This is a genomic window from uncultured Paraglaciecola sp. (genome assembly GCF_937123705.1).
In the GTDB taxonomy this organism is placed as follows: domain Bacteria; phylum Pseudomonadota; class Gammaproteobacteria; order Enterobacterales; family Alteromonadaceae; genus Paraglaciecola.
The window spans coordinates 1-41,978 of sequence record NZ_CAKZKO010000177.1; the positions used below are offsets into that span (position 1 = coordinate 1).

General features: G+C 42.5%; 32 protein-coding genes and 1 riboswitch. Of the genes, 15 read left to right on the top strand and 17 right to left on the bottom strand.

Going from position 1 to position 41,978, the window contains the following annotated elements:
* The coding region (rpsU, locus tag Q0688_RS22555; protein WP_299082740.1) for a 30S ribosomal protein S21 at window positions 1-110 on the bottom strand (110 nt) is incomplete at its 3' end.
* A gap of 221 nt (window positions 111-331) precedes the next feature.
* On the opposite strand from rpsU, the gene tsaD reads away from it, so the two are divergent.
* From tsaD to Q0688_RS22580, 5 genes are all read left to right on the top strand, one after another.
* Window positions 332-1,345 carry a tRNA (adenosine(37)-N6)-threonylcarbamoyltransferase complex transferase subunit TsaD gene (gene tsaD / locus Q0688_RS22560; protein ID WP_299082684.1) on the top strand — a complete coding sequence of 338 codons (1,014 nt, stop codon included), beginning with the start codon at window positions 332-334 and terminating at the stop codon, window positions 1,343-1,345.
* An 88-nt stretch (window positions 1,346-1,433) separates the two neighbouring features.
* The gene (gene folB / locus Q0688_RS22565; RefSeq protein WP_299082686.1) at window positions 1,434-1,793 is read left to right on the top strand and encodes a dihydroneopterin aldolase; all 360 of its coding nucleotides are present in this window, start codon (window positions 1,434-1,436) and stop codon (window positions 1,791-1,793) included.
* Window positions 1,790-2,311 (top strand): 2-amino-4-hydroxy-6-hydroxymethyldihydropteridine diphosphokinase, encoded by a 522-nt coding sequence (folK, locus tag Q0688_RS22570; RefSeq protein ID WP_299082688.1) that lies wholly within the window; start codon window positions 1,790-1,792, stop codon window positions 2,309-2,311. The genes folB and folK overlap by 4 nt, the downstream gene beginning before the upstream one ends.
* Entirely contained in the window at window positions 2,308-3,108 is an 801-nt protein-coding gene (locus Q0688_RS22575; protein WP_299082690.1) for an undecaprenyl-diphosphate phosphatase, read from the top strand. Before folK ends, Q0688_RS22575 begins: the two co-directional genes overlap by 4 nt.
* 13 nt (window positions 3,109-3,121) lie before the next feature.
* Entirely contained in the window at window positions 3,122-3,487 is a 366-nt protein-coding gene (locus Q0688_RS22580; protein WP_299082692.1) for a histidine triad nucleotide-binding protein, read from the top strand.
* A gap of 62 nt (window positions 3,488-3,549) precedes the next feature.
* On the opposite strand, the gene Q0688_RS22585 is transcribed toward Q0688_RS22580, so the two are convergent.
* Window positions 3,550-5,112 carry a Zn-dependent hydrolase gene (locus Q0688_RS22585; RefSeq protein ID WP_299082742.1) on the bottom strand — a complete coding sequence of 521 codons (1,563 nt, stop codon included), beginning with the start codon at window positions 5,110-5,112 and terminating at the stop codon, window positions 3,550-3,552.
* A 390-nt stretch (window positions 5,113-5,502) separates the two neighbouring features.
* Between Q0688_RS22585 and Q0688_RS22590 the strand changes: the two genes are divergently transcribed.
* Window positions 5,503-6,339, top strand: coding sequence for an HDOD domain-containing protein (locus Q0688_RS22590; protein WP_299082694.1), 837 nt, complete (start codon window positions 5,503-5,505; stop codon window positions 6,337-6,339).
* A 413-nt stretch (window positions 6,340-6,752) separates the two neighbouring features.
* Here the strand turns inward: Q0688_RS22590 and rdgC are convergent, their stop codons facing one another.
* Together rdgC and Q0688_RS22600 are read right to left on the bottom strand one after the other, a co-directional pair.
* On the bottom strand, window positions 6,753-7,661 hold the full coding sequence (rdgC, locus tag Q0688_RS22595; RefSeq protein WP_299082696.1) for a recombination-associated protein RdgC: 909 nt from the start codon (window positions 7,659-7,661) through the stop codon (window positions 6,753-6,755).
* A 200-nt stretch (window positions 7,662-7,861) separates the two neighbouring features.
* Window positions 7,862-9,583 (bottom strand): ATP-binding protein, encoded by a 1,722-nt coding sequence (locus tag Q0688_RS22600; protein WP_299082744.1) that lies wholly within the window; start codon window positions 9,581-9,583, stop codon window positions 7,862-7,864.
* Between the two features lie 187 nt (window positions 9,584-9,770).
* On the opposite strand from Q0688_RS22600, the gene phoB reads away from it, so the two are divergent.
* The 6 genes from phoB (at window position 9,771) to Q0688_RS22630 (ending at window position 19,082) form a co-directional block, all read left to right on the top strand.
* Window positions 9,771-10,460, top strand: coding sequence for a phosphate regulon transcriptional regulator PhoB (phoB, locus tag Q0688_RS22605; RefSeq protein WP_299082698.1), 690 nt, complete (start codon window positions 9,771-9,773; stop codon window positions 10,458-10,460).
* 72 nt (window positions 10,461-10,532) lie between these two features.
* Complete coding sequence (gene phoR, locus Q0688_RS22610) at window positions 10,533-11,861, top strand: phosphate regulon sensor histidine kinase PhoR (protein WP_299082700.1); 1,329 nt, start codon at window positions 10,533-10,535, stop codon at window positions 11,859-11,861.
* A gap of 102 nt (window positions 11,862-11,963) precedes the next feature.
* Window positions 11,964-13,181: a serine hydrolase gene (locus Q0688_RS22615; RefSeq protein WP_299082702.1), complete on the top strand. Its 1,218-nt coding sequence runs from the start codon at window positions 11,964-11,966 to the stop codon at window positions 13,179-13,181.
* 267 nt (window positions 13,182-13,448) lie between these two features.
* A complete protein-coding gene (locus Q0688_RS22620; protein WP_299082704.1) occupies window positions 13,449-15,860 on the top strand; it encodes a zinc-dependent metalloprotease in 2,412 nt (803 codons plus the stop codon).
* Between the two features lie 54 nt (window positions 15,861-15,914).
* Window positions 15,915-17,297 (top strand): deoxyribodipyrimidine photo-lyase, encoded by a 1,383-nt coding sequence (gene phrB / locus Q0688_RS22625; RefSeq protein WP_299082706.1) that lies wholly within the window; start codon window positions 15,915-15,917, stop codon window positions 17,295-17,297.
* Between the two features lie 102 nt (window positions 17,298-17,399).
* Window positions 17,400-19,082: an alkaline phosphatase D family protein gene (locus Q0688_RS22630; protein ID WP_299082708.1), complete on the top strand. Its 1,683-nt coding sequence runs from the start codon at window positions 17,400-17,402 to the stop codon at window positions 19,080-19,082.
* Between the two features lie 422 nt (window positions 19,083-19,504).
* Here Q0688_RS22630 and Q0688_RS22635 read toward each other — a convergent pair whose 3' ends face one another.
* Together Q0688_RS22635 and Q0688_RS22640 are read right to left on the bottom strand one after the other, a co-directional pair.
* Window positions 19,505-21,748: a TonB-dependent receptor gene (locus Q0688_RS22635; RefSeq protein ID WP_299082710.1), complete on the bottom strand. Its 2,244-nt coding sequence runs from the start codon at window positions 21,746-21,748 to the stop codon at window positions 19,505-19,507.
* A 236-nt stretch (window positions 21,749-21,984) separates the two neighbouring features.
* Complete coding sequence (locus tag Q0688_RS22640; RefSeq protein WP_299082712.1) at window positions 21,985-23,415, bottom strand: TonB-dependent receptor; 1,431 nt, start codon at window positions 23,413-23,415, stop codon at window positions 21,985-21,987.
* Window positions 23,416-23,652: 237 nt separating this feature from the next.
* On the opposite strand from Q0688_RS22640, the gene Q0688_RS22645 reads away from it, so the two are divergent.
* A complete protein-coding gene (locus tag Q0688_RS22645; protein ID WP_299082714.1) occupies window positions 23,653-24,423 on the top strand; it encodes a sulfite exporter TauE/SafE family protein in 771 nt (256 codons plus the stop codon).
* Window positions 24,424-24,428: 5 nt separating this feature from the next.
* Here the strand turns inward: Q0688_RS22645 and Q0688_RS22650 are convergent, their stop codons facing one another.
* The 5 genes from Q0688_RS22650 to Q0688_RS22670 form a co-directional block, all read right to left on the bottom strand.
* On the bottom strand, window positions 24,429-25,634 hold the full coding sequence (locus tag Q0688_RS22650; RefSeq protein WP_299082716.1) for a BCCT family transporter: 1,206 nt from the start codon (window positions 25,632-25,634) through the stop codon (window positions 24,429-24,431).
* Between the two features lie 68 nt (window positions 25,635-25,702).
* Window positions 25,703-27,379, bottom strand: a complete 1,677-nt coding sequence (gene betA / locus Q0688_RS22655) for a choline dehydrogenase (protein WP_299082718.1) — start codon at window positions 27,377-27,379, stop codon at window positions 25,703-25,705.
* A 9-nt stretch (window positions 27,380-27,388) separates the two neighbouring features.
* Entirely contained in the window at window positions 27,389-28,867 is a 1,479-nt protein-coding gene (gene betB / locus Q0688_RS22660) for a betaine-aldehyde dehydrogenase (RefSeq protein WP_299082720.1), read from the bottom strand.
* Window positions 28,868-29,036: 169 nt separating this feature from the next.
* Entirely contained in the window at window positions 29,037-30,503 is a 1,467-nt protein-coding gene (locus Q0688_RS22665) for a cadherin repeat domain-containing protein (RefSeq protein ID WP_299082722.1), read from the bottom strand.
* A complete protein-coding gene (locus Q0688_RS22670; protein ID WP_299082724.1) occupies window positions 30,504-32,519 on the bottom strand; it encodes a TonB-dependent siderophore receptor in 2,016 nt (671 codons plus the stop codon).
* A gap of 103 nt (window positions 32,520-32,622) precedes the next feature.
* Window positions 32,623-32,783: riboswitch (cobalamin riboswitch) on the bottom strand.
* A gap of 213 nt (window positions 32,784-32,996) precedes the next feature.
* Here Q0688_RS22670 and Q0688_RS22675 point away from each other — a divergent pair.
* Window positions 32,997-33,725, top strand: a complete 729-nt coding sequence (locus Q0688_RS22675; RefSeq protein WP_299082726.1) for an ABC transporter substrate-binding protein — start codon at window positions 32,997-32,999, stop codon at window positions 33,723-33,725.
* Between the two features lie 67 nt (window positions 33,726-33,792).
* On the opposite strand, the gene Q0688_RS22680 is transcribed toward Q0688_RS22675, so the two are convergent.
* The gene (locus Q0688_RS22680) at window positions 33,793-34,533 is read right to left on the bottom strand and encodes a DUF5020 family protein (protein ID WP_299082728.1); all 741 of its coding nucleotides are present in this window, start codon (window positions 34,531-34,533) and stop codon (window positions 33,793-33,795) included.
* Between the two features lie 495 nt (window positions 34,534-35,028).
* Window positions 35,029-35,772: an ABC transporter substrate-binding protein gene (locus tag Q0688_RS22685; RefSeq protein ID WP_299082730.1), complete on the bottom strand. Its 744-nt coding sequence runs from the start codon at window positions 35,770-35,772 to the stop codon at window positions 35,029-35,031.
* A 497-nt stretch (window positions 35,773-36,269) separates the two neighbouring features.
* Between Q0688_RS22685 and Q0688_RS22690 the strand changes: the two genes are divergently transcribed.
* The gene (locus tag Q0688_RS22690) at window positions 36,270-37,214 is read left to right on the top strand and encodes an alpha/beta hydrolase (protein ID WP_299082732.1); all 945 of its coding nucleotides are present in this window, start codon (window positions 36,270-36,272) and stop codon (window positions 37,212-37,214) included.
* Window positions 37,215-37,241: 27 nt separating this feature from the next.
* Here the strand turns inward: Q0688_RS22690 and Q0688_RS22695 are convergent, their stop codons facing one another.
* From Q0688_RS22695 to Q0688_RS22710, 4 genes are all read right to left on the bottom strand, one after another.
* The gene (locus tag Q0688_RS22695) at window positions 37,242-39,467 is read right to left on the bottom strand and encodes an alpha-ketoacid dehydrogenase subunit alpha/beta (protein WP_299082734.1); all 2,226 of its coding nucleotides are present in this window, start codon (window positions 39,465-39,467) and stop codon (window positions 37,242-37,244) included.
* Between the two features lie 168 nt (window positions 39,468-39,635).
* Window positions 39,636-40,481 (bottom strand): cobalamin-binding protein, encoded by an 846-nt coding sequence (locus Q0688_RS22700; protein ID WP_367179829.1) that lies wholly within the window; start codon window positions 40,479-40,481, stop codon window positions 39,636-39,638.
* A gap of 29 nt (window positions 40,482-40,510) precedes the next feature.
* Window positions 40,511-41,113: a cob(I)yrinic acid a,c-diamide adenosyltransferase gene (cobO, locus tag Q0688_RS22705; protein WP_299082736.1), complete on the bottom strand. Its 603-nt coding sequence runs from the start codon at window positions 41,111-41,113 to the stop codon at window positions 40,511-40,513.
* 20 nt (window positions 41,114-41,133) lie between these two features.
* Window positions 41,134-41,978: iron ABC transporter permease (locus tag Q0688_RS22710; protein WP_299082738.1), on the bottom strand; the 845-nt coding region annotated here is incomplete at its 5' end.

A 41,978-nucleotide genomic window follows, 5' to 3' on the forward strand; every position in this document is an offset into this window, starting at 1 on the left:
AATTCGCGACGACGAACTTCAGAAAGTACACCTGCTTTTTCACATGAACGTTTAAAACGACGCAATGCAACATCAAATGGTTCGTTCTCTCTTACTTTAACGATTGGCATTAAACTCTTACCTCAAAAATATAAAAACTATATCGTGCTAGCGCAATAAACAGCCAGCTCGGTTAAAAATGGTGCGGAATTCTAATCATATCCTCATGGGATGTAAAGTCTTGATAGGCCAAAAAACCGATTAATTCACACAAATATCATATTAAATTGGCGGTTTGGCTGCTTATGAGTAGAATGCCGGCAGTTTAAGACATTTTTGTTAGAATTTGAATATGCGTGTATTAGGTATAGAAACCTCTTGTGATGAAACCGGTGTAGCAATATATGATGAGCAACTAGGGTTGTTGTCTCATCAACTTTATAGCCAAGTGAAGTTACATGCCGATTATGGTGGTGTTGTGCCTGAACTGGCCTCTAGGGATCATGTGCGTAAGTTAGTGCCTTTGATTAAGCAAGCCATGGAGGACGCCAAATGTAGCGTTAACGATATTGATGGTATTGCTTTTACTAAAGGTCCTGGTTTAGTTGGGGCGTTATTAGTGGGTTCATCGGTGGCCCGCAGCTTGGCCTATGCTTGGAACAAACCCGCTGTGGGGGTGCATCATATGGAAGGGCATCTACTCGCGCCTATGTTAGATGAGCCAGCGCCTGAATTTCCCTTCGTGGCGCTGTTGGTATCTGGTGGTCACTCGATGATGGTAAGAGTTGATGGTATTGGACAATATCAGGTATTAGGTGAATCGGTAGATGATGCGGCAGGTGAAGCCTTCGACAAAACCGCCAAATTATTGGGACTCGACTACCCAGGAGGACCATTATTGGCAAAAATGGCGGAAAAAGGTGAAGCCGGACACTATAATTTTCCGCGACCTATGACCACCAAACCTGGCTTGGATTTTAGTTTCAGTGGTTTAAAAACCTTTGCTGCCAATACTATTCGGGCCTCTGATGGTTCAGAGCAAGCGTACGCCAATATTGCTTTTGCGTTTCAAGAAGCTGTGGTTGATACCTTAGCCATTAAATGCAAACGGGCATTGAAGGCCACTAAGCTCAAGCGTTTGGTGATTGCTGGCGGGGTGAGTGCTAACAAACAGTTACGTGCAGATTTAGAAACTATGATGAAAAACATCAAAGGCGAGGTGTTCTATCCGCGCTTAGAGTTTTGTACCGACAACGGAGCCATGATTGCTTACGCGGGTTTACAGCGCTTAAAGGCAGGTGAAATTGAAGGTTTATCCACTAAAGCTAAACCCCGTTGGTCGTTGGAATCTTTATTGAAAATTTAGATCACAAGGCTGTCATGTACTTGTATCAAACGAATGGGTTACAATTTACAGAAATAACCCGTCTAACAACATTTTTCGCGGATCTACAATGGATAAAATTTATATTGAAGGGCTTGAAGTCTATGCCTTGATCGGCGTATTTGACTGGGAAAGAGAGCACCAACAACGGCTCATTGTGGATGTAGAGCTAAGTGCCGATCTATCCACGGCGGCGCAAACTGATGATGTGAATGATACTCTTAATTATGCGTTAATCGCCCAAGCAATTAACGACTTTGCAGCTAATAGCCAATATAAATTACTTGAAGCATTGGTGAGTCACATGATTGATGGCTTGCTGCAATCCTTCCCTATGCTTAAAACCGTGTGTTTAAAGATGAGTAAGCCAGATATTTTGGCCAATGCTAAGAATGTCGCAGTAGCAATGACTAAGGAGCAAACCCTTTGAGTACTGAGGTTGAACAGTTGCATACCATCTTTATCAGTGTTGGTAGCAATGTAGATAAAGAGAAACACACTAAGGCTGGATTACAAGGCATGTATCAGGCATTTGGGGAGTTGCTGCTGTCGTCGGTATTTGAAAGTGAATCTGTGGGCTTTGATGGCAGTAACTTTTACAACTTAGTAGTAAAAGCGAATACAAGGTTATCCATTGCTGAAGTATGTAGTGCTCTAAAACAAATAGAACAACACAATAAACGTCAGCGAGGAGAACAAAAGTTTGCGCCGCGTACGCTGGATTTAGACTTACTGCTATACGATAACCAAATTACCAGCCACCCCATAACATTACCTCGTCCTGAAGTACTTTATAATGCTTTTGTGTTGCAGCCATTGGCTGAAATAGCCGCAGAGGATATTCATCCTGAAGTACAAGAAAGCTATGCAAACCTGTGGCAAGCGTACGATAAAACTCAACAAAAACTATGGGCAATTGAATTTGATTGGAGTCCCACTTCACCATGACCTTATTTGAAATTATCATCTTGGCGATCATTCAAGGTTTGACTGAGTTTTTGCCAATCTCAAGTTCAGCTCACTTAATTTTACCTTCAGAGGTGTTAGGGTGGAATGATCAAGGTTTAGCTTATGATGTGGCTGTGCATGTGGGCAGTTTATTAGCCGTGATGATTTACTTTCGTGAAGATATCTGGCGTTTAGCTAAGGCTTGGTTTAGTAGTGGCCTTAGTGCCAATCAAACTCAAGATAGTCGGTTAGCATGGTGGATTATTCTAGGTACACTTCCCGCCGTGATGTTCGGCTTTGCCTTGAAAGACATTATCGAAATTTACACCCGTTCAGCTTTGGTTATCGCTACTACCACTATTGGTTTTGGCTTGCTGCTTTGGTATGCCGATTCGCGAGCAAAACAGCATAAAACCATTCATCAGATTACGTGGAAAAACACGCTTTTTATCGGTTTAGCCCAAGCCGTAGCAATTATTCCTGGCACCTCACGTTCTGGTATTACCATGACCGCGGGTCTGATGATGGGTTTGGACAGAGAAAGTGCCGCGAGGTTTTCATTTTTATTGTCTATCCCTGTGATCTTAGGTGCTGGGTTACTTAAAACCTTAGACTTATTACAATCACCTAATGTTATTGATTGGTATGCTTTGTTATTTGGCGCTGCCTTTTCCTTTGTCAGTGCTTATGCCTGTATATATCTATTTTTAGCCTGGATCGCTAAAATTGGCATGTTGCCTTTTGTGATCTATAGATTGATCCTTGGTACGGCACTGCTATTGTTTGTATTTGTTTAAAAAGGAACACCTGATGAGCGACACAATCTTTACCAAAATAATCAACAAAGACATTCCTGCTGATATTCTCTATGAAGATGAATTGGCCTTAGCTTTTAGTGATATTAATCCCCAAGCCCCGGTCCACTTCTTGGTGATCCCCAAAAAGCCCATCGCCACCATTAACCATATTCAAGAAGACGACAAAGCCCTAGTGGGGCATTTATATTGGGTAGCGGCGCAATTAGCCGAGAAACATGGTTTTGCCAAAGACGGATACCGCGCCGTAATGAATTGCAATGAAAACGGTGGGCAAACTGTGTATCACATACATTTACACGTATTAGCAGGCAAAGCCATGGGTTGGCCGCCCTATCAAGAAACGCTTAAAGAGGCGTAGTCATAACAAACTTGAAGTATTGAGTCAGCGAGAAACTCAATACTTCAAATGCTTACTTTTGACTAAAGTCCTAGTACTTTCACTCCTTGGTTAAAGTCTACATCCACTGGAATATCTGCAGCGGTTAACTTGTCGAGATCTTCTTGTAATTGTGCCTTGATCACGCCTTTATCTGCTACTAACTCCGCCACACCAGTGTAATCGCCATCTCCTTGTAGGGTGAGGATTTTGTTGGATAACGCATCAATAGCCGCGCCCATTTTCTGCATATCCACTTGGTATAAGCCGTTTTCATTACGGCTAAAAGCGTCTTGCTCTTTAAAGAAATTAAAGCGGATCATATTGGCTTTGCCGTGGGCACTAGACGCCCCAAAACGTACCGAACGAAATATGCCCGCCATAAAGGTGACATAATAGTCTTCTAACATGCCTTGTGTAATGGCCCCTTTAGCGAGTAATTGTTGCACCATATACAAACCTAAAATATCGGCTTTGCCTTCTTCTAAGGCTGAGGCGTGTTCCTTTAAAGCTTGGCGAACGGTTTGCTCACTGTCTAATACTGTTTTTATACCAAGGCCGTGGGCCACTTCATGAAACATAGTGTTGGCAAAAAAAGCTGTAAAAGTGATGTGTTTACGTTGTTCTGGCACAATCAATTGCTGAGCAATGGGCACTAAAATGTTGTCGAACTTAGCTTGCATGGCATTTTTAAGTTGTAGTCTGCGCGTTCCTTTTTGCAACTGTACTTGTTCATCATTTGGCAAGTTAATGGCAATGGTTTTGCTGCCAGCGTTGGAATGTCCTGCGTAATAAATCACATCATAGGCGTTTAAGTCGGCGTCGGTGCCTGGCATTTGGGCTTTGTATTTATCTTCAACAGGTAGACCTTTTTGCAGTTCGGGTAAGAAGGATGCGTATTTGCTGAGACGTTCACTCCAAGATAAGTCTTTTAGTAATACATAAGACTCAAAAGCGGCGCGATAACCAAATAGCTGATCTTCGTATGTTTCAATAGGGCCATAAACTAATTCGATTGGATTGGTTTTCATATCCATCCAAGCGAAGTCAGATGCTTGATAGTCATCGGTTAACAACGCTGCGGCGCGTAATTTAAGGTAGTCTGAAAAACTCTGGTCTTCAGCTAAAGACGCTGCTTTGGTTAATAACTGTGCAGCTTGTTTTAATTCCTTTTCAAAAAAATTGGAGTAAGGAATAGCCGTTAGCTTGCCATCTTTATCTCTACGAACCATTGAATATAAGCCGTCTTTGTCGGCAAAGTCACTGGCTTCAAATTCTGCTTTGGTCATATCTGCGGGATAAAATTGAGCACCTAATGGCTTTTCATCGATACCCGATAAAAACGCTTGATCGCCATTTAGTCTATCCCAAGGTCCATAGTTGATATTGGCAAAATTTTGCACTGGGGACGCTTCTATTTGGGCTAGAAACGCGGTTTTATCTTCGCCAAAAGCTTGTTTCCAGAAGAGATCATCCATAATAACAGAGGCTTCAATTAACACCCCTAGCATTTGTTTTTGGTTAGCAGATAGATGGCTTGTATCTGCTGATAACGTAACGGGATAATAAATATCGAGTCTATTTTTATCGTCGCCGATAAATGACATAGTTGATTTGTTATCAGTGGATACCTCTACGACTTGTGGCTCTGCTGTAGCTTCAGGTGCGGGTTTACCGCAGGATGAAACCAGTGCCGAACACATGACTAATGTTATAGCAGAAAGTCCGAATTTAGAGAGAGTTTTCATTGCGTCACCTTTTTTATTGTTGTTTAGCGCTATTAATCTTTAACTATAGAAATATACCAAATTTTTTGCAGCTATTGGGCTTATCGTCACCAACTAATTTGAAAAAAATATGCTAGGATTTACACACTTTAAATTTGTCCTACTTGTGACTCAATTGTCGTTATCTAGCAGCAAGGCAGCGCGTTTAGACTGGCTTCTATGCTTACATTTTGGATAAAAATATTTCTTTTGATAGGACACAAATAAAACATGGCTGCAGAAAATGCACTTCTTACCATATTGGTTGATAAAATTAATAACGACACCTTGGTTCTACCTACTTTACCGGCAATTGCCTTAAAAGTTAGGCGCACCGCTGACGATCCTGATATTAATCTAAACGCTATGGCCGATGTGATTAGCCAAGATCCATCACTTAGCGCTCGTATGATCAAAATCTCAAATAGTGCCTATTTAGGCAGAGCCGTGAAAGTGACCTCTGCCCAACAAGCGGTTACCCGTATAGGCTTGCGGCAGATTAAAAATATTTCCACAGCTTTGGCTATGGAACAGCTCTTTGTCTCTAAAAATGAAATAGTAAAACGTTATATGGCGGATATTTGGGCCGATACCATTGACATTGTGGCCCATTCTTTAGCAGTGCTGCAAGTTCATAGTAAATATACCAAAAGCCGAGCCTTGAATCTTGAATCTATGATGCTTTGTGCATTGGTACATAATATAGGTGCATTACCAATATTGACGGAAGCAGAACGCAATGCCGATATGTTTGCTAATCCTACTTTTCTGGATGTGGCGATTGATAAAATGGCCGGTAAAGTGGGTGCCAGTATCATGACCGAATGGGGTTTTGATGCAGAATTTGTGGAAGTAGCCCAAAGCTGGAATGATTTATCTGTCACAACTGATGCCATCTCATATTTAGATTTGGTAAGGCTAGGTGCTGCACTTAGCGGGAAGTTTGATAGCCATAAAGAAGCGGTTATTGCTGGCGCAATTGAAAAAGGCATAGTGGAAGACTTGGCTGCGTTGCAAGGGGATGAATTTGATGCCCTTTGCGCCAGTGCAAAGCAAATCTTTTTGTAAATCGAAGCTTATTCATCACAGAGATCACAGAGTGCTTCGCTGCACAGAGAAAAAAATGGTTAAGATTTAAATAGCTTTCCTCTGTACCCTCAGTGGTTCAATATTCTTTTGTTTTTAAAAGCTATGGCGGTGTTGTCAAAGTAAAGCGATTCCCGATAAAAGCACTCGGGAATGACGGGGGGCTGGGTTGTAGTCAGGAATGACGGGGCCGGGTTGCACTTGGGAACGACAGAATGTGCCGTCATACTCGCGAAAGCGGGTATCCAGCGCCTTTGTCTTTTAGTTCGCAACTCGAAACACCCCTAAAAAAATCACTGGGTTCCCGATAACAGCATTCGAGAACGACAGAATGTGCCGTCATACTCGTGAAAGCGGGTATCCAGCGCCTTTATTTTTTAGCTCGCAACTCGTCTCTAATTCACCGTTTCATCGTTTAAGTTAAACATTTCTTTGAGACGTTTTGCGAAACGTACTACTTCTCCCGACATCAGCGCAAAATTTGCATCTAACCTTGCTAACATCTGGTCTTTAGGTATGTCGTCGTTTTGTTCTCTAATCACGTCAGTGAACTTTACGCGTTTGATGCTTAAATCTTCTTGAATAACGGCTGTAAGAGTTTCACTCCATTCTACAGCAATTTTTTGTACTGATTTGCCTGCTTCGATATGGTGAGTGATTTCTTCGCTAAATAAGTCCTGATTTTTACAACGAACAATCGCGCCGTCTTCTTCTAGGGCCTTTAACTCTGCCTCTTCAAGTATGCTGATATCTGTTGGAGCGGAATCATCTTTTAACCAAGAAGTTAAGTCTGCCTGCACAGACTGCCTTGCTAATGGGACAACAGGTAATGATCCTATCGCTTTGCGTACCATAGCCAAAAACGCTTCCGCTTTGCCATCTGCCGAGGCATCCACTACCACTAAATTATCTTGAGTAGAAACAAAGCCGTGGGTATAACTATTTTTGGTAAAGGCTTGAGGTAATAAACGATGAATAATTTCTTGTTTCATGTCTTGTTGGGCTTTCTTGCCCACAGGAGCGCCCGTTTCTGTTTCTATTACCGCCACTTTGTCAGCCAATTCAGCGTTTACTACTGTTGCTGGCAATATGCGTTCTTGTTTTTTAAGAGTTAACCAAACTCTACCAGCGGTAGCATGTATTAAAGCTTCACCTTGATTAAAGGGAGAAGCCCAGCCCATAGTGGCGAGCTCTTGGCTGCCGCAGGGGCGAAATTTGAACTCTGCCAGTTTGTCTTCAAAATCTTGTTCTTTCAAATCCATATCTTGGGTAATGGCATATAGTTTTAGGTTTTTAAACCACATAAAAATTGTCCGCTAATGGTTGAGTCTTGTTCATATTTAATATTAAAAACGGGCACCAATATAGTCAGTGTCGCCATAATATGAGAAAAATATACCAGCTCGGTGCGCTGAGTTGCGCTATTAAAAAATGGTCGTAGAGACTATCAGGAAATCGGCTTGTCTACTATGTTCATAAAGATAAAATTGTGCGGTTCACGAAGTTAAACAGGGATCGTAATTTTGTATTGCAGGCCTTTACCGAGTTGACTCGTCGCTTCTATTTCACCGCCTAAGGTTTGAGTCACTAGGTTATACATAATGTGCGTACCTAGACCACTACCACCTTTACCTCTACGGGTTGTATAAAATGCATCAAAGTGCCGTAAAAGTGAACCTTGATCAAGTCCTCGCCCATTATCAGAATATTCAATGATTAGGCTGTCTTCATGCTTTGAAATGTTAACATTAATGGCTCCTTTGGGCTTTTTCTCGAAGCCATGAACCAAAGAATTCATTACCATGTTGGTTAATATTTGAGCTAAAACGCCTGGGGCACATTTTATTTCCAGGTCGTCTGGACAATGAATATCAATAGTATGCTGTGTTTGTTTGAAATTAGGCGCTAAAGACTGAATAACTTCAGATAAATACTCGCTAACATTGATCTCACGCTCTGCTTCACTGGCTTGGTCAACCGCGACTTGTTTAAAGCTTGATATAAGTTCTGAAGCACGGTTTAAATTGTTCGTAAGCAAAGTGATAGTTTGTTGAGCATCAGACAAAAACGCTGTCATGGTGCTACCAGTTAAATTTTTATCATCATAAGCACTTTGAAGCTTTTGAACTCTGTCGTGTAAAAAACTGGTTGCGGTAACACTGACACCTAAAGGCGTATTAACATCGTGTGCAATCCCCGCAACTAAGCCCCCAAGTGACGCCATTCTTTCGGACTCAACCAGTTGGTCTCGTGCCATTTGAATAGTTTCCATTGAGTTCGCTAATTCAGAGTTTCGTTTACGGAGTTCATCTTCAATAAATTGGCGGTTTTCGTTTTCTTGACGTAGCTCACGCTGATTAACTAGTAGTGCATCTTTTTGCTGTTCTAAATCCAGCATGATCCTACTTAATGTTGCCGTTTTCTTTGCCACTTCTTCTTCTAAAGATATATTTTGATCGTCTAATTTTAAATTGGCTTCTCGGAGCTCGTTTTGGGTGCCAGCGAGCTTAGACTGATATTCGATCATTTCATCAATTAGTTGATTGTAGGACGTTTCTAGAACTTTAAGCTCGTTGTCTTCGGTGATACTCAGATCAAGTTTTGAAGACTCAGGATCGTCTAAGTTGAATTCGGATATTTGTTGCGTGAGTTCATTTAGGGGCGTTGTGAGCATAGTGCGAAATGCACTCATAAAAAGAAAGACTAAGAAAGCTGTCTTGACTATTGCATTGCCCACTAAGAAAAGAATGCCGACTTCAATTCTGCCAAAAATTATGGCAGCACTTGAATACAAAGTGACGTCACCTACTAAAGATGTTCTACCAGAAAATTCGAAAATTAATGGAAAGCTGTAGCCAAAGGTACCGCCAGAGTGATCTCTAACCACTCCTTTTGTGATTGACTCGCCTACCAGCTGTGAGGTGCGACCTAAATCGGCAATATACAGACTGTTTTCATCGCGAATTTGTACCCCTTCTACTATGGGGAGTTCCATTAAACCTACTGCGATAGATTTTGCTTGAGGAGTATTAAGCTCCCAGATGGCCCGTGTTAAACTGGTGCTAAAGGTATTTTTTAGGGTTTTTAGTTCATCTTCTATATGACTTTTGGCATTTAAGTATTCGGTAAAAATTTGCCCCGAAGTTACAATCAACGTCAGTACAAAATAAACCGACAGCACTCTGGCTAAAAGTTTTTTGGATAATCCTTGTTTGACATTGGACAGCAAAATTAAATTTCCTTGATCTTTAACAACTTTGACAGAATATGCTCAATAAAAAAAATAAACAAGATATGAAGCACCTGAGTGACTATTTACTTAGGATAAATACCCACAAAAATAGTCATCGTAATAAAAATGTCACACAATATCGGAATAATCTACCCAGTTGTGGATGTAGCAAGGAACAAAAATGGCAAAACGAATTTTACTGGTGGAAGACGAAGCACCAATCCGTGATATGTTAAAGTTTGTATTGGAACAATCGGGGTACGAAACCCTTGAGGCTGAAGACTTTCAAATTGCGTTAGAAAAAATAGTAGAACCTTTTCCAGATTTAATACTATTAGATTGGATGTTGCCTGGAGGCACAGGTGTTCAGTTAGCAAAAAAACTCAAGCAGCATGAATATGCCCGAGACATTCCAATTATAATGCTAACCGCCAGAGGAGAAGAAGAAGACAAAATTAGAGGGCTAGAAGCAGGAGCTGATGATTATGTCACTAAGCCTTTTTCTCCTAAAGAATTAGTGGCTAGAGTGAAAGCCGTTATCAGGCGTGTTACGCCGACTTCAAGTGAAGATGCAATTGAATATCAAGGCTTAAGATTAGATCCTTTGTCTCATCGAGTAACATCGAATGATACACCTATAGATATGGGACCGACAGAATTTAAATTGCTGCACTTTTTTATGACTCATGCCGAGAGGGTTTATAGCCGCGAGCAGTTATTGGACAACGTGTGGGGAACCAATGTGTATGTCGAAGACCGAACGGTTGATGTGCATATCCGGCGACTACGTAAAGCTTTGTCAGAGTTTTCACACGATAGTATGGTGCAAACCGTACGTGGTGCGGGATATCGTTTTTCCAGTAAAGTCTAAATACCAATTTTTCGAACTAATGTGTTGCTTACATTTTTTCATTACCAGCCCAGAACAGGATTAAAGCTCTAGATGCATCACCCTTACGCGTGGTTAAGAAGTATAGCAATCGCCAGTATATTCTTACTATGCTGCGTTGTGCTTGGCCTTTATATTCAGAGCGTCACGTTAACTCTTTTGGGTGGCGTTACAGTATTGCTTGCTTTGCATTATTGGCGACTCTATCGGCTTAATAATTGGTTATGGCATAGTAAGAAAATGTCACCTCCAAAGTCTCGTGGAATTTGGTCGCAGATATACCAAGGAATATATGGTGTTAATGTAAAAAATCGAGATAAACGCAAAAATTTGGGAGAGGTCATTCGTTTCTACCGGCAGGGATCAGAAGCTCTTCCCGATGCAGCCCTTATTGTTGATAGTGCCGCTGACATAGTTTGGTGTAACCGATTAGCAAGAATTGAATTGGGTATACGTTGGCCAGATGACAAGGGAAAGAAAATATATGATTGTATTGATGATGTGCGATTTGTAGAGTTCTTTCATAGCAATCGTTTTGATCAACCTATAGAAATAATCTCGCCTGTTAATCTTAATAAGGTATTTGAATTTAGAATTGTCCCCTTTGAAGACGATCAATTGATGATTTTGGTTCGTGATGTTACTCGCCTCAGTCAAATTGAGAAAATGCGCAAAGATTTTGTTGCAAACGTCTCACATGAATTACGTACACCTTTGACGGTAATTAATGGTTACCTAGAAATGTTGCCAGAACAAGGTGATTTACCTGCACCTGTTATGAACAAGGCCATTACAGAGATGCGTACTCAATCAAGTCGGATGCAAAGCTTAATTGAAGAGTTGCTGGTACTGTCGCGTATTGAAGCGAGTACCGAACGAGTATTTGAAAAACTAGTCAATGTGCCACAGCTATTGTGGCAAATTCACCGAGAAGCAGAAGCCCTTAATCGAGATCGGCAACACAAGATATTTTTCGATATTTCACCGGTTTTACATCTGTATGGTATTGAATCCGAATTACGAAGTGCTTTCTCCAATATTATTTTTAATGCCATTCATTACACGCCAAATAACGGGGTTATTGAAGTTAATTGGTCGATGCAAGGTGAACAGGCTAAGTTTTGTGTACGAGATAACGGAGATGGCATAGCAGCTGAACATGTTGAGCGTCTTACAGAGCGTTTTTATCGGGTAGATAAGGCGCGTTCTCGTACAACAGGTGGTTCGGGTCTTGGTCTGTCTATTGTTAAGCACGTTTTGTCGCACCATAACTCTCATTTAGAGATTGTTAGTGACGTAGGTAAGGGGGCTGAGTTTTCTTGCCAGTTTTCCTCTGAATTAACTTTATTGGTTGATCAAAATGCTAAGAACCAAACTAGGTAAGTAATTGATAGGATGAATTGGTATTATACATTGGCTATAGAGTGGTTTTTTAAAATCGCTTAATTTAAAGTGGAGGGATAAATTTATAAAAATAGAACTTGTATGAAAAAATTAATGTTGGGCATTCTAGTTGTTGCAGTGGTCCTGCTGGCTTTATATCAAAAAAATATTGTGCGTTTATACACTGCGGTCACTTTATACGATCAAGATAAAATCGCGACTAACTTTCTCACCATGTATCAATCGTTCAATGCGACCACAATTCCTGCCAGCACTGAGCCATTTCACTTTGCTGTGAGCTCAAAATCCTTACCAGAATCATTTGATTATGCCGCCAGCACTCTTAAGACACAAAGCTTCATCGAAGATAGCCAAACAACAGGTATATTGGTGTTGAAAAATGGAGAAATTGTGTATGAAGATTATCGACTAGGTCATCAAGCAAACAAGCAACATATTTCATTTTCGGTGGCGAAGTCTTTTGTATCTGCGTTAATGGGGATTGCTATTGCAGAAGGCCATGTGACCAGCATCGAACAGCCCGTAACAGAGTATGTTCCCGAGCTTAAAGGCAGTGGTTACCAAGGTGTGCGCATAAAAGATGTATTGCAAATGTCTTCGGGTGTGGCTTTCAATGAGGACTATGGCGACTTTAACTCCGACATTAATCGCTTCTCAAGGGCGACGGCATTTGGCACCTCATTAGACGATTTCTCTGCGTCATTGGAACGAGAAAGAGAGCCAGGTACCTACCATCACTACGTGAGTATCGATACCCAAGTGTTAGGTATGGTGCTAACTCGTGCAACAGGTAAAAGTTTAACTCAATACCTTAGTGAAAAACTCTGGCAACCGCTGGGTATGGAGCATCAAGCGTTTTGGTTAGCAGATGATAACGATATGGAATTGGCCTTAGGTGGGCTGAATGTGTCATTACGAGATTACGCCAAACTGGGTTGGTTGTTTCTAAATCAAGGGGCGTGGACTAATCAAGAAGGTGTGACGCAACAAATAGTGCCCAAACAGTGGGTGATTGATTCAACCACTGCCGACTCGCCTCATCTAGTAGCAGGAGAAAACAACCCTGCCTCGTCATCACCTTTTGGTTATGGTTATCAGTGGTGGTTACCACTCGATGCCGAAGACGAATTTGCCGCTCAGGGAATTTATCACCAATATATTTATATCGATCCGGATCAACAATTAGTGATTGTTAAAAACTCCGCCAACTATCGTTACAATGATAAAAGCTTAAACTGGAGTGCCAAGCACTATGCTATGTTTCGCGGAATCAGTGAGCATTTTTCTGAGGACCTGTAATACGCAAAAGAATAAAAGATATTGAACCACAGAGGAAAAAGAGGGCACAGAGCAAAAGAATAATATGGGCTAAAAGAGAGTCAGTATTTTTAGTTATTTAATGTCTTTTCTCTGTGCAGCGAAGCTTCTGCGCAGTTTGGTGGTTAAAAATTTTTTGCTCTTCAAACTTTACACTAGCATCTAGCAATATTTCTCTGTGCCCTTCTTTTTAGGATCCATTCTGGGTAATCTAGCTTCATACTCATTTTTATTAAGGACATAGCGTTTATGCGATTATTTTTATTTTGTATCTTGCTTCTCCCCATATTGTCTTTTGCGACTGACTCAAACAAACACGTCAGTGTTGCGGATTTCACTAAAAACATGTTGCAGCAATCTGGTTTTTATGATTTTTACTATCAAATTCAACAAGATAAAGTGTTTCTTAAAATTGATAAATTTGATCAACCTTTTTTATTTCAAAGCAGCATGCCCCAAGGTATTGGTTCGAATGACATAGGCTTAGATCGTGGGCAATTGGGCGACACGCGATTAGTGCAATTCGAACGTTTTGGAAACAAGGTATTACTTAAACAGCTCAATACGAAATATCGTGCTAGTTCAGCTAATCTTGCCGAGCAAGCCAGCATAGACGAGGCCTTCGCAGATTCGGTGATTGCCGGCTTTAAAGTGGTGGCGGTTGCAGGCGAAACTGTGGTTATTGATTACACTGATTTTTTGTTGTCTGATATTCATCAAATTTCAAGGCGTTTATCGGCTGCAAAACAGGGTAATTATTCGGCCGATCCTAAGCGTAGTGGGGTATTTTTAAAGCAGAGTAAAGCCTTTCCTAACAATACAGAATTAGAAGCTTTAGTGACTTTTGGCGGCACCAAGCCCGGCCAGTATGTGAGTCAAGTGACGCCAGATCCTATTAGCATTTCGGTACACTTACATCATTCGTTGGTGAAGTTGCCAGATGCTGAATATCAACCTAGAAAGTTTGTGCCTTTTTCTGGATTTTGGTCGGTGGGCTATCAAGATTATTCTGTGGCCATAGAAGACAGTATGAATAAGCAGTTTATTCCTCGTCATCGTCTCAACAAAAAACAGCCTAACGCCAAGATAAGTGAAGCGGTTGAACCTATTGTTTATTATCTTGATCCGGGTATTCCAGAGCCAGTGATGAGTGCTCTAAAAGACGGGGCTTTATGGTGGGATCAAGCCTTTAGTGCCATTGGTTACAAAAACGCCTTTCAAGTGAAAGTATTACCTAAAAATGCCGACCCTATGGATGTGCGCTATAACGTGATCCAATGGGTACATAGAGCAACCCGAGGTTGGTCTTATGGATCGTCGGTTATCGACCCTCGTAGCGGCGAGATCATCAAAGGCCATGTCACACTAGGCTCGTTGCGGGTTAAACAAGATTATCTCATAGCGTTGGGGTTAACTAGCCCTTTTAGTGCCGATGGCAGCGCGGATGACAAAGTGGATACGTTAAAACAACAGCAGATGGCGCTGGCGCGAATTCGCCAGTTATCGGCTCACGAAGTAGGGCACACCTTAGGCATTGCCCATAATTTTGCCGCCAGCGAATATGGCCGAGAATCAGTGATGGATTATCCCCATCCTCTAGTCGAAATTAAAAACGGCGAAATTAGCTTAGACAACGCCTACGACTCAGGCATGGGCGAATGGGATAAGTACGTCATTGCTTACGGTTATCAAGATTACGCCAAGGCTCACGAAGAGCAACAAGCGCTGACACACCTAGTGGCACAAGCAAGAGCAAAAGGTTTTAGCTATCAATCCGATCCCGATGCCCGTCAAGCCCATGCTGCTAATGTACAAGGCCATCTGTGGGACAACGGTCAAGATCCCGTCAGCGAATTCAAACGTATTAGCGATGTGCGTAAACTTGCCATGACTCACTTTGGTCTTAAAACTATAAAAACAGGGGCCACTTTATCCTCATTAGAAGAAATGTTTGCGCCCATATATTTGTTACATCGTTATCAACTTGATGCCGTAGCTAAAGTGATTGGCGGGGTCACGTACGAATATGAGTCCAAAGGTGATTATCCTAAGGCTAAGGGTGTTAATGTGGTCAAGGCAAAACGCCAGAAACAAGCCTTGGCGGCCTTGTTAGGTACCTTAGATGGCGATTTTTTGAATATACCTAGCTCGTTAACGCAACTTATTACACCAAAAGCCTACGGTGAAGCTCGGAATCGAGAAAGTTTTAAGGGGCGTACCGGCCATACGTTTGATCCTATCAGCGCCGCTGAAGCCGCCGCTGGATATAGTCTTAAATTATTATTAAAAGCACAGCGACTCAACCGTGTTGCCCAACAAAAAGAGCAGCTTAAAGGCGCACCCGATATCACTTATTTACTGACCCATTTGTTCAAACAAACCATAAAAGATGGTATCGACGCCGCCCATCCACAAATCAGTAGAAGGGTTAATTATCTGGTGCTGGATCAAGTGGTAAAAGCCATGGAGCAAACTGAATTAGCCCCAGAGGTGCGCGGTGCCATCGAGATCCAATTACTTGAATTACACAAATGGCTAAAAAATAAAAAACGCAATCCAGATAACAGCATCATGGCACGCCAGTTAGAGCAATATTGGCGTATGGGTAAGTGGCAGTCACACTTTACCCTAAAAGCAATGCCGCCTGGCTCGCCTATTTAGTGGGATTTATAGAATATGATCCATTTAAACTTTTATATGTAATGGAGTGACACCTTGTTACTTTGGTTTAGAAATGATTTAAGAACGCACGATAACCCAGCACTGCAGTACGTGTTAGAGCGGCTAGTTGGTTCAGACTCCGGCAGGGCCATTTTTTTTATTTCAGAAAAGCAATGGCGGCAACATGATTGGTCTGAGATTAAAATCGATTTCATCATCAAGCATGCTAAAAAATTAGCGACTGAGTTAGCATCGTTAGGGATAACCCTTGAGCTTGTTAAGGTCGATTATTTTTCAGATCAGCTGGCCTATCTAGATGAGTATTGTGAACGCCTGCACATTAAGGAAGTTGTTGCCAACAGTGAGCTTGAGTACAACGAGCAACAAAGGGACAAAGAACTCGCTAAAAAAGGCATTAAATTAACCTTGTTCGAAGCTGATGTCATTGTACCAAAGGGAGAAGTGCTTAATCAGTCGGGCTCGATGTTTCGCGTGTTTACCCCATTTAAACGGGCTTGGCTAAAATATGTCAACCAGTTTGGTTTTAAATATATTAGTAAGGAAAACCTGCCCGAATTCAGTGCTTTAGAGACCAACAAAAAGCATGCTCTAAACCAAGGACTATCCAAAGCATGGCTGTTTGCTGATGACTTTGAGCGCGACCAGTTACCTCTCTTTTTACGGAGTAAATTACCCGATTATAGTAACAACAGAGATTTTCCTGGGATGGCTGGTACATCAGAAATATCACCCTATTTGGCAGCGGGGTTAATTAGCCCAAGATACGTACTTATGCAGCTAATCAATCATTATCCCGATCTGCTGATGGCCACAGATAGCAACAACTTTGCATGGCTAAACGAGATAATATGGCGAGAATTTTATCGCCACTTAATGTTTCATTACCCAAAACTGTGTAAACATCAGTGTTTTAACTCTAAATACCAACAGCTGCATTGGCATAATGATCAACAAAAATTTGCTGCTTGGCAACAGGCTAAAACCGGATACCCGTTAGTTGATGCTGCCATGCGACAACTCTCACAAACAGGATGGATGCATAACCGTTTGCGAATGGTTGTGGCGAGTTTTCTGACCAAACATATACTTATAGATTGGCGATGGGGTGAAAAGTATTTTATGTCACAGCTTATCGATGGAGATTTAGCCGCCAATAATGGCGGTTGGCAATGGGCTGCCAGCACAGGTTGCGACGCTCAGCCCTACTTTAGAATTTTTAACCCTATTCGACAAAGTGAGCGCTTTGATGCAACTGGCGATTTCATACGAACATATCTTCCAGAGCTAGCCGAGGTACCCGACAAACACATACATTTCCCTCACCAGTATATCGCCAATAACAACCTAAATATATATTGGCCAGCAATAGTTGAGCACAAACAAGCAAGGTTACAAGCTATCGCATTTTACAAATAAGGATAACCGCACCTAGTTTTAGGCATTTTATTGTTGTTATTTAATTGTCATCAAAGTCCGTTAGTATAAATAACGAAACTTAACCACTATAGAAGGTATTTTGTGTCTACATTTACGCGTCGTGATTTTTTACGTATAGCGGCTACAACCTCGGGTAGCCTTGTCGTTTCTACTCAGTTAACGGGGTGCGCTAGTTTTTCTAAGCCCGCTTTAAGTTCTGCTACTTTTACTCATGGTGTAGCCAGTGGTGATCCACTGGCTAGCAGTGTGATTTTGTGGTCTAGGGCGCTGCCAGTCAGCCCACAAAGTCAGGTAACAGTGGCGTATGAGGTATCGCTTGATAATGAGTTTAAGCAAGTCATTCGCTCCGGATCACTCACTACTGATGCCAGCAAAGATTTTACCCTTAAGTTAGATGTAACAGGGTTAGCCCCAGCCACGTCTTATTATTACCGTTTTATTAGCGCAGAGAATCAAAGTGTAGTGGGGCACACAAAAACCTTACCTGTTGGTGAAGTGTCACAGCTAAAATTCGCGGTGTTTTCTTGTTCTAATTATCCCGCCGGATATTTTAATGCTTATATGGATGCATCAAAACGCAGTGATATTGATGTGGTGTTACATTTGGGAGATTACATTTACGAATACCCAATGGGCGGTTACGCCACAAGTAAGGCTAAAAAAATCGGGCGTGAATTAGCCCCAGACAATCAAACCGAAATCCTCAATTTAGCCGACTATAGAAAACGCTATGCCACCTATCGCACCGATAAGGGCTTATTGGCATTACATGCCGCCCAACCATTTATTGTGGTGTGGGACGATCATGAAGTGTGCAACGATACTTGGCGAGAAGGGGCGCAAAACCACACGCCAGATGAAGGTGATTTTTTCAAGCGCAGGGCCGCCGCGGTGCAAGCCTACTATGAGTGGTTACCTATTCGACCACCTATGGGCGACGGGCACCCACAAATTTATCGTAGCTTTGATTTTGGGGATTTATTAAGCCTACATATGTTAGATACACGCGTGATTGCCCGTGATAAGCAACTCGAATATAAAGCCTATCAAAGCGCTGATGGTTTTAATGGTGCGCAGTTTAAAAAAGATATTTCAGCCCCAGATAGGGCGTTAATTGGGCAACAACAATTTAATTGGTTGGCCAAGAGCATCGAGCAATCAAACGCTAAATGGCAGTTGTTAGGGCAGCAAGTATTAATGACTAAAATGCATTTTCCTGCTGAAATATTCGCGTCCAGTGACCGCACTAAGTTTGCACCTGTTATTGCTGAGCTTGCACAAATTAAGAGAGCGTTATTACAAGGCAAAGTGTTAACCGAGCAGCAATTGGCTAGAGTCCAAACTGTGATGCCCTACAATTTGGATGCGTGGGACGGTTACCCAATGGAAAGGGAAAAACTCTACGCAGTCGTCAATAAGCTTAATAAAAAACTACTAGTGGTGGCCGGTGATACCCACAATGCCTGGCAAGGCCAACTTAAGGATCATCAAGGTAAATCTGTGGGCGTTGAGTTTGCTACGCCAGGTGTCAGCTCCCCCGGCATGGAAAAATACCTCAAACTCAACACACAACAAGCTGATGAGCTTTCCAAGGCACTATCTTTGCTTATCGACGATCTACAATACTGTAATTTACATCAAAGGGGCTACTTAACCCTAACCGTTAACCCTGACAAGGTACAAGCCAATTGGTATTTTGTGGATACTATTCTTAAGGAAGATTTTGCTATTGCCAATACACATCAAGCTGAATTTAACCGATAAGGGTGATGGGGCTAGGGCGACCTCGCCCCTGCGGGGACCCAGTGACTTTATCTTTTAGCTCGCAGCTCGAAACTCGAAGCTAGCAACTCTCGTAAAAAAGTCACTGGGTTCCCGATAACAGCATTCGGGAACGACATTGGTTGTTTTCTTGGGGGAAGTCGTCCTCGCGTATGCGGGGACCCAGTGACTTTTTTAGCTCGCAGCTCGAAATTCGAAGCTAGCAACTCTCGTAAAAAAGTCACTGGGTTCCCGATAACAGCATTCGGGAACGACATTGGTTGTTTTCTCGGGGGAAGTCGTCCTCGCGTATGCGGGGACCCAGTGACTTTATCTTTTAGCTAGCAGTTCGAAACTCGAAGCTAGCAACTCCCTTAAAAAAGTCACTGGGTTGCCTATAACAGCAGGGCTTTTTTTACGCTTATTTAATACAGCCCAAACCTTTTGGTAAAACTAAGGCTAAGCATACGCGGTGCACCTTGGATATAAGATGCGTACCCGAAAGATGAACCTGTGTTACCCGCATCCATTATGTAATCTTTGTCTAGTAGGTTAGTCGCCGACAACGTCACATCCCAGCTATCGTCTGGAGCGGCGACACCTAGTCGTAGGTTTACCAGTTCAACGGCTTCTTCTTGATAGTTATTGGCAATGTCAAAGAACACAGATGATCGATAAGTAAAACTACCCGAGCTAAAGAAATTAAGGTTGCCATCTAATTCTGTTTTGTAGATATAACTGATTGCTCCTGAAGTTTCAGGCTGTAGGCGGAACTGATTCCCGGCATATTGGCCGTTAGAGTCTTGGTCGTCGATACCCGCATCAATGAGTGCAATATTCGCCATTATGGTCAAATCATCAGTCATATCCCAGGTTAGCTCAGCTTCCATGCCAATATTATTGGCCGCACCGGCATTGGTGGTTTCAGCTAATCCTGTTTCACCATCAAATATGGTGACCTGAAAATTTTGATAGTCTTGATAAAAGACAGAAGCTGAGTAACGTAGCCCAGTATCATTGTCGGCCCCTTTAAGGCCCGCTTCGTAGTTGTTAATTTTTTCGGCCGGTATCACATTTTTTGCGCCGCTGGTCATATCAACGATTTGTGAGCGTTGCCCTTTAGATATGGTTGCATAGGCGTTTAATTTGTCATTAATAGTGTAAAGCGCATTAAAACGAGGTAACACTACAGAGTCATCTTCTTCACCGGAGAAGACAATACCATTTCCAGCTACCGAGCCAGCCAGAATATTTACCGACTGACCAACTGTCATAGAGACTAACGAAGAAATCGGAAGATCCTGCACGGCTGTAGCCTTACGAGATTCATCAACAACTCGTACACCAGCGGTTAATTCTAGATTTTTGGTGGTAGCGTAGGATATATCGGCATAGATACTGGCGCTGCTATTGTTTGCTGTGTTGGTAATATACATGCCTTGATAAGGTAAAGACGTGGCTTGGCCTTGGGTCAATAGCGTTGTGCTTTGTACATTACAGCCATCAATACCTAATGATAATAAATTACCAGTACAGCTTAAAAACAAGCCTTCTTCGGTGGTAAAAGGGACATTTTGCGTGCCATCTTCAGAAAAATAACTGGCACCGACAAATCCATTTAACTTCTCTTGCGAAAAGTTGAGGCGGACTTCATGGGATTGTTGATCGCCGTAGGCTTCTTCGGCAAAGTTTAAAAATTCGTATTCAGTACCGTCTGCATCGAAAGCTTCTAATGAATCATAATCTCGGTATGCACCTATGTAGGTTAAACTAAAGGTGTCATTCATATCCCAGCTTAGTGAGGCGTTTAAATCACTGACTTTACGGTCAACGCCCAAATCAGGCATGCCCAAGTTATTGGTGTCGGGTACGCTAAATTTTCCATCATCGCTAGAAACCACGGCCGAACTTGCAAATGCAGTACCCGGATCTTTAGCTTCATCATGGTTATAAATTAAGTCTAGGCTCAGGTCTTCATTAGGTGTAAACCGTAAACTGGCACGATAGGCAAAACGATCAAAACCGTTAAGATCATGTTCTGCATTGTTTTTAACATAGCCATCTCGCTCTTTTTTGACTAGGGCAAAACGACCTTGCAGCATTTCACTACCACCCGTTATCATAGCTTCGGTGTGAAGTAGGCCATAATTACCCGCTGCCAGCTTCACTTTGCCAGAAAATTCTTGCTCGGGCTTAGCGGTAATAAAACTCATAGCTCCTATTGAAGCGGCAGTGCCAAATAAGGTCGCTTGCGGCCCCTTAACCACCTCGATACGCTCCATATCATAGGTTTCAAAATAGGATCCACGGGAGCGTGAAACGTCTGTGCCATTTAAGTACACTGATACTCTCGCCGCTGCATTGGTTGAACCATCATCAGAGGTGATCCCGCGAATCACATAGCCATTATTATTAATGCTTTGCTGTTGCACTATAAGCCCAGGAATAAAATCAGATAATTGGTCAAATTGCTCAATACCTAAATCTTCAAGGGTATCTGAGTTGATAGCACTCACGGTAATGGGAACGTCCTGAATTGACTGCACTCGTTTTTGTGCGGTGATAGTAATGCTCTCGGTTTCATTCGATGCCTCTTCAGCATGAGAAGAAAAAGCAGCACTAATTAATATTGCCAATGTAGAAAACTTTAAAGGATGTGTATGGATCATATGTTCTCGTCTTTATTGAATGGTAAATTTTTTAGGCGAGTACTTTTACATGACTAAATGACATAAAAACGTACTTAAGGTGACATTTTTGTGACATGTGGTTGGTTATTCGTTCAGAACTTAGATTGACTCAAATAGCTTGTCTAGCTTCACACTTTAAATATATCTGTAGCTGAAAAAAAGGGCACAAAACTCAAGGTTTTATGCCCTTTTAAATTCAACTAAATGAGTGAATATTAGCCGCGATAACCAAAAAATTTATTTTTTATAATTTCATCAGCTATGCCTTCGGGGAGACTTTGTTGCCAGTCACCTTTGCCGCTTGCCAGTTGTTTTAGTAGCTTGCGTGAGTAGATATTAAATAGCAAAGGATCACTACATTCTATGCCATGTAAAAAGCCGTTTTCTAACAAGTGGCGGTACAAGAAGCGTAAGTGTTCGGGCACTTTTACATCGGTAAATTCCGTTAGTTTGCCATCTTCGTCCATTTCTGGATAAATAAATAATCGCGTGTTGTCGGGAAACAATTTACCAAAGCCTTCTAAAATTCCTCCTTCTACGCCGCGGTAAAAGTTTTCATCAAAAATTTGTCTCAGGTTAACCATGCCCAACACAATACCAATTTGTAATTGAGTAAACTGACGGAAGTAGGCTCGAAGTGAAAAGTATCGGGTGTAATCCGACACCATCACATTGTAGCCAAGAGAATTAAGCAGTTGTACCCGAGCAACTATATCGCTTTCTGGCACTTTGGCATCGTTACCGTGAGCATCATTGAGTGATATTTCAGCTATGGCTATGGTGTTTTCAGGATCGACTCCAGGCAAGGCTGAAAAAGAGTTTTGCCCTTGTTCTATCATATCCACATTGAGTTTAGTCACGGGTTTAAATGAGCCGCGAATGGTGAGGATGTTCTTTTTGTACAACATCTCGGCTGGTACACCTACAGAGCCATCAGGTTTAAACATAATGGCGCGAGTTTTCCAGCTACGGATAAGGTGGATATTTTTTACTCTGTTGTCGGCATCTTCAAAGTAGGGGCCTTCAAATTCTATTGAATCAATCTCAATACGATTGGCTTTCATGCCATCGGTAAGTGAATCAATGATTTGCTTAGGGTTTTCAAAATAATGATAAGCCGCATAAATGAGGTTAACACCCAATACACCTAAGGCTTGTTGCTGCGCTTCGGCATTGTCGTCTAACATTCTCACATGAACAGTAATATTCGACGGCTTGGCGCCAGGGTACATTTGCACTCTTATGCCACACCATGCATGGCATTCGTTTTTGCGGTTAAAGCTTTTAGCCGCTACTGTGGCTGCATAGGCAAAATATCGAGACGACTTAGAACGAGTATCTCCTACTCTGTCTACTACTAGATCAAATTCCTGATCCATCATGGCTTTTACCCGTGCTTTACTCACATAGCGACGGTCTTCTTGTACGCCATAAATAGCATCTGAAAACTTCATGTCGTAAGCCGACATCGTTTTGGCTATGGTGCCTGCTGCCGCGCCCGCTAAGAAAAATTGCCTAGCGACTTCTTGGCCAGCGCCAATTTCTACAATAGTGCCGTACTTCTTTTCATCAAGGTTAAGCCGCAGTGCTTTTTGAGTCGTTGAGCGAGAGCTCACACTGTTACGTGATTCGGTGTTTTTATCCATGATTTCTCCAAAAGAAGGTACAAAAAGGTGATCTGTCTATTGTAGCCTTTTTTTGGCAGCGCATTAAGTCTATTTTTTCCATTGCGCGCAGACTAATTGTTTGAAAAGGTTAATGAAAAGTTAAATTTTGAGATAGTACTTCGATGATAATACAGCGCCATAAAATAGGCGTTGGTTTGTAGAATTCCAAAGGGTAGGATTACCTTAAGAAAGGGTAATAATGACAGGTTAAAAACAGTGTTTGAATGGATGTTACTTTTTAGTGCTGGGCTGTTGGGTGGAGTGCTGAACTCGGTAGCCGGTGGCGGCAGTTTTATTACTTTCCCAGCACTGCTGGCGGTGGGTGTTACGCCACTCAGTGCTAATGCGACTAACACTTTTGCCTCTTGTGCGGGTTACCTCAGTGGCACTTACGCCTTTAAAGAAGAGCTGGCGGCACACAAAAAAACGCTACCTTTGATTATTTTGGTTAGCCTTTTAGGGGGAATTTTAGGGGCTTGGCTGTTGATCCACACACCCGAATCGAAGTTTCGAGAGGCCATACCTTGGTTATTGCTGTTTGCTACCCTGTTATTCATAGCAGGCGAAAAAATCAATACTTCGCTCACTAGGCTAACCGCACGCCGCCGCCATGCCAAGCGTTTAGGAGTGGTGTTGTTACTGTTGTTGTTATTGAGTATTTGCATTTATGGCGGTTTTTTTAACGCGGGTCTAGGCATTATCACCCTTAGTTACCTTGCGCTGGCGGGATATACCAATATCAATGCCATGAACGGCTTAAAATTACTTATTTCGACGGCTGTGTCGCTTATTGCCATAGCGATATTTATCCACGACGGCATGATTGCGTGGACACAAGGCCTAGCCGTTATGATGGGGACCTTGCTTGGTGGTTATATTGCCGCCCATGTATCAAAAAACCTATCGCCGCAACACCTAAGAATCTTTGTTATTCTTATTAGTTGCGGCATGACGCTTTACTTTTTTGCTGATACCTATTGGCAGTAAAGAGGTTAACTAGCCTCAAAGCTCTGAATGTTTTCTTTGGGGCTGCTGTTGATTTGCCTTAACGTGCTGAAGTGTTTAACACAAATATATGCCAAACAGCTAAACATCAATCCAATCACTACCGCGCCTACCCATTGGATCTGTAAAAAATCTAGGGTGAACAATAAAATAAGGCCACTTAAGATCACCAGGTTTCCCACAAAGTAGGGCGTGATACCCATACGGTTGACGGTAAGATTTAAGTTGTCGGTGTACAGCCTTATCAATGAGTCCAATGAATTCACCACAAACAATATGCCCACAGTCACCATTAAACCATTTAGCCAAGGGGCAATGCTTATCCCGTTAAGGTGGGTGTAGTATAAGCCTACAAACCAAACCGCAATGGGAATAGATGGGAACACTAGCATCGCCAAAAATACTTGATAGGTGCGTAACCCGCCCACAAATCGTGCGGTAAATTGGCCAATCATAATACTCCATGCAAACCACCAGTATAGGTAGAACTCATGGTAGTCGTTTAAGGGTAAAACAAACTGATGAATATTGGCAAAGTAGCCATTTAACAAAGCGAACGTTTGTAAAAATTCACTAGGATTGCCCTTTTCAGAAAACATGGAAGATATCCACACTAAGCCTATCAAAGCAAAAAATAACCAGGTGCTAGACAAGCTAAGTAGCCGCAAATATCGCAGGTGAGTGCTCGAATAGATAGCAGCAGAAATAACTACTAACACTATCAAATAAAAGCTAGAGGTCAGCGCGCCTTCGTCGGCGAGTTGCGGAATATACCAAGGCAAGTTTTTTAGTAATAAATAGGCGGTAAATGCACAGGTGCCGATGATCACTAAGTTGTTGATAAACTTAATAATAGGAATGGAGAAAAACTGTACTTTGGGCTCGATAATACAAAAATAAAAGCAGGTTAAAAAATAGAATCCCCAGATCAAAAACGCCCAATAACCAAATTCAATTGCCAGTGGGTTAGTAAATGCATACTCCGGGCTGGTGGCAATATCGGCGTAGCCTGCAAACTCGGTTAGCGGGAACATGATCAGCCCCACGTCTAATCCAGAGGTAAACAAGATAGCGATAAAAGTGAATGTGCTCACAGGGGTGACGCCAATACAGCGCACATTTCCCCACTTAACTAAGATGCAAGCGATGCAAAAAAATGTGAATAGAATACCTGCTGATAACCAAAGTGTCATAGCAGTACCTTAAAACCTTCATCAGAGAAATATGTGATGATTGCTCCTTTGTTATTGTTTAATCGTTTCTAGCGTTTAGCTTGACCGGCTCGTTGTTGTGTTTGCCATTGTTGATCCCCAGTGACTGGCACTGTTTCGGGTGGCAAGGCATGGCCTTTTATTAAGTCGGCGGCGCGTTCAGCTAGCATGATAGTTGGGGCATTTAAGTTACCATTTGGGATAGTCGGAAAAATCGACGAGTCCACAACGCGTAAACCTTGAATACCTTGTACTTTTGTTTGTGGGTCAACCACAGACAATTCATCCGTCCCCATCTTACACGAACAACTAGGGTGATAGGCACTTTCTACTGACTCGCGTACAAAAGCATCGATTTCGTCATTGTTTTGAATATGCGTGCCGGGTTGGATTTCTTCACCTCGGTATTCATCTAAAGCCGGTTGGTTGATGATTTCGCGGGTTAACCTTACGCAGTCTCTAAAGCCCTGAATATCATCTTGATGTTGCAAATAGTTAAAGGTGATCTCGGGTGCCACTTCTGGCTTGGAAGATACGAGTTTAACGCTGCCTCGGCTCTTAGGTTTGTTGTGACCAATATGCACCTGAAAACCATGTCCTGCAAAGGCTTCTTTACCATCGTAACGCATGGCGGCGGGTAAAAAGTGATATTGTAAGTCAGGCCATTCAACCCCCGCTTTGGAGCGAATAAACCCGCAAGATTCAAAATGATTGGTTGAACCTAAGCCGTCTTTCTTTAAGATCCAGCGCACCCCTATATTCAGTTTACTCCACCAATCTAACTTGCCATTGATGGTAATAGGTTGGGTACATTTGAACTGAAAATAAAATTCTAAATGGTCTTGTAGATTTTCACCCACACCATTTAATTCATGTTTACATTCAATGCCAGCTGACTCTAGAACCTCTTTATTGCCAATGCCAGAAAGTTGCAGCAAGTGCGGTGAGCCAATGGAGCCGGCGCTTAAAATCACTTCTTTATTTACTTTTACATCGTGCAACTTATTTTTACGCTTAAAGCGCACACCCACAGCGGTTTTGTCTTCAAGCAGCACTTTATGCACTAACGCATGGGTTACCACAGTTAAGTTATTTCGCTGCATGGCAGGGCGTAAGTATGCGTTTGAGGTAGATGCACGGCGGCCATTTTTGACTGTCATATGCATAGCACCAAACCCTTCTTGCTGCTGGCCGTTGTAATCATCGGTGGCAAAGTATCCGGCATCGACACCGGCATCCACAAAAGCTTTGTAAAGTGGGTTTTGCATATTATTGCCGTTGTTGACCCCAAGTGGGCCAGTATCTCCACGATAGTCATCACCGCCAAAGGCCCAAGTTTCGGCCTTTTTAAAATAAGGTAGGCAATGGGCGTAATCCCAATCGGTTGCACCGCTTTGTTGCCATTCATCAAAGTCTTTGGCATGACCACGCACGTACACCATGCCGTTGATGGAAGACGATCCACCTAGCACTTTACCTCTGGGGCAGTGCATTTGGCGGTTATTTAAATAAGGTTCAGGCTGAGTTTCAAACTGCCAAGCGTATTTTTTGGTGTTCATAGGGATAGACAAAGCCGTGGGCATTTGGATAAAAATACTTTTATCACTGCCACCTGTTTCGAGCAGTAAAACCGACACAGATGGGTCTTCTGATAAGCGGTTGGCCAGTACACAACCTGCTGAGCCTGCGCCTATGATGATGTAATCGTATGCTGCTTGAATATTCATAATATGACTCTAAAAAGGGCTATCTAAAGGCGTTAATCCCACGTACACCGACTTTAACTGAGTGTATTGTTTCAGTGTGGCTAAACCGTTTTCGCGACCTATGCCCGATTGTTTATAACCGCCCACTGGCATTTCTACGGGCGATAAACCATAACTGTTGATCCAGCATATGCCAGCCTGCATTTGATGAATAACGCGGTGGGCGCGGGTGATGTCTTGGGTAAATACTCCAGCGGCTAAGCCAAGGTGAGTGTTGTTGGCGCGAGCCACCACTTCGTCCTCATTTTCAAAGGTGAGCACCGCCATCACCGGGCCAAATATTTCTTCGCGGCAAATGCTCATATTGTCTGTGCAATCGGTGAACACAGTGGGCGCAACAAAGTAGCCGTCTGGCGCGTCTTTGGGTTGTAATGCTATACCGCCACATAACAAAGTGGCGCCTTCGGTTTGGCCTTTTTCTATGTAGCCAAGCACTAACTCTTGATGTTTCTTCGAAATTAACGCGCCAAAGTTGGTGTCTGGGTGCATAGGATCGCCAGCGATGATATTGGCTTTGATTCGGCTATGTAATTTTTCAATAAATGCAGGGTAAATGTCTTTTTGCACAAATACGCGGGTGGCGTTGGTGCAAATTTCACCCTGAGTATAAAAATTACCAAGCATAGCGGCAGATACGGCGTTATCGATGTCGGCATCATCAAAGATAATCAGAGGCGATTTACCGCCCAATTCCATAGTCACTTCTTTAAGTGAACCCGCTGCTGCGGCCATGACTTTTTTACCTGTGCCTACTTCGCCGGTAAAAGAGACCTTGGCAATATCTTCATGATGACTGAGCCAGGCGCCTACAGCACCATCACCTTGAATAACGTTAAATACACCAGCAGGAAGACCGGCTTCAAAGAGTATTTCAGCCAGCTTTAACGCGCCTAAAGGCGTTTCTTCAGAAGGTTTAAATATCATGGCATTACCACACGCAAGGGCGGGCGCGGCTTTCCAGCAGGCTATTTGTAGCGGGTAATTCCACGCGCCTATGCCGGCACATACGCCCAGCGGTTCGGGGCGGGTGTAATAAAAATCTTCACCTACTTGCTGCTGATTGCCTTCGATTGCGGGGGCAAGGCCTGCAAAAAATTCGATAGCATCGGCGCCCGATACTATGTCCACTACGCTGGCTTCTTGCCAAGGTTTGCCAGTGTCTAATACTTCAATTTTGGCGAGTTCGTCATTACGTTCACGCAGCAGGGCTACCGCTTTTAATAAAATACGGCTGCGTTCAATGCCACTCATTTTTGCCCAAATTGCAAAACCTTGTTGGGCACTTTTTAGGGCCGCCTGCTTGACTGAATCATCTGCCACTTCAACTTGGTAAATAACCTGACCCGTTGCAGGGTTGATAACATCAAAGGTTTCACCGTTTTGGTTAGCTAAATACTGCCCATTTACGAAATTTTGATAACAAGGAAGGGGATGTTTGGATGACGTCATTAATAAACTCACGAATTTGTATAGTTTGGCTAGCGCATGCACTGTGCCTACTATTTGATTGTCATTTAACCTAGGTTAGATGTAAAAAGGCCCTGTTATTTTACAGGGCCAAATATTTGAATTCAGTTAGATTAACTATATTAGCAAGTTAGCAGACACTTTTTTAGGGTTATTGTCCAATAAAACGAATGACACTTGGATTTAGCTGAGTTTCTAGACGCGTCACTACAGGTGTATTCGTCTCTGTATCCAAAATTTCCACACCCGGTGCCGCATCTTCAGTCACACTGACCCACAAAAATCCAGCAGCATCAACATCGATAAAGCTTATGCTATCGGTATCAAGTACAGCTTCATCACTTATTTCACCTGTTGTAGGATTGAATTGATAAAGGGTAGAAGCTTCGCGGTACGGGTCAAAAAATGTTGCGTTGGCATAAAAGTATGCTTTCTCGGCAGAAACAAAAGCGGCAGATTGAATATACTGGGTGCTGTTATCCGTAATATCGGCTGCACTTAATACTGTACTTACAGTGTAGTTATGGCTATCTACTGCTTCTATCATGCTTTGTTCTACTGTTATGGCTGAATATGAATTGCGGCTGGTGATATACACTTTGTCTGCTAACGCTCTGACGCTGTGCTCTAGAGGATTTAGCCCCATTAACGGAATTCCCATCAGATCATCTGTTGTATCTGCGTTGGTCTCTATTTCGCTATCAGTTGCAGTGTCAAATACCGCCAAATAAACGGGGTTAGAGCTGTTGTAGGCATCGTCTAAACGCTGCATCACCACAAAAAGTTTACCATTATTAATCACCGCCGCCGCAGGGCTAGGGGTATTGGCTGAGTTGTTTGCAGGTACATAAGGGGATAAATCTAATTCGCCTATTTTAAAATCTTCAAAATTTGCGGCTTGAGGGTTCACGACCCAAATTTTGTCTGAACCATAACGAAGCAAATAGGCTTTTTCTGCGCTGAGTGAAACTAGCGTGTAGGGGTTACGGCTGGTGGAGTCTCCATCATCTTGGGTCGAATAAGACCACACTTGAGTGGTGGCATCATCTGATAAATATTGACTGATGGTATCGATGAAAAAGCGGCCAATGTGAAACACAGTGTTTGCAAATACATTCACGCTGTAATCAGACTGAGTTTTGGCATAATAGCCATCATCTACAGTTTGTGAGGCGGCATCTAAATAGGCCACTTGAGAGCTTGAAAAATCGGCGGCTAAGGTTTGTACCACGGCCAATGCAGGGGTATCTAACTCATCGCCCACATTCACTGTAACATCGACTGAGTCCGTCAAACCTTCTGCATCTGTTACTGTCACCGTTATGGTGTATGGCCCGGTATCGCCATTGTCAAAATCAGGAGCGTTTATAAATGCCACTGCACCGCTATTGTCAATGACAAAAAGTTGTTGGTCTTGCCCTGCAATGCTGTACGTTAATGCTTCACCGTCGTCTGTTGCAGTATATTGACCAAGGAGGGTGGTATTTTCAGCGACAGTCACCGATACGTTTCCCGATAAGGCCGGTGCTTGGTTGTCATCACCGCCACAGCCGCTCAGCAGAGATAAGGTGCTAATTAGGCTTAGTGACAGCGCGTTTTTTCTGAAGGTTGTGAACATTTAAATGCCTTGTATTGATAGTTTAAATTGAATGTTTCGCCCTTGAGCGGGGCGGTTCGCTAAATCTTGATATTGTTGGTCAAAGAGGTTGTTTACACTTAAGTTGAAGCCATATATTCCGCTTGTGTAGCCGAGCTTAATATCTATTAAGCGCCGTTGGGCGGGTTTACCTGCTTGGCCATTGGTAGATGCAAAAATATTAGCGCGGTTAAAATATAAGTTCTTGTCTAATGCGCTGCGCAGCTGCACTTTCCATTGTGGGTTAATCTGGTAATGGGCCGACAAGCTATATTGCTGGTGATAAATGCCGGGTAACTTTTTATCGTTGAAAGATTTAATATCTGAGCGGGTTTGGCTATCGATAATATTACTTTGTAACGTAAAATTTAGCTTGGGCGTTACCGCGACTTTTGTCTCAAATTCAAAGCCTAGTAGCTTGGCATCGCTAACATTTTTATAGGCGCCTACGCCGCTACTATTAAAAATGGCGACTATGGCATTGTCTGATTGTTGCTGATAAACCGTGGCGTTGATGGAATAGTCCATTTCTGCGAATTTATTATGATAAACAGTACCTACACTGAGGGTTTTAGCTTGTTCAGGTAATAACTCACTGCTGCCTTTAAACAAACCTCTGTCGCCAAATAACTCAAATAAGGTAGGAGTACGTACGCCCTTGCTGGCAATCAATTCGGTTTTTACATATTGCCCTTGGTACACCACGCCTAGCTCTTGGGTGTGGTGAGTGTGTTTGTTATAAAATGCAGGTGCGTCTGCTTGATTGACTGGGCTGTTTTCATTCTTTTCTTGTAGCTGGGTTACAAAAGAATAAGCCGAAAATGGTCCGTCATTTTGCTGCCATTGCAATCGCGAACCAATCAGTACTTGGACTTGCTGGGCAACGACATCGCAGCGACTAATACCATTGCAAACAATTGGGCCGTTTCTATCAAAGCTAAGTGACGCAAATTGTTGTTTGTTCCACTCTAAAGATGGACTCACCGCTACATCACCATACTGCGAATCAAATACTAGCGATGTATTAAGCGCTGCATGGGTTTTAGTGGTGTCGTAGTGGGCATCTAGACGTTTTATGTCGGCAAGAATATCCAAATATTGTTCTGACTTATCTTCTTGGTACAGCTCAAATTCAAGGTTGTCTAGCCATGTGAGTTCGCTGTCAATACTGTGGCGATAACCCACTCGCCAGGTATCAGATGCGAGGCTAGCGCTATTTTCTGGGGTATTATTTTGGTAATTAGGTAGGGCTTTTTGTTGCTGATTATATTGAGCAGTAATACGAATTTTGTGATGTTCTAAAAACAGCTGATTATTCAGATAAACGTTCTTTTTCTCAAATTGGTTATTGCTTAATGGCTCAGTGCTGGACTGGTTGCTGTTAGTAAAACTTTGCGGCACAAGGTAGTCGTAATTATTATCGGTTGTTAAGTAACTGCCGCCCAAAGCCAGATTATTTGCTGCGAATGCTTTGTTATACACAACATTAACTTCTTGGTGGTTAAATGAACCCAGCGCAAGGCTGAGTTTTAACTGGTCTTGACTGGGGTTGTAGGTGTTTATTCTGATCACGCCACCAATGGGCGTCGAGCCTGATCCCAAGGCCTGATTTTTGCTGATTTCTATGCTTTGGATTTGTTCTGTGGGAATTTGGTTTAGATCAAAGCCTCCAAACTGACTTTCGTTAACCAACTGACCGTCAATATATAACTGCACTTGTTTACTACTTGAACCACGGATTGAGACCGACACCGGATTACCCAAACCGCCGATTTGACGAATTTGTAGACCATTCACGGCTTGTAGAATATCCGCTAGGGTTTGTGCAGAGTGAACAAAATCTTGGCGGGATAATAGCTGATAACTGCTAGACAACTGCGATTTTTGCTCATATACCGTCAGCACTTCTATCGACTCATCTGCAGGCTCGCTGGCGTCTACCCCAGTTGGGTAAAATAAATATGTGAGTAAAAATATAAAGCGTTTATGAAAAAGCATTGTTGCCTCAAAAACGAGGACAGCAGGAATGACGAAACATTATCTACATGCCAAGGCACCTAAGAGTCAATGTCTCAATACAATTCCTAGCGCCCACCGCACTAAATTCATGTTATTGACAGGCCGGTCTCCGGGCTTAACTGATATTCAGTATCACCGTTGCGGGGGCAGCGTTAGAATCTTGCACTAACTTCCCGATTATCTCTTATTGTCCAATGGGATAAATATCCGATTGAACAGAGCACCTGAGCAATTTACGTCGCAAGTTTGCGGATGTTCGCCAATGATGTCAATGCAATGAGTTGTTCTAAGCTATGTCTAAAAATATCGGTATGATGTATTACTCTATAAGTAATGGCTGTTACGTCGTAAGCCTAAGCTGTATATTGTTGATATTATTAACACAAGTTTGATTAGTAGGGGGCTTTTGAGCGTGTCTCTGAAGCTAAAGCTAGATATAAATTGGAACCCAATATAATGGTTGTTATAAATCGTATTGTTTGGCTGTTATTGCTTTCTTTTTCAATCCAAGCACAGCAGACACTTACAATCGTCTCAAGCGTTGACAAGCCCCCTTATATTTTGCAAAAAGAAAATAGCGGGTTTGAAATTGAACTCGTTCAAGCTGTTATTCAAGGTATGGGGAAATCGGCTGAGATTCATTATGAAAATTATGGTCGGACCGCAAAAATGTTTGAGGTGCAAGGCATAGATGCCATTATGACCGCTAGCCAAAAAGTATTCACTGATACTTCTGTTTTAACCTTGCCTTACATTAATTACCAAAATGTGGCGATTTCGTTAGCAGAAAACAACCTAAAAATAGAGAAAGTTGCCGATCTAGCAGGCTATAGTATGGTGAGTTTTCAACTTGCAGATAAAGTTTTAGGGCAAGCGTTTTTAAAGGCCGCAATGTCTAGCCCTATGTATGCGCAAATGGGCGATCAATCAAAACAGCCTGGCATGTTATTTAGAAAACGAACGGATGTTCTGGTGATGGATAAAATGATTTTTTACGCTATGTTGAAGCAGTCTGATTGGGCAGGCCAAATTGATAAGGTGAAAATACACCCTATATTTCCCGTAACTGCCTATTCAATGGCTTTTAAAGATAAGCAAAACGTCAGCTTATTTAATGCTGAATTAATCAAATTTTTGGCGTCAAATGACTATATGGAATTAAGAAAAAAGTACGACTTCGACTAGTCTATGCTGGGGCTTGGCTCATGAGTTATAACAGGTCATTGGCGGTTTTTACACCGCCAACATTTTCTTAAAAATGCCATTTAACAATAAGGTTAAGGTTAGACTCATCGGTTTCGAATTCAGGGCTGTCTTCGATTCCGTATTTATTTAACCAATACACATATTCCACACCTAGATACAGTTTGTTCGACAAACCTAACGCTTTACCCATTGACCATTTTAATTGTGACGTGAAATTCATACTGCTGCTTTGATCATCAGTGCTGTTAAACCAGTCGATAAAACCATCATAGGTAAAGTCCTGTTCGGCCATTTTAAAAGGCAGGGCCCAAGCGGTCGTCAGCTGCCAGTTGTTTTTAACACTGTCATTTTGACGTCTTAAGAAGTTAAGCTGCAAAAATTGAAATTGCGGCACATTCAAGTCGAGTCCTACACCGTACAAAAAGTTTGTGGCGCCGCTAGACATTTCGACAGTTGTTGAGACTAACACATCTTTAATTAAGCCATTAGACACGCAATATTCGGCCACTTTGCATAAACTGATTCTGGGTGACCACTCGGCATAGTTTGAACGGCTACCGTCGTCGCCACGCAAGTGATCGAGAAACATAAAACTATCACCCCAGCTAGTGCCGGCCACATGTTCGAAGGTAAGGATTTGTTGATCTTTATGATCAACCTTATAATCGCCGCCATTTAGATAAGAGACACTAAAGTCTTGCCAAAACACTTCGGCAGCAGTGGAAACAGAAAAACTAGCCGAAAAACAAAGCACTACCCAGTTTATTAATATTGATTTTTTTAACAAGATCCCACTACCCTTATGGTTAAATCTAATGAAATTGCAACTAAGTGCAGAATCACCTGAATAATTATTGGGCGCAAGTTTGAGGATGTTTCAGATTAAAGTCAATGCAGCAAGGATTTAGGCCAATTTAATACCAATTCATCCTAACAATTAGTCACTCAGAGAACACCAGCGACTTTCATTCGAGCGCCTTGATTAGGTGCTTTTAAATCTCGCTGAGTGATCAATTGTTAGGATGGATTGGTATAACATCTTGTTTTGTTATGACCGAATCGCCTTAGTGCTCTGAATATGCTGGTATAAGATTAAATCTAAGTCTCCATACCGACGGGTGCTGGATTGTCAGTATGAGTGGATATGAATTCTAAACTTAGTGGTTTTCTTTTACTTATTGCGCTGCTGCAAGATGCTTCGGAATCCGCTAAAGAAGACACATTCAGATATTTTAAACCAGTCTAACCTAAGAATTGATGGTGTTGTTAGGGTGGGTTGCTACTAATACTGGCTAATAGGTTGATTAACTATCTCTTGATAAACGCCAGATTGTTTGATTTTTTGTAAACCAAGATCGAGCATTTCGCAGTAGTATTTGGCTTTCGGATGCGAGGGATTAAACACAACAGCGTTTTGTATGGGGTAAGGCTTTATATCTTTGGCTTTGATCAATAATCCTTGGTCAATGTTTAATTTTGAGCTGTGGTATTCGACTACTTTTTCCATCATTAAACCTGCATTTACTCGTCCAAGTAACATCATTCTAATTAGGTGTTGATCAGACTGGACTTGCTGCTTGTGGCTGTTGGATTCTTTCATTATGGGTGGATAGTAATACCCATTAACTTGGCCTAATACTAATAGTGGATTATTGATATCGCTTATCTGCGTGACAGAAACAGGACTATCTTTGTGATAATAAAACTGTAATGCACCCACATAAATAGGTTGTTTGCCATAAAGTAAATGGGGGTAATTCTCATCGTTAAGCTTGGAATTAAGCCCGCCCAAACCTTTACCTTGATCAAGCGTGCGCATTAAGCGAGCAAAAGGCATGACTTCATATTGAACGTCAATATCCATGGATTGGTATGCGGCGGCGACTAATCGATTGGAAAGTCCATCGCCGGTTTGGGTAGAAAAGGGATAGAAGTTATCTTCCGCATACAAGGTAATCTGCTCCGCAGTGACATCACTGCTAAGCCCCCAAAATATTAAAAAACCTATTATCTTGAAGTTGAGCATTATTTTTGTTGTTTTCCTTCACTAAAAAAGGGTTCACTATGATTTAAGACAATTTGTCTTAAATCAATTTTGTACGTGTGTCTTTGGTATGTGTCAAGAAATAGCTGACTTTTAGTACTAAATTGGTTGCGGTGAATATTACATTTACTGCCTGAGGCATCTAATACCAATTCATCCTAACAATTGATCACTCAGCGAGATTTAAAAGCACCTAATCAAGGCGCTCGAATGAAGGAATAGTTATTCTATTGTAAGTTCGGGCAACGCAGAGTAGGTGCTTTTAAACCTCGCCCAAAGGGAGAACACCAGCGACTTTCACTCTTCGTTCTAGCCCTTTGAAAGGGGGCGGCCATTCCTGCAGGACTACGCCTCGATTGAAAGTCGCTGGTGTTCTCTGAGTGACTAATTGTTAGGATGAATTGGTATAATCATTCTCTAAAGCAGTCATTAGCCAGCTTTGGTATTCTAACGGCGAAGCTATTTTTAGGAGTGTGTCAGTGATATTTCGAAGGTATATGTGGTTATTTATCGCGCTTTTATCGAGCTGCGGCGCGGACTATCAATTTTCAGAACAATTACGAGCGAAAGAACGCCAGTTGCCTTTGTATGCCAAGCAGATCTCAGGTGCATTAGTTACCGAAGACTTAGAGTTTATCAATAACCTAGATGATCCCAATAGGTTTATCGAAGATGTAACTTTTCCAAAGATAAGGGGGTACTTCCCTAGGGCAGACTCAGCCACAGATTCGGCGGTAATCATCCTTCCAGGTGGCGGTTATAAAGGCTTATCTATCGACTGGGAGGGAATTCAAGTCGCCAAGCGGCTTAATCAAATAGGTGTCACAGCTTTTGTGTTGAAATATCGTATTCCAATGGATAAAACCATGGTGAACAAAAGTATTGGTCCATTACAAGATGTGCAACAAGCCATTAATTTAGTGCGTAGTAATAGCCAGCAGTGGGGACTTAACACCAGTAAAATAGGGGTGCTTGGTTTTTCAGCTGGTGGGCATTTGGCTGCATCAGCTGCGGTGCATTTTAATCAGGCCGTGGATCCAGCGATGAAAGGCAAAAATCTGCGGCCTGATTTTCAAATCTTAGTGTATCCGGTGATTAGTTTTGATCAGGAAATTACCCATAAAGGCTCGCGCCAAAATCTAATTGGGGCTAATCCGACGCCTGAATCGATTCGCTACTTTTCAACAGAATTACAGGTTACCTCTAAGTCTCCTCAAGCCTTTATTGTACATGCAGGTGACGATAAACTTGTGCCAGTTGCCAACTCAATACGTTATTACCAAGCGTTGCATCAGCATCAAGTCCCAACTCAGCTTTTGTTATTACCTGATGGTGGACACGGCTTTGGCCTAAATAATTCATATGATTGGTTTGCCTCTCTAGCCGAGTGGATGGACAATGCTGGCTTAATGAGCAAACAGTAAGTTTTCTTGCAGAAAACTATTCGGTATTTATCCCGAGTTCGGGTTATTTAGCATGTTTTTAGCCTGTTCGACTATAAGTTCGCACGAGGGCAACACTTGATAACTCGCAGTCCCGAGGGGGATAAAGCTGTCGTGAGCGGTAATACGCTCGATTTTTCGGTTCAGATAGTCTGGGTCGTGCTCCATCATTAAAGTAAGCAACGCCTCGCTAATGGAGCCTGTTTGGCGGCATTCGTCCACTATTAATACCTGTTTAATATCCCCTACCGCTTTGATTATGGCGGCTTCGTCTAGTGGGGCAAGCCAACGTAAGTCAATGACTGTGCAGTTAATTCCCGCATCAGCGAGTATTTTTTCGGCTTGGCGACTTAAATAATAACCATTGCCGTAGCTGACCATACATATATCTTTGCCTTGGCCATAACTTCCTAATTGCCCTAGTTTAATAGGGTTGGCGGTACTGGGCGGCTGATAATCAAATGACCAAAGGGTGTCACCTTCTTGGTGTAGATCTTTTTTCATATAGAGCGCAATAGGCTCGATAAAAATCACTACTCGCTGTTCTTCTTGGGCTAAACGCACCGATTCACGGAGCATGTCTACGGCATCGGCACCATTTGATGGACACGCAATAATTAACCCCGGAATATCACGAAATACCGCAAAAGAGTTATCGTTATGAAAATGCCCGCCAAAGCCTTTTTGATAAGCCAAACCTGCAATACGGATCACCATAGGGTTAGTGAATTGACCGTTTGAGAAAAAAGGTAGGGTTGCTGCTTCGCCGCGAATTTGATCTTCGGCATTATGCACATAAGCCAAAAATTGAATTTCTGGCATAGGCAAAAAGCCATTGTGGGCTAAGCCTATGGCCATTCCTAAAATGGATTGTTCATCTAATAAAGTATTGATGATCCGCTGCGGGCCAAACTTGTCTGATAACTTACTGGTAACATTGTAAACCCCGCCTTTTTTGCCAATATCTTCACCACACATCACGATATTTTGCTGTTCGGCCATTAAGTCGATCATGGCCCAATTTATTAATTTGGCGAGGTGTTGTTTCTTAGGTAGGTTGTGTTTTTCATGACTAAATAGTGATTCTCGTTCAGCCTTGGATACTTTATTTTGATAAACCTTGTTTACCTTAGGTGGCACAATACTTTGTTTGATTTTCGCCGCGCTGGTTAATTTGGGCTTAGTGATCACCTGTTGGCTGATAGATTCAATGTTTTGAGCTACTTCATTATATAAATCAATTATTTGTGAGCCTGACATGCAGTTATGTTTTAACAATATTGCCGCGCTAAACAGTAATGGATCATGAGCTTCGGTGTCTTCAATGTAGGCTTTGCTGCGATAAGTAAATTCAGAATCTGACCCCGCATGACCCAATAAACGCACAGTGCGCATATGTAAAAACACCGGTTTACGCTGTATTCTGGCAATATCTACCGCTTGTTGGGTTTTGTGATAAGTGTCGAGTAAATCTAATCCGTCGCATTGGATATAATGGATCCCTGCACGGTGTTCAAAATTGGCCTGCACCCAGCCTTTTGGGGTGGCAGTGGAGATCCCAATACCGTTGTCTTCACAGATAAACACAATTGGCATGGGCACTGACTGAAATGCAGCCCATGCAGCCGCATTAATGGCACCTTGTGCGGTGGAATGATTCGACGAGGCATCGCCAAAATTGCACATCACTACGCCGTCTTTTTCTAACACATTATCGACTTTTACTTTGCGCGATAAACTAATGCTAAAAGCTGTGCCAACTGCCTTGGGTAAGTGCGAGGCAATAGTGCTGGTTTGCGGAGGAATAAATAGGGTTTTACTGCCTAATACCTTATGCCTGCCGCCAGAAATAGGATCTTCCGACGATGCCGCAAAGCTCAACAACATATCGTACAAAGGGTTTTGATCTGGCACTTGCTTCGAACGCTGGATCACAAAAGCGCCACTTCGATAGTGTAAAAAAGCCATATCATTGGGACGAAAAGCCAGAGCACATGCAGCGTTACCCTCGTGGCCGGCACTGCCAATAGTATAAAAACTCTGACCTTGTTTTTGCATCACCCGTGATTGAAAGTCGAGGTGGCGACTCATCACTTGTGATTCAAATAAATCGATTAATTGGGTATTCGACAAGCCCACATTTGTGGGAGTGAATGAAGAATTGACAGTGGGTAATGAATCAGACTCTATGGCCTCTATAATTTGTTGTTTAACCTTGATATTACGATCTTGCATTATGCCTTTTGCCTTAAATCTACTTCGAGGATTGGGTATATTTTCCGATTTTTATTCGGTTTAAAAACAGTGCCTGCAAATCATAAGCATTATTTAGGCAAAGGAATAATACTAATAAACTTAATTTTTCAGGGTTTTTGCCCCTAGCCGATATAAGCGATTATGCAATCAATTTTGTTGCTGATAAAACTGTCGAGCAACATTTACTTGGTCACACAATATTTTTATTTCGTCCAGCATTCGGGTAGTCATGCGATGCACTTTGTCGGCATCGGGATGCAGGATGAAGTTGTTCTTTACTGCCGGAATGTGAGGCCATTGTGACCAAGGTAAACTGTCAGGGTCGCCCTTTGTGCTTTTGCTTGGTTGGATCACTACTTGCGGTAACGTGACTAGTACTTGCTCTAGTCCCACATTTGGGTAATCGTCTTTTGCATCTGCAAAAGGGTTTATTCCACCACACAATTCAATCTGTTGCTGTGGCCATGAATTTTGCGCTACGGTGCGAATAGGGCGCGACCATAACTCATAAAACACCTTTATTTTCTGTTGGTTTGCGTAGTGTTGTTGCATAAAGGCAAGCTTAGCTAAATATTGCTCTGCTAAGGTGTTTGCTTGCTGGCTTCTGCCCGTTAGTTTTCCTAGCATTTGTAATTCTGTGGCGACATCTTCTAGGTTTTGAGGATTGGAATACACCACTTTGAGTTGATACTTTTCAAGTCTTGCAAGGTCATCGGCTGGGTTGCCCGTTTTCCATGCAACGATTATATCTGGTTTAAGTTGCAGAATTTTTTCGATTTGTAACCTTGCGTAATTGCCAACAACCAATAGGTCTTTTGCGGCTGCGGGGTAGTCAGAATGAGCCGTAGTCGCAATGATTTGATCTCCTGCGCCAATTGCATAAAGAGATTCAACAATATGAGGTGCTAAGGCAATTATCCGCAATTTTTGTCTGTGGGTTTCATGAGTTTCGCTTGCAGCGGTGTTATTCACCCAACTGATATTAATCAGCAATAGGAGCAAAAGCCTAAGTTGCAGTATTCTCACCAATCTATGCCTTGTTGCGCTTGAATGCCGTTGTCGAAAGCATGTTTAACTGACCTCACTTCGCTTACCGTATCAGCCATATCCATGATGGCGCGATGACAGGCACGGCCAGTAATTATCACATGTTGATCTTTAGGCCTTGCAGTGAGTGCGCCTATGACCTCGTCTAAGTCGAGGTATTTGTAACTCAGCATATAGGTGATTTCGTCGAGTAACACCAGATCGATACTTGGATCATTAAGTAAGGACTTACTATGCGACCATGCAGCTATGGCGGCCTTTTTGTCGGTCTCTTGGTCTTGGGTTTCCCATGTGAAACCTGTGCCCATTACATGAAAATTCACCCCGTTTTTCTCGAGTAAATTACGTTCGCCGCACTCCCAGCCGCCTTTTACGTATTGCACCACTGCGGCCGTTAATCCATGGCCTACAGCGCGCGCCACAGTGCCAAAACCAGAGGTGGACTTGCCCTTGCCATTGCCAGTGACCACTAACAACAAACCTTTATCTTGGGTGGCGGCTTTGATGCGTTCATCGACTTTGGCCTTTTGTTGTTGCATGCGCGCTTTATGTTTCGCTTTATTTTCTGTATCTGTCATTTTTGATTCCTGCGTTTTTATCAAAGGCGTCTTTGGTTCATTGCCACTAAAAAGAATACGCTACCCAATGCAGCGGTAATAATGCCGATAGGGATTTCTTGACTGTCTATTGCAACGCGAGCTATCACATCCACCCACACCATAAAACAGCCACCGAGTAGCACACATCCGATTGTGATTACTCGGCTTGTGACCCCTAAATACGCCCGTACCATATGAGGGATCATCAAACCCACAAAGCCAATACCACCGCAATAGGCCACAATGCAAGCGGTAAGAGCCGCACAAATTGCTAAGGACAAATACCGTAAACGAGTTACATTTACGCCAAGTGTTTTAGCGTTGTCATCTCCAAGTAATAATGCATCCATATGAGGACCGTAAAGCAGTAAAATGACTACGCTTATCGTTATCACCGGCAATATCACCCAGGCATACCACATTTCGACTCTGGCAAGGCTACCCATCAACCAAAAAATCACTTTATTTGCTGCGAATGGCTCGCCTAAGAACAAAATAAAATGACTTAAAGCGCTGAGCATAAAAGACACTGCAATGCCCGCCAATAACATGTGTTCGGCTTTGCTACCAAATGTTTTTGTCGCCAATATCTGCACCAATACTACTGAGAACAGCGCGCCTAAAAACGCGGCAACAGGTAGCGCCAATGAAAAAGAAACATTTGGGAACAGTTGCATCAGACCAATTTGTTCGGCCAAATTGCTATCAAATAATAATGTCGCCAAACTAGCCCCGAGTCCGGCACCTGACACAATCCCAAACAAGTAGGGATCGGCCAAGCCATTGCGGGTTACATTCTGCAATGTGGCACCGGCTACCGCTAACCCAGCCCCTACTAAAAAAC

Excerpts from the sequence above, each read along its gene's own strand:
- betB (WP_299082720.1), bottom strand. The coding sequence starts at position 28,867 with ATGACGTCATCCAAACATCCCCTTCCTTGTTATCAAAATTTCGTAAAT.
- Q0688_RS22670 (WP_299082724.1), bottom strand. The coding sequence starts at position 32,519 with ATGCTTTTTCATAAACGCTTTATATTTTTACTCACATATTTATTTTAC.
- Q0688_RS22675 (WP_299082726.1), top strand. The coding sequence starts at position 32,997 with ATGGTTGTTATAAATCGTATTGTTTGGCTGTTATTGCTTTCTTTTTCA.
- Q0688_RS22640 (WP_299082712.1), bottom strand. The coding sequence starts at position 23,415 with ATGGATAAAAACACCGAATCACGTAACAGTGTGAGCTCTCGCTCAACG.
- Q0688_RS22580 (WP_299082692.1), top strand. The coding sequence starts at position 3,122 with ATGAGCGACACAATCTTTACCAAAATAATCAACAAAGACATTCCTGCT.
- Q0688_RS22590 (WP_299082694.1), top strand. The coding sequence starts at position 5,503 with ATGGCTGCAGAAAATGCACTTCTTACCATATTGGTTGATAAAATTAAT.
- folB (WP_299082686.1), top strand. The coding sequence starts at position 1,434 with ATGGATAAAATTTATATTGAAGGGCTTGAAGTCTATGCCTTGATCGGC.
- Q0688_RS22575 (WP_299082690.1), top strand. The coding sequence starts at position 2,308 with ATGACCTTATTTGAAATTATCATCTTGGCGATCATTCAAGGTTTGACT.
- Q0688_RS22650 (WP_299082716.1), bottom strand. The coding sequence starts at position 25,634 with ATGACACTTTGGTTATCAGCAGGTATTCTATTCACATTTTTTTGCATC.
- rdgC (WP_299082696.1), bottom strand. The coding sequence starts at position 7,661 with ATGTGGTTTAAAAACCTAAAACTATATGCCATTACCCAAGATATGGAT.
- betA (WP_299082718.1), bottom strand. The coding sequence starts at position 27,379 with ATGAATATTCAAGCAGCATACGATTACATCATCATAGGCGCAGGCTCA.
- Q0688_RS22585 (WP_299082742.1), bottom strand. The coding sequence starts at position 5,112 with ATGTCATTTATCGGCGACGATAAAAATAGACTCGATATTTATTATCCC.
- phoR (WP_299082700.1), top strand. The coding sequence starts at position 10,533 with ATGCATCACCCTTACGCGTGGTTAAGAAGTATAGCAATCGCCAGTATA.
- Q0688_RS22620 (WP_299082704.1), top strand. The coding sequence starts at position 13,449 with ATGCGATTATTTTTATTTTGTATCTTGCTTCTCCCCATATTGTCTTTT.
- Q0688_RS22695 (WP_299082734.1), bottom strand. The coding sequence starts at position 39,467 with ATGCAAGATCGTAATATCAAGGTTAAACAACAAATTATAGAGGCCATA.
- Q0688_RS22615 (WP_299082702.1), top strand. The coding sequence starts at position 11,964 with ATGAAAAAATTAATGTTGGGCATTCTAGTTGTTGCAGTGGTCCTGCTG.
- Q0688_RS22635 (WP_299082710.1), bottom strand. The coding sequence starts at position 21,748 with ATGATCCATACACATCCTTTAAAGTTTTCTACATTGGCAATATTAATT.
- cobO (WP_299082736.1), bottom strand. The coding sequence starts at position 41,113 with ATGACAGATACAGAAAATAAAGCGAAACATAAAGCGCGCATGCAACAA.
- phoB (WP_299082698.1), top strand. The coding sequence starts at position 9,771 with ATGGCAAAACGAATTTTACTGGTGGAAGACGAAGCACCAATCCGTGAT.
- Q0688_RS22665 (WP_299082722.1), bottom strand. The coding sequence starts at position 30,503 with ATGTTCACAACCTTCAGAAAAAACGCGCTGTCACTAAGCCTAATTAGC.
- tsaD (WP_299082684.1), top strand. The coding sequence starts at position 332 with ATGCGTGTATTAGGTATAGAAACCTCTTGTGATGAAACCGGTGTAGCA.
- Q0688_RS22685 (WP_299082730.1), bottom strand. The coding sequence starts at position 35,772 with ATGCTCAACTTCAAGATAATAGGTTTTTTAATATTTTGGGGGCTTAGC.